This is a genomic window from Plantibacter sp. 2H11-2 (assembly GCF_050031945.1).
Taxonomy (GTDB): Bacteria; Actinomycetota; Actinomycetes; order Actinomycetales; family Microbacteriaceae; genus Plantibacter; species Plantibacter auratus.
Window position 1 is genome coordinate 56219 of the sequence record NZ_JBNBBL010000004.1, and the last position, 53476, is coordinate 109694.

Below are 53476 nucleotides of genomic sequence, written 5' to 3' on the forward strand. Positions count from 1 at the left end.
CCGTCGAGGATCGCGCGGGTGTCGTCGTCGGGTGCCGTGTCCATGGCGTCGATCACCCGGAGGAGCTCGGCCATCTCCTCAAGCGAGAAGCCGAGCGGTTTCATGCGCCGGATGAGGATGAGGCGGTCGTAGTCGTCCTGCGTGTACAAGCGGAATCCGCCCTCGGTGCGCGCGGAGGCCGAGACTAGACCGACGTCGTCGTAGTGCCGCAGCGTGCGGAGCGAGAGTCCGGTGCGCTCGGCGAGTTCGCCGATGTGCATGGTGGTCGGTTCGCTCGTCACGGTCGCCTCACTTCAAATCAACCCTTACGTTAGGGTAGAGTTATCGATGGCGGCCGATCGGGCCGCATCTCCCCACCATTCTCCCGCGCGTGACGTCCCCGCGCGGTCGGTGGCGTGCGCACCGCAGCGCCGGACCCAGACATTCCCATCCGGTCCTCGCGCTGAGGACCCCGACTCCGACAGGAGCACTCATGGCCACTGGCCTCAAACCCGCCGCACCGGACGCCACCGTCCTCTCCGCCCTCCGCAGCCCCCGCATCCTCACCAGGGAGGTGCTGGCGGGCCTCGTCGTCGCCATGGCGCTCATCCCGGAGGCGATCTCCTTCTCGATCATCGCGGGCGTCGACCCGCAGGTGGGGCTGTTCTCCTCGTTCGTCATGGCCGTGGCGATCGCCTTCCTCGGCGGCCGCCCGGCGATGATCACAGCGGCCACGGGAGCGATCGCCCTGGTCATCGCCCCGGTCGCCCGCGAACACGGCCTCGACTACTTCATCGCCACGGTCATCCTCGGCGGTGTCTTCCAGGTGGTCCTCGGCCTCCTCGGCGTCGCGAAGCTCATGCGCTTCATCCCACGCAGCGTCATGGTCGGGTTCGTCAACTCCCTGGCGATCCTGATCTTCACCGCCCAGCTCCCGAACCTCATCGGCGTGCCGTGGCTCGTGTACCCGCTCGTCGCGGTCGGCATCGTGGTCATGGTCGTCATGCCCCGCCTCACGAGTGTCGTGCCGGCCCCGCTCGTCGCGATCGTGCTCATCACCGCGGCGACCGTGGTCACCGGACTGAACGTGCCGACGGTCGGCGACCAGGGCGAACTGCCGCGCAGCCTCCCGACCCTGTTCATCCCCAACGTGCCGTTCACCCTGGAGACGTTCACGATCATCGCCCCGTATGCGGCCGCGATGGCGTTGGTCGGGCTCCTCGAGTCGCTCATGACGGCCAAACTCGTCGACGACGTCACCGACACCCCGTCGGGCAAGACCCGCGAGTCGCTGGGCCAGGGGATCGCGAACGTGCTTTCCGGGTTCTTCGGCGGCATGGGTGGCTGCGCGATGATCGGCCAGACCATGATCAACGTGAAGGCCTCTGGCGCGCGGACGCGGATCTCGACCTTCCTCGCCGGGGTGTTCCTGCTGGTCCTGGTCGTCGCGCTGGGCGACGTGGTCGCGGTGATCCCCATGGCCGCCCTCGTCGCGGTGATGATCATGGTGTCCGTCGCGACCTTCGACTGGCACAGCATCAACCCGAGGACCCTGCGCGCCATGCCCCTCGGTGAGACCGTCGTCATGGTGGCCACGGTCGTCGTGGTGGTCCTGACGCACAATCTCGCGATCGGCGTCGTGGTCGGTGTGATCGCCGCGATGGTCGTGTTCGCGAGGCGGGTCGCCCACCTCGCCACCGTCGAACGTACGGTCGATCTGTCGGTCGCGACGCCCACCGCCCGGTACACCGTCACCGGAGAGCTGTTCTTCGCGTCCAGTAACGACCTGACGACCCAGTTCGCCTACGCCGACGACCCGGAGCGGATCGTCATCGACCTCTCACAGTCGCACGTCTGGGACGCGTCGACCGTCGCCGCCCTCGACGCGATCACCACGAAGTACGAGCGTCGCGGGAAGCGAGTCGTCATCGAGGGGATGAACGACGCGAGTACGCGGATCCACAGCCGGCTGGCCGGCAAGCTGACCGGCGGTCACTGACCGCCGGCCGTTCGGGCGCCTGTGTCCGGCTCAGTCGAGCGGGACGCCGAAGTCGCCCGCGATGCCGGCGAGACCGGTGGTGTACCCCTGGCCGACGGCACGGAACTTCCACTCGCCGTTGTGGCGGTAGATCTCCGCGAAGAGCATCGCCGTCTCCTGCGAGGCGTCCTCGGTGAGGTCGTAGCGGACGATCTCCTGCTGGTCCTGGTCGAGGACCCGGCAGAAGGCGTCGCGGACCTGGCCGAAGTTCTGGCGGCGGTTGTCGGCGTCGTGGATGGAGACCGCGATGACGATGCGCGCGACGTCGGGCTCCACCGTGCGGAGGTCGATCGTGATCTGTTCGTCGTCGCCGTCACCCTCGCCGGTGCGGTTGTCGCCCAGGTGGACGACGGAGCCGTCGGGGGTGGACATCTGGTTGTAAAAGATGAAGTCGGCGGAGGAGCGGATCTTGCCGTTCTCGGCGACGAGGATCGCGGAGGCGTCGAGGTCGAACGCGACGCCGACGGTCGTGCGCGGGTCCCACCCGAGACCGACGGTGGCGATCGTCAGACCGGGGCTGGTCTTCGTGAGCGAGAGGTTGCTGCCTTTGGAGAGGCTGAGGCCTGCCATGGGTGTGTTCCTTCGAGAGTGCTCGGTGATGTTCGAACCTCCATCCTGCCTTGTTCCGGCTGAGTTTGGAGTGGGTTGTGGCGCATCGATCCGGAATCCCACCGTGGGTGCGCAGCGGCGATCAGTCGTCGTCGGTGTCGGGTGAGCCCGTCGCCACGACCTCGTCGAGCGGGACCTCCTCGCGTGCGACCGCGGCCGCGACATCGCCGAGTCGTCGCTGCCGGGACCGGGCGTACTGCCGGATCATGCCGAACGCCGTGTCCATGTCGACGCCCGCCGCCCGAGCCAGGTACCCCTTCGCCTGTTCGATCGCGACCCGGCCGTCGAGCGCGCGCTGGAGCTGCGCGGTGGCGAGCGTGGCGTTCTCGATCGTCCGCTGCTGGAGGAGGCTGATCGTCGCGACATCGGCCAAGGCCTGGGCGGCGCGGGCGTCGGCACCGTTGAGGGCCCCCTCGGTCTCGCGGAACAGGTTCAGCGACCCGACGATGTTGTCGCGGAGGCGCAACGGGATCGCATGGACGCCGATGTACCCGCTCTCGTTCGCGGCCTCCGCGAACCTCGGCCAGTAGGCGTGGAGCTTGGCAGCCGTCTCCACCGTCACCAGGTCGCCCGAGGTGACTGCGGCGATGCACGGGCCCTCACCCGCGTTCAACTGGAGGAGCCCGAAGAAGCTGCTGCGCTCGCTCGTGGAGGCGACGACGCGCAGGGTTCCGTCCCGGTCGGCCAGATGGATCGCACCGGCCGCGGCGTCGAACAGCTCCACCGCGCGATCGACGAGGATCTGCAGGAGCTCGACGACGTCGTAGTCGTCCACGAGGCTGTCCGTGAGCGTCACGAACGTCTCGATGAGTCGTGCTTCGCGTGCGTCGTCCATACCGGCGTCAGTCCTCATCTGTTGATCAGCGGATCCACGGTAACCGAGCGGACGGCCATCCGCATGGTCCGGTACGCTCTGGCGGATGCGGAATCTGGACTGGGACGGCCTGCGGAACGTCAGGGACCTCGGCGGCTTGCCGACACCCTGGTCGTCCACCGGCGCCACACGCCACGGGATGGTGGCGCGGGGTCCCCGACGCGAGCTGCTCACCGCGGAGGGATGGGACGCGGCGATGGCGTGGGGCCTGCGGTCCGTCGTCGACCTCCGCAGCGCCGATGAGACGGGTGCACGCGCGGCGGACCCGGACGTCCGTCCTCCGGTGGACCTCACGATCACCCTGGCGCCGACCGAGGATCAGACCCGTGCGGAGTTCCGCGAGGTGTGCCTCCCGATCCTCGACTCACCGGAGTACTGGCAACACAACGTGCGTATCCTGCCGGAGCTGGTCCGCGGCGCTCTCGAGGCGATCGCCTCATCCCAACCCGGCGTCCTGGTCCACTGCGCCGCAGGCCGTGACCGCACCGGCCTGGTCAGCGCGCTGCTCCTCGCCAATGCCGGCGTCACCGAGGACGCGATCGTCGACGATTACGCCGACTCGGTGCGCGCGATGGCGGGGACGGCGCCTCACGGCGGCCCGACCCACGATCGCCAGGCATCGTGGACGCCGGAACAGGTCGACGCCTTCCTCGCGGAGGTGACGCCGCACGTCCACGCTTTCGTCGCCGACGCGGACGGCGTCTTCGACACCCTGTGGGTCGACGCCGAGACTCGCACCGGCTTGCGTCGTCTGCTCCTGCCGTGACGGCACCAGGCCGGCTCGGATGCCGTCCTGCTACGGTCCTAGCGGATCGTCATCCGCTCCCGTCAGTCACCTCACCATCGGAACAGGAACTTCACCCGTGCAGAAGATCGCCGTCGTCATCGTCGTCCTCCTCGTCCTCTGGGCGGCCCTCTCCATCGCCGGATTCGTGCTGAAGGGCCTGTTCTGGCTCGGGATCGTCGGCCTCGTCCTCATCGTCGGCACCATCGCGGTCGGCGCGGTGCAGCGCTCGCTGAACAACCGCCGCTAGGCCCGGCACACCGGATCGGTCTCCGGCCCAGCCGCCACGACCACTACCGCGGCAGCGCTGCGAACCGCTCCGTCTTGTCCGTCGGGCCGAGGACGAGGAGCCGCTGGCCGGCGGTGAGGACCGTGTCGCCGGTCGCGTAGGTCCACCGGTCGTCCTGGCGGACGGCGACGACGGTCACGCTGAACCGGTCGCGGATGCGCGCGGCGGTCAGCGTCTGCCCGACGACCTCTGCCGGAGCGGTCGTCTTGGCCATGACGAAGTCCTTCTCCACCGCGAGGAAGTCGAGCATCCCGCCGCCGCGGACGAGGTGCGCCACGCGACGCCCCATGTCGGACTCCGGGTAGACGACGTGCTCGACCCCGATCTGCTCGAGGATCAGGCCGTGCTGCTCGCTGACGGCCTTCGCCCAGATGTTCGTGGTGCCGCGGCGCTTGAGGAGCGACGCGGTCAGGATGCTCGCCTGCAGGTCGGTGCCGATGGCGATCACGACGCGGTCGAACTCGTCGATGCCGAGCTGGTCGAACACGCCGTCACGGGTGGTGTCGGCACGCACCACGTGGGTGAGGACGCCGTTGAGCGACTGGACGATGTCCTCGTCCGTGTCGATCCCGAGGACCTCGGTGCCCGAGTCGACGAGCTCGACGGCGAGGGCACGCCCGAACCGGCCGAGGCCGATGACGACGACGGACTCGACGCCACGCTGACGCTTGTTGCTGAACGGTCTAGCCAATGATCGGACGCTCCTTCGGGAGTTCATACAGACGGTTCTCGGTCCGGAGCGCGAGCGCGGAACCGAGGGCGATGGGGCCGATGCGGCCGACGAACATGAGGACCACCAGGATCAGCTGCGCGGCGACCGGGAGAGAGGCGGTGATGCCGGTGGAGAGCCCGACCGTCGCGTACGCGGAGATGACCTCGAACAGGACGCGGTCGAGGCTGTAGTCGGTCATCAGCATGATCGCGGCCGTTGCGCCGACGACGAGGCCGACGGACAGGAGCGCGACGGTGATGGCCTCCCGGTGCGTCGACCGCGGGAGACGCTTGCCGAACATGTTCACCGCCGCACCGCCGCGCAGCTCGGTGACGATGATGAAGAACAGCACCGCGAAGGTGGTGATCTTGAGTCCGCCGGCGGTGCTCGCCGGGCCACCGCCGATGAACATGAGGATGTCGGTGACGAGCCACGTCACCGGGTGCATCTGGCTCACGTCGAGGTTGTTGAACCCGGCGGTGCGGGGGAGGACGCCGGCGGTGAACCCCGCGAGCAGTCGGTCGACCGGGGCGAGGGTGCCGAGCGTCGCCGGGTTCGACCACTCCAGTGCGGTGATGAAGCCGCAGCCGACGACGAGAAGGATCAGGGTGCCGACGACGACGGTCATGGTGTTGAGCGTCCACCGTGATGGCGTCCTGAACCGTCGGCGAAGCTCCAGGATCACACCGAAGCCGAGCCCGCCGAGGATGACCGCCGCGCAGATCGTCAGGGAGATCCACGGGTCGGTCGCGTACCCCATGATGCTGTCGCTGAACAGGGCGAAGCCGGCGTTGTTGAATGCCGACACCGCGTGGAACACGCCGAACCAGATCGCGTCGCCTGGTGCCCAGCCGTAACCGATCATCCACCGCAAGGCGAGGATGGTGGCGCAGAGGACCTCGACCCCGAGTGCGATGAGGATGACCCCGCGCAGAACCCGGCGGACGTCGCCGATCGCGAGCGTGTGGGTCTCGCTGACCGCGGTGAGGCGCGTCCGCAGGCCCAACCGCCGGGCTACGAGCAGGCCGAGGAGCGTCGCGAACGACATCACCCCGATGCCGCCGATCTGGACGAGTGTGAGGATGACGGCGTGCCCGAACGGCGTCCAGAACACCGGGGTGTCGACGATGATGTGTCCGGTGACACAGATGGCGCTCGTCGCGGTGAACAGCGCCTCGATGAGGTTCGCGCCGCCCGGGCCGGTCTTCGAGATGGGAAGCATCAGGAGCAGGGTGCCGACGAGGGTCGCAGCCCCGAACGCGATCGAGATGACCTGGACGGGACGCGCGGCGGCGAGTTGCCCACGGCGGCGGGCTCTGCCGCCGGCCGACCTCGATCCGTCTCTCGCCACCCGAGAACCATAGCGGCCAGTGCGGCTCGTCGGTGATGCGGACCGATGTCGCGCGTGCTCCGGATGACGATGCGGTCATCAGTACAGATGTTTGGAGCGCTCGGCTATCCACAGAGCGCAACGGGCCACGCGACACCCGGCTCCGTGATTACGCTGATGCCCGACAGGACCCTTTCGCCCTGTCGGGGTTCCCGGCCGGCTTCCCCTCGATTCCGGCCGGGACCCACTTCACCGCCAGGCGGACGTCAGGCTCAGTCGGCGTGATCGGCGCTCGCCGCGAGCAATCCGCTCGCTCCGGCGACCATCGCGGCCTCGGTCCGGGTCGCCGCTCCGAGCTTCCGCAGGATGGCGGACACATGGACGCTCGCGGTCTTCGCGCTGATGAACAGGCGCTCGCCGATCTGTCGATTGCTGAGGCCCTCCGCGATGAGCTGCAGCACCTGGCGCTCCCGGGCGGTCAACTCGATGGAGCCGCTCGTGCCACGCGCTCGGGGGCGGCCGTCGAGGTTCAGCGACGCTCGCTCCGCCAACGCCCGCGCACCGTCGAGCACGAGGCCGGCACCGAGCGTCGTCGCCTCGGCGACCGCGACGACGAGCGTGTCCTGTGCGCCGGCACGATCGCCGGCGGCCACCTGCGCCTCCGCGAGCCGGAGTGCGGCGTAGGGCGCGAGCACGGCCGGTGCGAACGGTCGCTCGGCCATCGCACGAGCCGTCTCCCACGCGCCGACGTCGTCACCGGTGCCGTCCGGTCCGCCGAGTTCGGCGTCGACCAGCGCGCTCCACAGCGGTGCGGTCGGCCAGAACCCCTCCTCGGCGAGCAGCGCCCGCCAGCGTTCCTCCAGCTGCCGGAGCTGATCGTCGTCGACGCCCGCGAACGGGCCGGACTCCACGTCGAGTGTGCCGGTGGCCAGCGCGACACGGACCCGGGCCAGGACGCGTGCCGCGTCCGCGAGCGCCGGCAGGTCGTACGCCGGCATCGGGCGGTGGTCCGGTGCTTCGAACACGCCGACCCCCGCCGGCGACCAGGCCCCGGCGAGGTCGCCGGCCGCCAAACCGACCTGCATCACGACGCGGGCGACACCGAACCTCGTCTGCACCTCCAGGCCGGACAGGGAGAGCATCCCTTTCCGCCACCGGCGGTACATGGTCGCCGCACTCTCGGTGTCGCCCCGCCAGAGGGTGAGCAGGATCAGCGACTGGCGGAGGTACACCGAGAACGCGAGGGGCGGCTGCAGTGCCAGGGCCCGATGCACACGCTCCTCCGCTTCGTCCCAGCGTCCGAGCGCCACCAGCGGGTCGACCGCGTTCGACGACAGGATGAGGCCCGAGCTGCGCTCGACACCCAGCTCCTTCGCCCGCTCGACGCCTTCCAATGCCGACGCGAGCGCCTCCTCGTACGATCCGAGGAGGTTCGCCATGTCCGAGGCGTTCACCCGGTAGCGGAGCAACGCACTGCCGTCGCCGTCGGCCAGTGGCTCCGCCGTCGCGAGGAGCGCCCGCCCGGCTTCCAGCTCGCCGTGGTGGATCCGCGCGATGCCGCCGATGTTCGCCGCGACCGAGGCGTTCCGCGCCGAACCGGTCCGCGCCGCGTCCCGGGCCGCCTCGTCGGCGTACTCGATGGCCCGCTCCAGCCGCCCGATGATCATGTGCCGCGCGCCGAGACTCGTCAGCAGCACACCGCGCAGATCGCCAGGGGTGCCTGGCGGGACCCGGTCGAGCGCCTGCTCCAGGAGATCGACCGAGCCCGGCCGACCGAGGTTGGCGAGGTAGAAGGCCTTGTCACGGAGGAGCTTGGCCTGGTCGAGGTCGTCGCGGTCCTCGGGCGTCGCGAGCACCTCGTCGACCATGGCGATCGCCCGGTCCGTCCAGCCGGCGTTCCGCAACGCGCTCGCCGTCCGTCGCATGAGCTCCGAACGCGAGCGGCCGACGAGTGCCGCGGCATCGGGGACCTGGTCCCAGATCTCCAGGAGACGCTCGCCGAGCTGCGACTCCGTGCTGTACGCGTATGCCGCGTGCGCCTGCTCCATGGCGCGGACGGTCGCGGGGAAGGCCCGTCCGAAATCGCGAGCGAGCATCCAGTGGTGCGACACCGCGGCAGCGACCGGCTCACCACCGACGCCTGCCTCCAGTGCCTCGGCGAACCCCGCATGGAACCGGCTCCGTTCGCCGGGCAGCAGATCGTCGTGGATCGCCTCCCGGACCAGTGCGTGCCGGAACTCGTACGTGGTCGCATCAGCGACGAGGACGTTCGACCCGATCGCCTCCCGCACACCGGTGTCGAGGGAATCGTGGTCTCCGGTGAACACCCGCTCCAGGAGGGCGTGCTCGACGCAGACGCCACCGGCCGAGATCACGCGGAGCAGCTGTTGGGTCGCGGGCGCGAGTCGCTCGTAGCGTGCGAGCAGGAGTTCGCGGAGCGTGTCCGGGAGCTCGTCGCCATCGCCGTCGCGGTCCTGGTCGAGCCCGAGCAGCTCCTCGACGAAGAACGGGACGCCCTCGCTCCGCGCGTACACGCTGTCGATCGAGACCGTGTCGAGCGACGTGCCACGGATGGCGATCGCCTGGCGGAGCACGTCGCTGCGGCTCAACCGCTCGAGACTGTGCCGCTCGACGCGCCTCGTGCGGTCGAGCTCGGCGAGGAACCCACGCAACGGGTGTCCGCGGGAGACGTCCTCGCTCCGGAAGGTGAGCACGATCATCACGCGATCGCAGGTGAGCGCGCGGACGAGGAACGCGAGCAGGCTGAGCGTCGCGCCGTCTGCCCAGTGGACGTCCTCGACGACGACCACGACCGGCCGGTCGCGGGAGAGCGCTTCGAACAGCACGGCGACGGTCTCGTGGAGCCGCCCGACGCCGCCCTCCCGCTGATCCTCCGCATCGGGACCGAGTGTCGGCAGCAGCGTCGCGAGGGAGGCCTTGCCCGGGCCCGCAGCCTCCAGCACCGCGTCGCGCCCGCGCTGCGCGACGAGGTCCTTCATGAGGCCGAGGACCGGTGCGTAGGGCGCGGCGACGTCACCGAGGTCCACGCACTGGCCCCTGATGACGAGCGCCGACGACCGGACCGACCGCGCGAACTCGGTGAGCAGGCGCGTCTTGCCGATACCGGCCTCGCCGCTCAGGACCACACTGCGTGACTCGCCGGCGGCGACGGCGTCGAACACGGCCTGCAGCGCTCTGAGGTCGGAGGCGCGCCCGATCATCGTCGGGCTGGTGGTGGGCAGGCTCACCACTCCATGGTCCCACCCTCGTCGGAGTCGGCCGCGGCCTCCGCAATTCGCCCCTGCTCCTCGAGTCGTCGTTCCCGGCGGCGACGCTCCCGCTCGAGATCCCGCTGGAGTTCCTGCTCGATGAACCGTCTCGTCTCGACGGATGTGAACGGGCTGTGACTGGCGCTCGTGATCAACATGGTTCCTCCGCTGCGCACGGTGCTGGTGTCCGTGCTCGACCACTCACGTTCCTCGCTGAGGCCCGATGCCTACCTCGGGCATCTGCCCTAGTTCCGTCGGAAGCGCGTCGCTGTGGAGCCGTAAGACGGGTTCGCACCGCTCGATGGCGTGCGGTTGCCGTTCGCGCACCATGACCTCATTGAGGACATCACGATGGAGCGCACCGCGCTGTCCGGGGGCGGTTTCGTCGACCTGGACGTTGTCGGCGAGTACTTCGCGAGCGTCTTCGTGAGCCCTGGGACGTCCATCTACTTCACGACCAACGACGTGTCCGAGTCGACGCACGTCGACCTCAGCCCCACGGAAGCGGTCGACTGGGAACTGGGGTTCTACGGCCGGTGATCCAGCGGAGCGGTCGTGCCCGGTCGGTCGATCGTCGGACGGGGGAGTCCTCAGTTCGCGTTCGCCCGCAGGTAGGTCTCGAGGTCCATCGGTGGGACACCGGTGACGTCCTCGATCGCTGGACTGACCTCGGCCATCACACCACTGGCGATGGCTGTATAGGTGCTCACCCAGGCGTCGACCTCCCAGTCGGGTGCGCCGTAGGAGGCTCGCGACGCGTAGGCCTCCTCGATCGTCTCGTCGTGGAAGGTGACCTCGCGGTCGCGCACCCGGCTGATCGTCGCGGCGACCTCGGCCATCGAGAGCGCCTCCGGTCCGGTGAGGTCGTAGGTGCGACCGGCGTGGGACGCCGGGTCGACGAGGATCGCCGCGGCGGTCCGCGCGATGTCGGCGCGTGCCACGAAGGAGGCGCGACCGTCCCCGGCCGGCCCGCGGATGACGCCGTCCTCACCCACGAGGGCCTCCATGAAGTCCAGGTAGAAGCCGTCGCGCAGGAACGTCCACCGCATGCCCGACGCTCGGATGTGCTCCTCGGTCGCATGGTGGTCGCGCGCCAGCGTGAACACGGCATCCGGTGCCGCCGCAGCGAACGAGGTGTACACGAGGTGCTGCACGCCGGCGGCGGAGGCCGCATCGATGAACGACCGGTGCTGGTCGACCCGGTCGGCGCTCTCGGCCGCCGACACCATGAACAGGGTGTCGACGCCCTCGAGCGCCGCGCGGGCAGCGTCCTGGTCCGTGTAGCTGAACGGGTGCACGGTGCTCTGCGGGTGCTGCAGCGCCTTCGCCGGGGTGCGCACCAGCAGACGCTGCGGGATCCCGCGAGCGGCGAGATCGTGCGCCACCAGGCCGCCGAGCACACCGGTCGATCCGGTGACGGCGATGGGTCGGGGTGTGCTCGGGTTCACGGGGGTTCCTCTCAGGGGCGGACGCGGACGGCGCGTCCCTCGATCGAGACGACGTCGTCGATCTGGAGCTGGCGACCACGTCGGAGGTCGACTTCGCCGTTGACGCTCACCACGCCGTCCGCGATGGCAGCCTTCACGTCGCCGCCGGAGTCGAGCAGACCGGCGAACTTCAGGAACTGCCCGAGTCGGATCGAGTCGCCGCCGATCGGGACGTCGGTGATGTGTGCCGGGTTCGTCATCCCCGAATGCTAACAAGGATGGGTTCGCTGGACTCGGGGACAGCATGTGGTTGTACTCTCAGCGGTACCGGGCCATCGTGGCTCGCAAAGGAGCAACACCATGGGCGAGAAGTCCGCACGGAAAGAAGGCGGCAAGACCGCACCCGCGAAGACGCTGAAGGAGAAGCGCACCGCGAAGGCCGACAAGAAGGCCGGCAATGCGCGTTCGGAGAACACCGACGCGGTCACGCGGGTCAAGAACCGCTAGTCCTGATCAGCGGCCCATCGTGGTCGGTGATGCGCTCAGGCGTCTGTCCCCTCACGGAGACGGGCGCCTGTTCTGGTCTTCAGGCGTCTCCGTGACGAGCCGTCCCGCTATCGTCGTGGCATGTCCGACCTCAGCCCCGGCGACGACGCGCTCGAGCTCGCCCGCCTGCTCATCTCGATCGACTCCGTCAGTCCGACTCTTGTCCCAGGGGCTCCCGGTGAAGGACGGATCGCGGCGGTGATCGCGCAGCGACTCGAGGGCGCCGGCTTCGTGGTCGACCTCGTGCCCGCGCCGGAGGACGCTCGCCGCGTCAGCGTCGTGGCCGTGCACGCGGGATCGCAGCCTGGTCGGACGGTCGTGTTCAACGGCCATCTCGACACCGTGGGCGTCGAGGGCATGGTCGACCCCTTCAACCCGCGGATCGCGGACGGCAAGCTCTTCGGGCGCGGCGCCAGCGACATGAAGTCCGGCCTGGCGGGGTTGACCGTCGCCGCGGAGCGACTCGCCGCGGCGGACCACCCCGGCACGGTCGTCTTCACCGGTGTCGCCGATGAAGAAGACGCGAGCGTGGGGGCCGCAGCCGTTCTCCGACACCTCGCTGTTCGTGGTGTGACGGCGGACGTGTGCCTCATCGCCGAGCCCACCTGGCTGGACCGCGTAGCGGCGCACCGGGGGTACGCAGTCGTCGAGGTGACGCTGCAGGGGACGGCCGCGCACTCGTCACAGCCCGGTCTGGCCGTCGATGCGATCCGCGCCCTCGGCGCGCTGCTGCAGGAGGTGGAGCGGGCCGACGACGAGCTCCATCGGCGAGCGGCCCACCCGTTGCTCGACCACGGTTCGTTCACCACGACGGTGGTGCGGGCGGGGAGTGCTCCGTTCACGATCGCCGCCGACGCGACCCTCGTCATCGAGCGACGCATCCTGCCGAGTGAACGCGCTGAGGACGCCCTCGTCGAGGTCCAGACGATGCTCGACGCGGTCGCCGCGAGGACGCCTGGTCTCCGGGTGGAAGCGCGACTGACCCATCAGCGCGAAGCATGGGAGGCGGACACGCAAGGGCCGGCTGCGCGGTTCGCCGAGATCCTCGCCGCCGAGCTCTCCCGGGACGTCGAGGCCGCACCGGCGGCGGTCGGCGCGCCATATTGGATGGAGTCGGCGCTCTGGCAGGCCGCCGGGATCCCGACCGTCGTGTGCGGCCCAGCGGGTGGCGGACTGCACGCCGTCGAGGAATGGGTGGACATCGACCAGCTCCGGCGGTTCCCGGAGGCGGTCATCGCCGCGACGATCGACTCGCTGTCCGAATCGAGCGAGGCATGACGCCCGGGGGACCCGACCGCGTCGCAGTGATCGGGCCGGGCGCGATCGGCACCGTGGTCGCGGCAGCGCTCCACGAACAGGGACGGACCCCGTTCATCGCGGGGCGGTCGAAACGGCCGGAACTCCAGCTCCAGGTCGACGACGAGACGCTGACGGTCCCCGGGCCGGTCCACACCGATCCGGCGGAGTCTCCGGGCACCGCGGACCTCGTCTTCCTGGCGGTCAAGGCGACCCAGACGGCCGCCGCTGCGGACTGGCTCGCCGCGCTGTGCGGCCCGGAGACGGTCGTATGCGTCCTGCAGAACGGCGTCGAGCAGCGCGAGATGGTGGAGCCACTCGTCCGAGCGGGAACGGTCGTCCCCGCGGTCGTGTGGTTCCCGGCCACCCGCGAGCCCGGCGGCCCGGTCACCCTGCTGAGCCCGCCGCGCCTGTCCCTGCCGGAGGCACCCAGCGCCATCGTCGTCGAGGACGCGCTGCGCGGCTCCCGCTGCACCGTCGAGGTCTCGACCGATTTCACGACCCTCGCCTGGCGCAAGCTCCTGCAGAACGCCGCCGCCGGACTCATGGCGTTGACCGGACGCCGATCCGGCATGTACCGCCGAGACGACGTCGCCCGCTTGGCGCTCGACTACCTGCAGGAGTGCGCTGCCGTCGCGCGGGCCGAGGGTGCGCGGCTGGACGATGACGAACCTCAGCGGCTCCTGGACCAGTTCCGAGCCGCCCCGGTCGACCGCGGGACGTCGATCCTCGCCGACCGCGAACAGGGGCAACCGCTCGAATGGGATGTCCGCAACGCGGTGATCCAACGGCGGGGGAGCGTGCACGGCATCCCCACGCCGATCAGCGACGTCATCGTGCCGTTGCTCGCCGCGGCGAGCGATGGACCCGGCTGAACCGCCAGCGGTGGTGGGATCGAGCGCTTCGATAAGGTCGAAAGCATGCTTCGTCTGATCGCCTTCGCGGCTCTCGGTGCTCTGCTCGGCGGCGTCATCGTGATCACCGTCGGTCCGCCCGACGTCGGGTACGCAGTCGCCGGTGTCGCACTCCCCGTCTTCATCATGACCTCGGTGCTCACGCTCGTGGCCCGGTCGGTGGGTAACGCCGTCGGTGCTTCGCCTCAGGCCGTCCAGCAGGCCAAGGACGCTCGTCGGCTCGGGGTCGCCCGCGTCGATGCGCTCCGTCAGACCGGCACCCAGATCAACGACCAGCCGCTGTGCGAACTCGACCTGACCGTCCAGCCGCTTCACGGAGCGGCGTTCGCGAGCACGATGCGCACCGTCGTCCCGCTGACCGCCATCCCGATGTTCCAGCCGGGCACCGAGCGCGATGTCGCGATCCTGCTCGACGGCGGCCCCGAGGTCGCCTTCATCGACGCCGGCGAGCTCGCTCCGGCGGAGCGGTCACGCCTCCGTGTGCCGCCACGCGGATCAGTTCCGTTCCTCCCCGTCGAGCCGCACCGGCGCATCGTCGACGGACGGCGACGCGGACCGTTGCTCGGCGTCGGCCGGGCCGGTCGTCCCGGCCGCTTCGCCCTGTTCGCGATCGTCGCCATCGCGGCAGCGGCCATCGTGGTCGTGCCGTACCACCAGTCCGTCGCGCAGGCGATCGCTGCCCTCGAGGACGGACGCCTCCGACCCGACCTCCGTCGCCCGGGGGCGCTCGCGGAGGCGCAGCGCGCGCTCCAGGAAGCGATCGGTCATGACCGTGTGGTGTCGATCACGGTCGCCGCCGATTTCGTCATCGTCCAGGCGCCGCTCACCGTGGGGGACACGAAGACCGATCGGTGGGAGTACCGGTATGGCCAGGTCACCAACGACGGCGCGGCGAGCATCCAACCCGAATCGGCGGCTGAGCAGTTCTCCTGGTCGGACGTCGCGCTCGACCGCGTCTGGGCGTTGATGCAGGACGGCGCAGAGCAGGTCGGCCTGCCCGTGGGTGACGCGCTCGCATACGTCGTCCGGTCGACCGACACCGACGTCGACAGCCCCACGTTCGCCCGTTCGGCCGGACCGCCGCAGATCACCTTCAGTGTCGGGGACGACTACGGTTCCACCTCGTTCGTCGCCGATGCGGACGGCTCGGGCCTCACCGCGCGGTGAGCGGCATACTGTCCTCATGAACGGTGCACCGCAGTCCTTCCCGCCACTCGTCGTCGGCTCCGACCCGGTGCGTACGGAGCGGGTGACCCGCCCGGCGTTCGTCTTCACCCTGATCGGAGCGGCACTGATCCCGGTGCTCGGGATGCTCCTCGCCGTGCTGACCACGACGTCCGGCGGATTCGCCCTCGGCATGCTGTCCGGACTGTCCTTCAGCGTCATCTCCTGGCTCATGCTGTTCGCGGTGGTGCAGTTCGCGACGGTCCGTGGAGCGCAGTCAGTGGCTCGCACGGTACTGACGCTCGACGCCGACGGCCTTCGTGGGAGCATCCCGCAAGGAGAGGTCTTCCTCCCGTGGGGAGCGATCGAGCGCATCTCGGTACGCTCACGCGGCAAGTGGCGGATCCTGACCTTCCACCTCGTCCCCGGTCTGACCGCGCAGTCTCCGGGCGTCTCGACGACCCTCCCGCCGAGGTCCTTCGCCGCGCTCGGCAAGCTCGGTTTCCAGGTCGGCGAAGTGGCGATCGACACACCCGTCGACACCGTCCTCGCCGCGACGAACGCGTTCACTGGAGGCCGTCTGCGCTGAGCCATGGTCGACGGGTCTGTCGGATGGTCTGGCACGATCGGATGTATGGACTCCGCACACGCCGCCAGCCCGGTCGCCGCCCCCGACGTCGATGCCGCGAGGACGATGTGGCAGGCGTATGCCGAGCATCGCGGCGGCGCGGGACTGGACGACGCCGACTACACGGTCGAGCACTTCGGCGACACGGCCGGGCTGGCCGACGAACTGCTCGACATCGTCCTGACCGGGCGGAAGCGGGCCACCGCCGAACTCGTCTCGGAGTTCGCGCACCGCGGGGACCCGCTACCGCGGATCGGGTCGCACTGGATCGCGTGCGACAGTACCGGGGCCCCGCGGATCATCATCCGCAGCACCGCGCTGCGCATCGGACCGTTCGCGAGTGCAGACGCCGCGTTCGCGTTCGCCGAAGGTGAGGACGACCGCACGCTCGAGAGCTGGCAGCGCGAACACCGACGCTACTGGGAGCGGACCAGCGCGGCCCGGGGTGCGGCGTGGTCGGAGTCCGAGGACATCGTCTTCGAGTACTTCGCCGTGGTGTGGCCGCCGGAGCACGCCGACTGACACGTTCCGGTCAGACCGGTTCCGTAGACTCCCCGCATGCCGATGTCCGACTACGTCGCCTCGATCCGCGCCCACATCGGGACCGGGTTCCTCATGCTCCCCGGGGTCACCGCGGTGATCAGGGACGGGGACCGGTTCCTCCTCGGTCGCCATCACCACTCCGGCCTCTGGAGTCTGATCGGCGGCGGTGTCGAGCCGGGTGAGGAGCCCGCCGACGCACTGCTCCGCGAGGTCCTCGAGGAGACCGGTGCCCGGGTCCGCATCCGCGGCATCGTCGGGGTGTACGGCGGTGAACCGATGATGGTGCGCTACCCGAACGGCGACCACGTCGGGTACGTCACCACCGCCTACGACTGCGAGCTCCTCAGTGAGGCGACCGCAGATCCCGAGGAACTTCTCGAACTCGGTTGGTTCGCTCGGGACGAGATCCCGACCCTGCCGCGACGCGATTGGATCGATCGCGTCATCGGCGACGCCCCTGGACATGAGTCGGCGGGTAGCGAGGAACGGGTCGGGTCGTGATCAGCGTCGTCCTGTTCGACCTCGACGGCGTGATCCGACACTTCGATCCGGCACCGGTTTCCGACATCGAGGTCAGGTACGGGCTGCAGCCCGGTGCGCTCGCCGGGATCGCCTTCGCGGCGCCGCTCATCGACGAGGTCACCACCGGCCGGATCACGAGAGTCGAATGGGTCAGCCGGATCGGACACCTCGTCGGTGACCAGGCGGCAGCTGAGGAATGGGGTGCTCAGACGTGGTCGGTCGACGACGCGCTACTGGACCTGTCCGATGAGATCCGCGCCGCCGGGCTGAGGACGGCGGTGCTCACGAACGGCACGGACACCATCGCTGCGGAGCTGGCGACGTCCGGCATCGCCGACCACTTCGACGCGATCTTCAACTCGGCGGACATCGGCTTCGCGAAACCCGACGTCCGAGCGTTCCAGCACGTGCTCGATGCGCTGCAGGTGCGGGGCGAGGACGTGTTCTTCACCGATGACTCGGCAGCGAAGCTCGCCGGAGCAGCACGCATGTCGATGTCCACGCACCGGTTCACGACGGTCGACGACCTTCGGGGTCGTCTGCACGCCGCGGGAGTACCGGTTCGCGGTGCGCAGGCGCCCGAGCGCTCAGGCAGAGGCGAGTTCCCTGGCCGTGAGGACACCGGTCTCGAGGGCTGAGAGCGCCACGACCTTGTAGCCCTCGGAATCGAAGAAGATGGTGACGCGATCCGGCTCGCCACCCATCACGGTGCCGGGACCGAACTCCTCGTGGTGCACCGCCTGGTCGACGCGCAAGGGGGAGGCGTCGCTGGCGCTGTCCGTCCCGGCGTGCTGCTGTGCCCGCTCCTGCTCCTGATGCGCTTCGTGCCGTTCGCAGCCGTCGCAGTTCCCGCACCACTCCGGGGCCTCGACACCGAAGTACTCCAGCAGGACCCGCCGACGGCAGTGCGACGTCTCGGCGTAGGCGCGCATCATGGCCAGCCGCGACTCCGCGATGCGTTCCCGCGACGCGAGCGTCTCGCGGACGGCGGCGACGGCTCGCTTGGGACCGACCTCCTGGACGGCCCGGATGCCGTCCACCGTGTCGACCAGCCGTGCGTCGGCGAGGTCGTTGACGAGCCTCGCGACGCTCCGTTGCGGCTGGTTGACCTTCGTCGCGAGATCGCCGACCGACAGGCCGGGCGTCGAACGGACGGCCCGCCAGACGGCGCGCAGTGCGGATTCCGACACCGAACGCTTGGTGAAGAAGCGCCGGAGACCGAGATCCTCCGCGCGGTAGTGGAGCGCGGTGGTGGCCGGTTCGCCGTCCCGCCCCGCACGACCGACCTCCTGATAGTAGGCGTCGAGCGATTCGGAGGTCGTGGCGTGCAGGACGAAGCGGACGTCTGCGCGGTCGATCCCCATGCCGAACGCCGAGGTGGCGACGACGACGTCGAGTTCGCCGGCGCGCCAGCGGTCGTGGACGGCGCGACGCTCCTTCGACGACAGGCCCGCGTGGTACGCGGCCACCTGTCGTCCGTCGGCGGCGATCTCCTCCGCATATCGGGTCGTCTCGGCTCTCGTGGCCACGTAGACCAACCCGGGTGCGGTCCAGCTGCGAGCCTCGTCGACGACCGCTGCCCGTTTCTCCGCTTCGCTCTCGTGGCGGCGCACGAGGAGCCGGATCTCCGGTCGGTCGACGCCGTGGACCTGGACGTCCGGGTCGTGCATGCGCAACCGTTCGATGATCTCCGAGCGGACGGGCCCGGAGGCGGTGGCCGTCATGGCGAGGACGGGCGGGTCGCCGAGGTCGTGACGGACGTCGGCCAAGCGGAGGTAGTCGGGCCGGAAATCGGTCCCCCACGAGGACACGCAGTGCGCCTCGTCGACGACCATCAGGGACACGCCGGCCACCCGGAGTCGAGCGACGGTCTCCTCGTTCGCGAGCTGCTCCGGAGCCAGCAACACGTAGACCGGGCCGCCCTGAGCGATGAGGTCCCATGCCGCGGCGACGGCGGCCGTCCCGAGCGAGGCGTTGAGCGCGACGGCCGGCGGTGCGTCCGGTGCGTCGGCGATCGAGGCGATCTGGTCGGCCTGCAGGGCGACCAGCGGTGAGATCACCAGGGTCACGCCGCCGCGCTGGGCGCCTGCGACCTGGTAGACGGCCGACTTCCCGCCGCCGGTGGCGAGGACCAGGAGCGTGTCCCGGCCGGCGACGGCCGACTGGATCGCCTCGCGCTGTCCCGGCAGGAACGTGTCCCACCCGAAGTCCTCGCGGGCGATGCGGGCGAGGGAAGCGGCGGACGAGCGAGAAGAACCCATGTCGGCGACGCTACCTCCGCGCACCGACGTGCAATTGACTCTTGACGACCGTGCCTGGCTCTGCAACAGCGATCCGTCGAACGCTGTCGGTGGCCTCGTCTACCGTGGGATCCGGTCGACGTCGCATCCTGAGCAGACAGTCCTCGGGCCTCACCGGTGAGGCTTGAGCGAGACATCTTCGCGACGTCGGCCCACCCCGGCGTGGCGATCAGTGCGGCATGATGCCGTAGAGCACGTGGTCGTCGAGGTACTGCCAGACGGTCCCGGTCTCGGCGAATCCCGCGCTGCGGAGCGTCTCGAGGTGGAAGCCGAGGGTGACCTTCGGCGGAGCCTGGTGGATCGACTCGCCCCAGACCTCGTCGCGTCGGCGGAGCGCGTCGGCGTAGCGCGGCGTGGCCGCAACCGCGTCCCACCAGTCGTCCCACGTGTCGGTGTCGCCCGAGAAGGTCTCCTGCTGCATCGCTTCGTCGTCGGCGCGGGCGATCCCGGCCAGGGTCGGTTCGTGGTGTCCGCCGTACAAGAGGTGATCGCCGTTCAGGACGATGCCGCCCGGCCGGATGAGTGCGGGCAGCGCCCGGTAGACCTCAACGAGCTCGGCGGGCTGCAACCAGTGCAGCGCGGTCGACGAGACCACGGCGTCGAATGGTCCGTCGCCGATCTGCGGATGCGTGATCCAGTCGCTCAGGGACAGGTCGACCTCGGCGATCGAGAGCCGCGGGTCAGCGGTCGCGAGGTCGGCGGCGATGGCGAGGAGCACGGGGTCCTTGTCCGCGACGACCGCCTGACCGTTCGGGACGGTCGCGAGGACGTGCTCGGCGAGGGAGCCCGTCCCGCCCGCGAGATCGAGGATGCGGGGCGCGGGCGAATCCGCGCAGATCGCCGCGACGACGCGCGCGATCGTGTCGAACCGCTCGGCTCGATGCCTGATGTAGCCGGTCTGCTGCGCATCCCAGCGCGATGCGAGGCTCCGAGCGGTCGCGAGCGTCGTCGCGTCGCCGGCTGAAGTGGATTCGGTCATGAGGACTCCTTGGTGTCGGGGCGGAGGTGTCGTTCGGGTGGCAGTGAGAATTCGAACCGCACCCGGCCGGCCGCGTCTTCGAGCCGCTGGGTGCTCACGTCGTAGACCCGGTCGATGAGGCCGGGATGCAGGACGTCGCGGGGCGGGCCTGCCCCGGCGACGCGGCCGTGGTGGAGGAGGACGAGGTGGTCGCAGACCCGTGCCGCGAGGTCGAGGTCGTGCAACACGACCACCACGGTGGGCGCGATCGTGCGCAGGAGTGCCACGACCTCCAGCCGATGTCTGAGGTCGAGGTGGTTCGTGGGTTCGTCGAGCAGGGCGTGCGGTGCGCGCTGCGCAAGCGCCCTGGCGAGTGCGACCCGCTGGAGCTCGCCGCCGGACAGGGTGGCCAGGCGGTCGAACGCGCGAGGGGTCAGCCCGACCGTGTCGATCGCACCGGCCACCTGCTCATCGTGCGCGGTGCCGCCGGCGCGCAGCACCCCTCGCTCGGCGAGACCACCCAACGACACCTCGTCGACGACGCGCAGCCCCGGGTCAGGGTCGATGCGTTGGCCGACCTCGGCGACCGTTCGGGCGATCCACCGTCGGCGCCGCGTACGGATGTCCTGACCGTCGACGGTGATGCGTCCGCTCACGACCGGGACGGCCCGCACCATCGCGCGCAGCAGCGTCGTCTTCCCGCCGCCGTTCGGCCCGACGATGCCGGTCACGCTGCCGGTCGGCGCGGTGAAGGAGACGGCGTCGAGCAGCGTTCGGCCGCCGGAGCGGACGGTCACCGCCGCGGCTTCGATCATCCCAGGCCGTCCAGGAGTCGGGCGAGCTCGCCGGGCCCCCGGACCGAAAGCACGCTCGGCGGATCCGTGTACGGGAAGCGGAGGGCCACGACTCGGTCTTCACGGACAGCACGCAGTCCGGAGACGCCCGGCGTGTTCAGGAAGGTGTCGATCGTGTCCTGCGGGTCGCCGCTCGAGTACAGCAGCACGATCGTGCCGGGATCGCGGGAGATGATGTCCTCCACGCTGGCATCGAAGACCCGCTGATCCGAGTCCGCGTACACGTTGGTGAGACCTGCGGCCGCGAAGACCGGGGTGACCATGCTCGGGCCGCCGTATGGTGACAGCACGGCGCCGCCGGACGAGACGTAGAGTGCCGCGGCCGTCCCCGCAGCGGGAGCAGATGACTGCACCGTCGCCTTCGCCGCGGCGATGGCTTGCTCTGCTTGGTCGCCAGCTCCGAGCAGACTTCCGAGTGACCGGACCTCGTTCCAGACCCGGTCGAAGGTCGCGGTCGTGCTGAGCTCCGGGTCCGGGTTCGAGCAGTACGCGGTGGGGGAGTAGACGGGGATTCCACTCGCCGCCAGGGCGTCGCGGTCCACGGCGTTCTCAGGGGCGATGACCAGATCAGGTGACGCGCCGAGGATGCTCTCCTGGGAGACGACCGAACCACCCGTCGCATTCTGCTCGGTGGTGAGCGGCGACAGGGCGTCGAGCGCGTAGTACGTGGCGTCCGCATACAGTCCGGGTTGCGGGGTCGCGGTGATGGCGACGATCCGGTCGACGGCTCTCAGCGCCTCCAGGTTGGGGAGCTCGTCGTCGTTCACGAGCACGATGCGTCGGGCGGGTGCTTCCAACGTGATCGTCGAACCGCAGTTCTCGATGGTGACCGGGAAGCCGGCGTCGCTCGGAGCGGGCGACGTCTCGGCGGCGGTGGTGGCCGTGCAGCCGCTCAGCAGGCCGAGCGCGAGCACGGGGACGGTCGCGGCGAGGAGCGCTCGCCGGAATCGGGGTGTGGTCATCGGTGTCTTCCGTTCTGATGGATGGGTGGGGAGCTCATGCCTCAGACCGGGCGCCTTGGCCCTGCCGGAGGAGCACGAGGAGGAACGGGGCGCCGAGGATCCCGGTGATCACGCCGACCGGGATCTCCTGCGGGGCGAACGCGGTTCGGGCGATGGTGTCGGCGACGACCAGGACGATGCCGCCGAGCAGAGCGGCGACCGGGATCACCGCCCGGTGGCGTCCGCCGACGAGTCTGCGCGCGAGATGCGGGATCACGAGACCGATGAAGCCGACCCCGCCGACGGCCGCGACCGTCACGCCGACCATCGCCGAGACGCCGACCATCAGTCCGATCCGAGCTCGCTCGGGATCGATCCCGACCGATCTGGCCGAGTCGTCGCCCGATGCGAGCGCGTCGGTCCACGGTGCGAGGACGATGAGGGCGCTGAGACCGATGGTCGCCGAGACGGCTGCGGCGAGGAGCGCGACCGGCTGCACCGACGCCAGCGACCCCAGGAGCCAGAACAGCACGGAGCGCGCCGCCTCCGGTGCGTCGCTGGAGAAGACGAGGAAGCTCGTGGTGGCGTTCAGTGCGTATCCGACAGCGAGCCCGGCGAGGACCAACCGCAGGGGCCCGCGGCGGTTCGCGACCCCGGCGAGCAGAACGACCAGCACCACCGCACCGATGGCCCCGGCCAGGGCGGCACCGGCGACCAGGAGTGCGCCGCCACCGCCGATGACGAGCACGACGAGGGCGACACCCGTCGAAGCGCCAGAGTTGAGCCCGAGCAGGTACGGGTCTGCGAGCGCATTGCGGACGAGGGCCTGCAGCATGACTCCGGCGACGGCGAGCACGGCGCCGGCGACGAGCCCCATGGCCACCCGCGGCGCTCTCGTGATCCAGACGATCTGATCGACCGAGTCCGGCCAGGGGCCGGGCGCGGCCCCGACGAGGTGCCGGGTGAGCACGCCGAGGACCGTCGCCGGGTCGATGGGGACTGGGCCGATCGCCACGGCGACCAGGATCGTCGCCACGGCGAGCAGGACCAGGCCGACGGTCATCGCCGCGTCATGCCGGCGGCCACGCCGGATGGACGCGACGACGACCTCGCTCAACCCTGACGCGCCTTGAAGCGCGGGTTGAGCTTGTTGATGACGAACACGCGACCGCGTCGACGCACCACTTGTGCGCCCGGCATCTTCTTGAGCGACTTCAACGAGTTCCGGACCTTCATGAACGCAGCCTCCGTATTGATAATGGTTATCAATACCATAGCGCGAGCAACGAACCGCTGTCACATCGGGCGGCCGCTCCGAGGTGTGCTCGCCCGACAGTGGGCGTGGTGCGCGGAACGACGGTGCCGCGGCCACGACCGCGATCACGACGATGATCGCCGTCGACCACGGTGCTGGTCCGCATGAGGCGTGGGTGGGTGGTGCGGTGGGGTTCGGATCCCGTGCACCGCGGGTGGTCCCGGCGCTGGTATCTTACGGATGGCGCCGACACCATCGGGGTATGACTCCGGATGCGGTGACGAGTGACGAGGTATCGATGCGAACGGTCGGCGTACTGGACAGTGACGACCGCGCCCGCGCGTCTGCCCTGTCCTGGCTCGGCTCCAACGCACCTGATCTGCAGGTGACGATCGCGGCGTCGTCCTGGGGCGAGATGCTCACGGACGACCGCTTCCCGCCGAGCGCGGTCGTCTTGTGCCCGCGAGCCGGGGACCGCGTCGACATCGCGTACAAGGCGCGTGTCTGCCGCATCCTCGACATCGACGTGGTCGTGCTCTCCGACGCTCCGCAGCAGGAGATCCGGTCGGGGCACCGGAGCGTCGGCGCCACGTTCGTCTCGACCGTCGAAGCGGCGGCGGGAGTGCTCCGCGCAGGAAGCTGACCCGCGCCCGCAGGCGGGCTCAGTCCGCGGTGTCGGTGAGGAGCGAGGACACGGAGGCCGCGATGCGGTCGGCCCCCTCGTGGTCTTCGGCCGTGATGGTGACCACAGCGTCGCCGGCGAAGACGACGAGCTGCCCATAGGCACCGTGGAGTCGCCAGGCCGCGCCCGGACCGTCCCATCCGGCGAGCGCATACCGCTCGTACCCGGCGCCGGTTCCGGAGGGCACCCAGTCGGCGTGCATGGCGTCGATCCACTCCGGTGACAGGAGTTGTTCGCCTGCCCACCGGCCGCGGTCGCGGATGAGTCGTCCGATTCGCGCGAGTTCCGTGGTGCTGAGCTGCAGCCCTCCGCCGGATGCGATGAATCCGCGGGGACACCGCTCCCAGGGCGCTTCGTGGATGCCGAGCGGTGCGAGGAGTCGCTGCTCGAGGTAGTCGCCGACGTCGCCGACCCGGGCCTCGAGCGCGCGCATCGCCGTGTAGGTGCTGGCGTTCGAGTACTGGAAGACGCGACCACGGGACGGCCTGCTCAGGAACTCGAGGGTCAGGTCCGGCCAGTCGGACAGCAGGGTCGGCGACCAGGGGAGGTCGACGCCGCTCGTCATGTTCAAGAGGCGCCGGAGGGTGACGTCGGCGGTGCCGTCGCCGAAGTCGGCTTCAGGGAACACGGCGCCCAGTGTGGTGTCCATCGCGATGAGTCCGTCGTCGATGGCGAGGCCGGCGGCGAGCACACACACGCCCTTCGCCGCGGAGTGGATGTCCTCACGGACGTCCTCGGTCCAGCGATGCCCAGCCTCGTCGTCACCGGCGAGCACGTGCAGGCCGTGCGCGCCGAAGCCCTGCTCGGCGACCTGCTGGACGATGCGGTCACGGAGGAGGGCTGCTCGGGTGGTGTCGGCTCGGATCGGGTCGGATCTGGTCACCGGTCCAGTCTGCCCGACGGGCGTCCCCGGCACCTACGCTGGAGACCTTGGTCCATTCGGGGAGGGATCGCATCATGCGTCGGACAATGCTCGGCCTCATCGGCATCGTCCTCGCCTGCGCGCTCGCAGGCTGTGGATCGTTGCAGATCAGGCCGGACTACGACACCACGAAGTCGGAGGCGCTCTCGCTCCGTGCCGAGTTCGAGGCGACGCTGCCTGCCGACAGCGCGTCGACGGGGGTCGAGGACGACGTCGACATCCAGTGCACCGGTGGCGCCGCGCAATTCAACGGGATCCTGACGGTCAGCGTCGCAGCGGACTTCGACCGTGCCGCCTGGTTGGACGATGCGGCCGCCATGTACGCCGGACGCGCGGGATGGAAGATGGAGAAGAAGGTCGCCGCGGATGGATCGTCAGACGCCACTCGGGCCGTGGCGTTCACGTCTGACGACGGGTTCTACCTGCGTCTCGGGGAGTTCGCCGACGCGCCCGAAGTGGGCCCGGTCATCGTGTTGTCCGCCTCGGGGCCCTGCAGCGTCCGCTGATCACGTCGGAGCGCCGGTCGCACGCTGCGCTCACCGTCGTAGGCCTTCGCCCGCCTTCGCCGTGTCCAGTCGTCCGGCGAGCAGGACGCCGAGGAGTCCGAGTGCTGCGGTCAGCCCGAACACCGCGAGGAAGGCCGGTGTCGCGGCGCCGAGTCGGGCGACGAACGCCCCACCGACGCCGGCGATGGTCGCGGTGGCGAGCGTCTGCGCGAGCTGGAGACTCGCGCTGATGCTCCCCGCGGTGTCGGCCGGAGTCGCCGCCATCGTCGCCGAGGTCGCGGCGTTGAAAGCGACGCCCATGCCGATCCCGGCGATGGTCCAACCGATGATGGCCCAGCCCGGCCACACGCCGGGCAGTGCGACGGCGATGCCCATGAGCGCCTCGCCGCCGACGAGCGCGAGGATGCCGGCGCGCGTCGACCGTGTGCGTCTGCCGGGCCGCGCAGTGTCGATCCGCGCCTGCACGAACGACCCGACGGTCCAAGCGAGCGCGCCGGCGGCGAGACCCAGGCCGGCGGGGGTGACGTCGAGTCCGTGGACGCTCGTCAAGCCGAGCGGCAGGAAGGCCTCCGAACCGAAGTAGACACCGCACAGGATGAATCGGATGACGATCCCCACCGGGGCGCCACGGCGGAGTCGGAGGGTGCCGGACGGCAGGATCCACCGCAGCGCCAGGACAGCGCCGACGAGTCCGCCGACGATCAGTGCCGCGAGAGCGGGGAGGGCGTCCAGTTCGAGCCCGAGGAGCACGGCTCCAGTGCCGGCGGCGAGCAGGATCGAGAACCACACCGGCGCCGGGAGGCGACGCCGTGAGCCGGATGTCGAGCGCTGTTCCGGACGCGACAACCGTCGTGCGCCCGGGAGTACGAGCGGGAGGAGGACGAGCGTGAGCGGTGCGATCGACCAGAAGACGACACGCCAGTCGAGGAGCGAGGTCAGCGCTCCGGCGAACACCGGTCCGATGAGCGACGGGATCGTCCACGCTGAGGAGAGGAACGCGAACATCACGGCCTGCAACCGTGCCGGGTAGGCGATGCCGACGAGGCTGTAGGCGTAGGCCATGATGGCGCCGATGCCCAGTCCCTGGAGGGCGCGGGCCGCGATGAAGACGCCCCACCCCGGGGCGAGTCCCGCGAGCAGGCAGCCGAGCGCGAAGACGATGGTGCCGACGAGGACGGTTCGGGCCGGCCCTCGTCGGTCGATGTCGGTGCCCGCGACGACGGTGCCGACGATGTTGGCCAGCATGAGCGCCGAGAGCCCCCAGCCGTAGCCGCCCAGGCCGCCGAGCTCCTCGGCGACCGCCGGGAGGATCGTCGCGACGCCGAGCGATTCGAACGCCACCGCACCGACGCTCGCGAGGATGCCGATCGTGAAGCCTCTGAACCGTGGTGAGAAGACCCCTCCGGTGTCGTCGTCGGTCATCGTGTCATCGGTCATCACCACTCCCCCGGTTTCATTCCACTACGGAACGTAATGAATCTAGAGTACGATCATGGAATGGAGCAAACGGAGCGTGTGGATGCGTCCGCGACGAGCCCGCCACCGCCGGGTCGCCCGCGCGACACGACGATCGACGCGAGAGCGACCGCCGCGGTCGTGGAGATGCTCACCACCGTGCCCTACAGCGCCCTGACGCTGGAGGGGGTCGCGGCGGCTGCCGGCACGAGCAAACCGGCGTTGCGGCGCCGCTGGGGCAGTCTGCCCGGGGTCGTCGTGCACACGCTCATCTCCGTGCTCGGCACGACGCCGACGCCCGACACCGGGTGCGTCCACTGCGACCTGATCACCGGCATCTCCACCCTGGCGGACGCCTTCCAGGGCTCCCCGATCACCCGGGCGCTTCCGGGGCTCGTGTCCGACCTCGAGGCGGATCCGGCGTTGCGCGAGGTCTTCCGCCGCGACTACTTCGAGGCTCGCCGGGCGACCTCTCGAGCGGTACTTGAACACGCAGTGGAGCGCGGCGACATCCAGGGCGGCCTCGACATGGAACTCACGCTCGACCTCCTGGCGGCCCCGCTCTACTACCGTGCCTTCTTCGGGCACCAGCCGATCGACGACGGCCTGGCCGAACGGACCGTGCTGAGCGTCCTGAACGGCGTCGCGTCAGCCGACTGGCAGCGCCACCACCGAGCGCGGCCCGCCTGAGATCCTCCCGACCCCCGCGCTGAACGCGGTCAGCAGTCGCTGGCCCTCCGGCCAAGCACCGAGTCCACTGGCGGAGTTCACGTGGCCCTGCCGCCCGATGCCGATCCGAGGTACGCCCCACATGGTGGCGAACTCGGCCGCGCGCGCCTCCGAACAGTACGGGTCGTCGTCACTGGTCAGGAGCACTGCGGGTACGGATGGCCGGACATCGAGATCCTCGGCGAACGCAGCGGCGACCCTCGGGAACCGCGGCCCGTCGGGATCGGGGGCGGCGACGAGGAACAGCCCGGCGACTCGTGCAGGGTTCGCCGCCGCCCAGCGGACGGCCAGCAGACACGAGAGGCTGTGGGCCACCAGGATCGCCGGTTCGTCCGCCACCGCCCGGTCGAGCGCAGCGGACCAGTCGTCGAGATCCGGGTCGTCCCACGAAGCCGGTGCGAACCGTCGGATCGCTGGCGTCGCGCGCTCCCAGTGGGACTGCCAGTGGGCGTCGTCGGATCCACCGATCCCGGGCATGGTGATGATCGACATGGGATTCCTTCGTCGTGGCTGGGTGATCTGCCCTCAGCGTGCCAGTCGAACGCTCGGTGTCAGCAGCTGGAGCGTCCTCATCCGTTGTTTACTAAGCAGATGACGGACGATGCTTCGCTTTCCTTCGATCGAACGGATCAGACGATCCTCGACGTGCTCCAGGTCGACGGGCGAACCACGATGACCGACCTCGCCCGGCTCGTGCATCTGTCCCAGCCGGCGGTGTCGGCGCGGGTCCGCAAGCTCGAGCTCGCCGGCTACATCACCGGCTACGGGGCGCGGGTGTCGCCGCAGACGCTCGGGCTCACGACGCACGCCGTCGTCCGACTCCGGACGACCCACGCGCAGATCCAGGCGTCACTGAACCAGTTCGACGAGCTGCCGGAGATCCACCGGATCTACCGCGTGACCGGCGAGGACTGTTTCGTCCTCGACGTGCACGCCCCCTCGCCGGAACGCCTCGAGCAGATCATCGACGCCATCGGCCGGTTCGGTCCCGTCAGCACGGCCCTGGTGCTGCGCGAGTACCGGGCCCACCCCATCGCCAGCCGCTGAGTCTCGCTCAGCGATACGCACGTCGCATCGGGGTGGTCGAGTGCGCCCGGCGGCGACTACCGTTGACGGGTGTTCACCGTGATCAACCTCGCCGACGGCATCGACATGCGGCCCTTGGAACTCGGCGACGCGAGGGAACTCGCTGCGGCGTACTCGCGGAACCGCGACCATCTGGCCCCCTGGGAGCCGGCTCGATCCGACGAGTTCTTCACCGAGGCCGCGCAATCGGCTGACCTCGCCAGCAAGCTCGCGTCGAGTGCCGCCGGGAGCGGATACTCGCTCGGCCTGTTCGACGGCACGACCATCGTCGGCAGGTTCAACCTGTCGGGGATCGTCCGTGGCCCGTTCCAGAACGCCGGGTTGGGCTACTGGGTGGACGCGGGGTACGCGGGCAAGGGCCTCGCGACGGCCGCCGTGCAGGCGATCGTCCGGGTGGCGCGCGACGACCTCGGCCTGCACCGGGTCGAGGCGAGCACCCTGCTGCACAACCACGGTTCGCAACGGGTGCTCCGCAAAGCGGGGTTCGAGCACATCGGCATGGCTCCGTCGTACCTGCGGATCGCCGGGACCTGGCAGGACCACAACCTGTACCAGGTGATCCTGCACCGCTGAGTGTGCCAGCTCGCGCGCCGGGACATGAGTATCGGGGACTTCCGTCGGTCCTGTTCGCCCAGGCAGACTGGGGAGATGACAAACGCCCGTGTCGTCTCGGTCAGCAGCGACGATGAGCACCGTTTCTCCAAGCCGCGGCGGGACGCGATCACGCTCGTCGCTGGTCTCGGTGTCGAAGGCGACGCGCATTTCGGTGCGACGGTGCAGCATCGATCCCGGGTGAGACGCGATCCCACGCAGCCCAACCTCCGGCAGGTCCACCTCATCCACCAGGAGCTGTTCGCGGAGGTGGACGCCGACCTCACCCCGGGTGAGCTGGGCGAGAACATCACCACCGAGGGACTGGACCTCCTCGACCTCCCCGAGGGAGCCGTGCTCCGGCTCGGGACGGACGCCGTCGTCGAGGTGACGGGGCTTCGGAATCCCTGTGTCCAGATCGACCGCTTCGAACCAGGCCTGCTCAAGCAGGTCGTCGGTACGGACTCCGAGGGCCGCACCGTCCGCAAGACGGGAGTCATGGGTGTCGTGCTCGCCGGCGGTGTCGTGCAGCCCGGTGACCCGATCACCGTGGAACTGCCGGACGGAGCCCGCGAACCGCTCGCGCCGGTCTAGAGACAGGCCGCGGTAGCGTGATCACACCGCCCGTGCTCGATCAGGGCTCCGGTCAAGACAGGTGGAGGATGCGTTCGTGAAGCGGTATGCATTGGTCGTGCCGATCTCCGCCTGGATCTGGGCGAGAACGTTCTTGGTCGTCTGCATACTCCTGGTCATCGCGGGTGTTTCCAGTTCCATCATGCTGGTGGTCGGAGCTGCGTGGGATGTTCCCTTCGCCGCAACGGTCATCCTGATCGTCGTGAGCTACGCCGGCGAAGCGGCGTTCAAGCGAGCAGATCAGCGGGAACGCCGCGCGGGCTACACGACGCTCAGGCTCAAGTATCAGGAGTTCGACCAGGTCGACCCGAGGACCGGGATCGTGGTCCGGCCGGCAGGCGAGCAGTTCCTATCGCGCGCTGCATGGGAGGCCCGCGCCCAGCGCGCTCGCTGAACCGTCGCAGGGACATGGGGCATCGCTGAGTTAAACGACGTCGTCCTCGTCATCGACCCACTCGCGCGCGGTCGTCATCGTGACGGCGTGGGTGTAGCCGTTCAGCTCCTTGAAGAACTCCGCGGCGTTGTAGGTGTCACCGATCGACCTGACGCACCACGAACCGTCGTCCAGCTTCACCATCATGAAGATAGCCTCGGCCTGTGTGCCTTCAGGGAGCGGAGCGGCAGTCAGATCGCCGACCAGGTCCCGCAACGGCACATACGGTCGCTTCTCATCTGTGGACATGACGGCTCCTCCTCTTCGCTGGACGGTCAAGGCGACGGTATCTGCGCCGGCAGGACGGTTTCGGGTTTCGGATCTACCGGAGCGCCAGCCGCGTTTGCGTGTGGGTCGCGCCGCCGTCGTTCTTCATGCTGCGGAGGAGGCGGTCGAGGGCGGCAGTGCCGGCGACGCGGATGTGGACGAGGTAGTCGTAGGCGCCGGTGACGTGCACCGCGTCCCTGATCTCGGGGATCCGTCGGGTCCACTCCAGGAACTCCTCCGACTTGCGCGCGGGGTCGAGTCGGACGTCGATGAACGCCTCCAGGCCGTCCTCAGCGACCGGGGCATCGGAGCCGAGGATCGCTCGGTACCCGGTGATGACGCCGCTGTGCTCCAGGCGACGCACACGGGCCGCCGTCGCATTCGTGCTCAACCCGATCTGACGGCCGAGCTCACTGAACGATGTCCTCGCGTTCAGCTGCAGCACGCCGATGATTGCACTGTCGAGATCGTCCATGCGACACAGTATGCCGTCTCACTGCCGGAACGCACTGTCGGGACCAGTGCGCTGCGCCAGAGTCGTCGGCATGGATGTCCTCCTCGCCCTCCTCGCCGGTTCCGTCGCCGGCCTCGCTCTGGCCGCGCCGCTCGGGGCGATCGGGCTCCTGCTCCTCCAGGAGGGCATCACGCGCGGGCTGCGCCGTGGACTTCCTGCGGCGGCTGCCGTGGCGACGGTGGACGTGTCGTACTGCACGGCCGCCGTCGCTGCCGGTGCGCTCGCCGGACCCATCGTGAGCGGCTGGTCTCCCTGGCCGCAGCTCCTCGGTGGTGTCGCCGTCATCGCGCTCGGAGCGCACGGTCTCCTGCAGGGCCTCCGTGCGAAGCCGTCAGCCGGGGAACGGCCCGCAGGCCGCTCGGGCACCTCGCGTCAGCGCTACCTGCTCTTCCTCGGCCTGACGGCGATCAACCCGGCCACGCTGGTGTACTTCGCGGCGATCCTGACCGGGCTGGCCGAGTTCACGGAATCAGGGTCGACGGCGGTCGCCTTCATCGTGGGTGTCGGGCTCGCATCCTTCGGCTGGCAGGCGCTGCTGGTCGCGCTCGGAGCCGGACTCCGGCGGAGGACGGGCGCATCCTTTCGGAGGTGGACGGCCGTTGTCGGCAACGGTCTGATCGTCGCATTCGGTGTCGTCCTCATCGTCCAGGCGGTGTGAAGATGTGAGGCCGATGGTCTGGGGGCGTCGGCGCCGTCAGTCCTCCGTCGTGGACCGGGGCTCCTCCAGTGACCGGAGGTACTCGGCGTTGCCTCGCAGGGCCGGCTTGTAACGCGTGAGCTCAGCCGCGTCGACGTGCTCGGCCAGGAGTTCGAGGAGGCTCGACAGCGCGGCGTTCGACCGCCCGGAGGCGTGGAGGGTGAGGGCTTCGAATGCTCCGAGCGCGACTGACTCCGGGAACTCGGCACGCGCCCGTGCGAAGACCTCCAGCGACTCATCGATCCGGTCGAGGTTGCGGAGGGTGCTTCCGTACTGCAGGTAGCAACGGCGACGGATGTCTCCCGCCAGGCCGCTCTCCATGGCCCTCTCGTAGAGGTCGAGTGCTCTCGCCTCCTCGCCCGCGGTGTCGTAGGCGCCACCGAGCTCGTAGAGGACTCTCGGGTGGTGAGGGTGCTCGTCGTAAATGGGCAGCAGCGCTTCGATGGTCGGACCCATGTCAGCCCGGTCTCGAGCCGCGAAGATGCTGTCGAGCTGTGCGTCGAGCGTGTGCGTCATGGTCGATTCTCCGGGAGCGATCGGGCTGGATTCGGTGGAGACAGGCTATCGGGCGTGCCGAGCTGGACCCTCGGCTTCAGGAGCGCTCGTCGTGAGACGGCGATTCCCAACGGACCTCGCCGTCCTCGATGCTCGATGTCGGGCGTAGGCCCTGGCGGTACGCCACCCGCTGAGATGCCGTGTGCTCCGGATGGATGTGCGCGGTGAGCCGGGTGACCCCTTGAGCATGCAGCCAACCGATCAGAGCGGCCGTCGCTTCGGAGGCGAAGCCTTTGCGTTGGTGGGCTGGATCGACGACCCACGCGATCTCGGCCAGCGTGTCCTGGGCCTGGGACGTCACGGTGGCCTGGACGAACCCAACGAGCGCGCCGGTGTCGTGCCGCCGCGCGATCCAGTTGAACCAGGCTTGCGAGCCGTCGGCCGGCCCGCGGATCTGGGCGGCGTATCGAGTGGAGAGTGCGTCGAGCGTCGGCGGCTCTCCGCCGGTGAACGTGTACAGGGAGGGGTCGGAGAGGACGTCGACCATCGGCCGGGCATGGTCGAGCGACAACGGCTCCAGCGCGAGGCGCTCGGACACCAGCGGTTCGATCACAGGCCATGGCATGAATCGAGCATCGCACCCATCGCTGTCTGTCGCTCCGCGCATCTCAGCGGAGGACAGGTCGTGTCCTCGTTCGTTCCTATCGTCGCTGCTGTGACGTGGCTCGCTCGAGCCCGCACACGATGGAGGGAACCTGTGATGCACGCCGATATTCAGCCGTTTCGAATCGACATCCCCGCGAGTGCGGTGGACGAGCTCAGCCGCCGGCTCAGAGAGACACGTTTCCCGCCGGCCCTGCCGCGCGACGATTGGGCGACGGGAGTCCCGGTCGGCTACCTCCGCAGACTGCTCGCGTACTGGGCTGAGACCTTCGACTGGATGGCGCAGCAGGCGGCGTTGAACGAGTTCCCGCAGTTCACGACGGTGATCGATGGGCAGACCATCCACTTCCTCCACATCCGGTCGATGGTCGACGGGGCGTTGCCGCTGGTGCTCACGCACGGCTGGCCGGGCTCGTTCGTCGAGTTCCTGGACCTCGTCGGCCCGCTCACCGACCCGGAAGCGCACGGACGGGACGCGGCGGACGCCTTCGATGTGGTCATCCCCTCCCTGCCTGGATTCGGATTCTCGAGCCCGGTCGCCGAGGGTGGTTGGGATGCGGCCCGTATCGGACGGACGTGGGCGACGCTCATGGAACGGCTCGGCTACGAGCGGTACGGCGTGCAAGGCGGGGACATCGGGGCTGCCGTGTCGCCCGAGGTCGCGAGAGCGGCACCGACGCGCGTTGTCGGTGTGCACGTCAACGGATCGATGGGTATGCCGCTGGGCGCTCCGAGCGAGGCGGACCTCGCCGCCTTCACCCCGTTGGAGCTCGACCGTCTCGCCCGGGTCCAGGCCTTCATGCAGGACGAGTTCGGCTACATCGCGATCCAGTCCACCCGACCCCAGACGATCGCGGCCGGGCTCGTCGACTCCCCGGCCGGCCAGCTGGCATGGATTATCGACAAGTTCCAGGCGTGGACGATGCCGCACGAGGCGCTCCCGGAGACGATCATCGACCTCGATCGCATCCTCACCAACGTGTCGCTCTACTGGTTCACCGAGACCGCCGGCACCGCCGCGTACATCGGGTACGCGCAGCATTCGGCGTGGGGAGCGGCCAGTGAACCGTCCGGCGTTCCGACGGGAGCCATCATGTTCGCGCACGACGTCGGGATCCGCCGCTACGCCGAGCGCGAGAACACCATCACGCGGTGGACCGACGTCACCGACCGCGGTGGCCACTTCGCCGCCCTCGAAGAGCCGGCGCTCCTCATGGACGATCTGACCGAGTTCTTCAGGCCGCTCCGGTAGCACTGGGCGGGTCGGCCTGCTGGTTCGGCCCGCCCGAGCCGGGCCGGCTGGCTCGGTGCGCTTGATCGGCCACCCGGCCGAACGCATTGCGCAGCTCGTCGGGTTCGACGACTTCGACGTCGGCCTGCATCAGCAGGAGCCATCTGGCGATCGCGTCGTAGCTGTCTGCTCCCGCGCGCACCACCGTGACCTCGGGCGACTCGGCTTCGACGGATCCCCAGGCCGGAGCGACCCACCGCCGCACCGCTTCGCTCGGGGCGTGCACGCGGACGGTGGCGCTGACCTGTTGCCATCCGAGCTGGAGCCGTCGCGTGACCCAGCCCTCGAGGTCCGCATCGGGGAGGACGCGTGTCCTGGCCGGCAGCTCGGAGACCACGAGGTCGGAGATCCGGTCGACGCGGAACGAGCGCCAGTCTTCGGCGTCGATGTCGAAGGCCATGACGTACCAGCGCCGCACGGTGTTGACCAGGGCGTGCGGCTCGACCCGGCGCGGTCTCGAGTCGCCGTCTCGCCCGGTGTAATGGAACTCCACTCGGCGTCGAAGCAGACACGACCTCGCCAACTCGCCGAGGAGACCGATGTCGACCGCCGGGTGCTCGATCGGATCCAGACCGTCCACCGGGGCATCGACGGTGACCTCCGCCACCGCGTCGAGTACCCGGCGCGCCCGGGGCGGCAGGGAGGCCGCGACCTTCTCGAGCGCGCTGGTGGCGAGGGTCTGGTCGGCGTCCTCCTTCCACCGCCGAAGGGCCAACGCGCACGCGAGTGCCTCCTCGGTCGACAGGAAGATCGGTGGGAGCACCGCCCCAGCCTCGATCGAGTACCCGCCGTCGACACCCAGCCGAGTGTCGATCGGGTAGCCGAGATCGCGGAGCCGGGCCACGTCTCGACGCACGGTCCTGGTCGTCACCCCGAGGTCGCGCGCGAGGCGCTCGCTGGCAACGAAGCCGTTGCGCTGGAGCATCCCCAGCAGCTCGAACGTTCGCGACGTCGTATCCCACATGGACCCATCATCCTGCGGAGGGAGGACACACGCTGTCCGCTGGTGAACCTGTGGGCGTCTAGCTTCCGCTCGCGCCCGCTCGACAGTGGATGGCGTCTCCGGCTGCGGGTCTACAACAGTGCGGGCCGTTCCTGGTCGCGAACCTCGAACCGGACGCTGCCACCGTCGATCAGGGCGTCGAGTTCCTTCTTCTCCATGCGAGGACAGGCGACAGGGTCGAGGAAGACTCTGGCGCCGCGGTCTTCGACGACCTCGTCGCCGATCTCGGGCTCGGTGGCGAGATCGACCGCGAAGTGCGACGCACGCTCCGCTTCGGATCGGATGCGAAGACCGCCGGTGCGTGGGTCGTCGGTTCGGGTTGCGAGCGTCCGGATGACCGTGACGGCGTTCTGGGTCAACGTGAGCATGGTGTTCCTTCCGGTGATGAGTCGGCTTTCCCTTTCAGCTTGAGGTGATGTGTGCATGAGTGCAACAGTTGCCCTGTACCGATACCGAATGGAGATGTCCGTGGACGACCTGAATCTGCTGGAGGCCGCCCAGCGACCGCTCCAGAACGAGCTACTCCAGACCGCTCGACGATTGCTCGACGCTCGGACGTCCGATGATGATCGTGCGGCCGCGATCAGTCACCTTCGCGACGAGTCCGAGGACGCCTGGGAGCGATGCAACGCGTTCTTGCTGGCGTACGCGATCAGTCGATGCTGCGAGCCTGCCGAAACCGTCGATGACCGGGCCGTCCGATCTGGCCTGCATGACCGGTTCGCAGACGAGTTCATCGATGCGGTCGCCTCGGGACTGCCGGCGCTCGCCCTCGAGTGCTGGACTCATCCGCCGATGCTGATACCGCCGTTGCCGCCGATGGCGAAGCAGACCGCGATGCTCGTGGCGGTGCTGGATGAGGCGATTCGGCGCCAGGTCGGCCAGGCGGGTCCGCAGCCCCTCGTCGATGCGTTCCCCGACGGGGTCTGGATCGAACTCTCCGACGATCCCGCGCACGTCGGCGCCAACACGGAGCCGTAGCGGGCAGGAAGCGCCCTCGCGGCATCCCGATCGGTCAGAGGCCGAGGTCGAGCAGTTCCGTCGCGGCAGGTTCGCCGGCGGCGAGCGAGAAACGGTTGAGCGCGTCCACGAGTGCGTGCTGGTCGGACACCGGCATCCGCTCGAGGATCCGTCCGATCTCCTGTCGTCGGCGTTCCGTCACCTCCGACACGATCGCCGCCCCGGAGTCCGTGATCTCCACGAGGACCTCCCGCCGGCTGTCGGAGCTCGGGACGCGACGAACCCAGTCCTTCGAGGTCATCCGGTCGATCACCCGGGAGAAGGTGGAGCGATTCATGTGCAGCTGCGCGGCGAGCCGCCCGATGCGCAGTCGTTCCTGCGTCGAGAGGATCACGAGCACGCGGAACTGCGGCAGGCTGATCTCCTGCAGGACCCCGGTCAGGGAGCGGGCCACCACGCCGAGGAGCGCCCGCGAGGCGATGAGTGTCGCTTCCACCGCGGCCGTGTCCTCGACCTCTGCCACCTGACCGACCTCCACCCGCGTCCGATACGCGACGTCCTCGTTCGTCATCGTACAAGTGCCCACGCCCGGCGGGCGCGGCGACTTCGCCCGACGACGGGGTGTGTGCGTGCGTGCTCAGGACTGCAGTCGGCGGTGCAGTGCGTCGAGCACTGCGACATCGGCGTCGTCCAACTTGGTCGACGAGCGCTGCAGGGCGAGTGTCGCGGCGGCACGGAACGTGTCCGCTTGGTCGGGTGCGGTGGCCGCCAGCGCTGCGAAGCACTTCTGCAGTCGCATCTGGACTTCGAGGATGCCGGCGCCATCGCGCGAGAGCGGACGGAACGCATCCATCACGAGGTCCTCGAGGGTGACGCTGCGGACCCAGACCAGCGGGTAGTCGACGTCGACGTCGCGCGTCGTGGTGAGGGTCGCCGTGAAGACCCGTTGCAGGGCTCCGATGATCTCGATCGCCGTGCCCGGGTCGTTCGTCGCCGGCGAGAGGGCCCGGCTGCCGATCTCGGCCAAGGCGATCACGCCGAGACGCGGGTCCTGCTCGTAGGTGCGATGGGCCGCGATCCGGAAGGCCCGCCGGATCGACGCCTGCAGCTTCGTCTCCGTCTCGCCCTCGACGATCGCGAGCGGTGTCGTCGCGTCGGCGACCCGGCCTGCCGTCGCGACCACCTGGATGGAGACGTCGGCGTCCGCCGCGGCTTGGTCCAGCATCGGCAGGTCCACGAAGACGACGTACCCGGGCTTGTCGGCGAACACGGGTGTTCCCTGGCGGTCCGGTCCACCGAGAGGGTTCGCGCCAAGTGACGGCGACTCCGCATAGGCGCTGAGCGACGTCGTGGCAGCGGACTCGACGCGGTCGATGATGTCGGACATGCGGCCGAAGGTGGAGAGATGGGCGATCCAGCGCAGGAGTGTCACGACGATGATCGTGATCATCACCAGTGTTCCGAAGAACAGGATCGTACGTCCCTGGTCGCCGTAGTAGCCCGTCGACAACGCGATGATGCCGACGAGGGAGAAGGTGAAGCCGCCGACGAACGTCGACAGCGCGTTCTGCGAGGTGGTGTCCTCGACCATGAGCTGCGTCGCTCGCGGCGTCGCGATCGTGGTCGCCGACGAGTAGACGGTCACCATCGCGGTGATCGAGAACGTCGTGACCGCGAGCATCGAGCTCGCGATGATCTGCAGGATCGATCCGACGGAGTCCTGACCGAGGTCGATCACCAGCCGGAACGGGAGGAGGCCCCCGATGAAGCCGGCCGCGAGAGCGAAGGCCACGGCCATCAAGGTGAACACGGCGGCCCTGGCCCACACCTTCTTACCGAGCAGGAAGAGGAACCTCGAGAGACCTGTCTTCATGATGTCCTTGCGGTCGACGGCGGAACACCATCCTGCCGGACGATGCAGTCGCACCGTCACCGTCACCGCCGCACGTCGCGGAGCGCAGCGTCAACCGGGCCCACGCAGCGAGTGGGTCGGGTGACGGACGGATCGTGCGCGCCAGGCGTCGCCTGCGCCATACTCTCGGGATGGACATCCTGAACGAAGTGATCCTGGCCGGTGGCGATCTGTTGTGGACCTGGGCGGTGCTGCCCGTCCTCGGGCTCCTCGGTCTGTACTTCACCGTTCGCTCGGGCGTCGTGCAGTTCCGGCTCATCCCCGAGATGTTCCGCACCCTCACGAACAAGACACCGCTCGGTGACGACGGCAAACCGCAGTCGGTCTCGGCCTTCCAAGCGTTCACGATCTCGGCCGCGTCGCGGGTCGGCGTCGGCAACATCGCGGGTGTCGGGACGGCGATCGCGATCGGCGGCCCCGGAGCGGTGTTCTGGATGTGGACGATGGCGTTCATCGGAGGCGCGTCGAGCTTCGTCGAGTCCACCCTCGGCCAGCTGTTCAAGGTGCGGGACAAGGACGGGTTCCGCGGCGGTCCTGCCTACTACATGCAGCACGGCCTGAAGGCGCGTTGGATGGGGATCATCTTCGCCGTCATCCTCATCGTCTGCTTCCCCTTCGCGTTCAGCTCGCTGCAGGCCAACACGATCAGCGCGACCGTGTCGTCGAGCTTCGGCGGCGAGATCGGCTGGATCCCCTGGGTGATCGGGATCCTGCTCGCTGCCCTCACCGCGCTCGTGGTGTTCGGTGGAATCCGCCGCATCGCGAGCGTGACCCAGGCGGTGGTGCCCGCCATGGCACTCGGCTACCTGCTGCTCGGCCTCGTCATCGTCGGGATGAACATCGACCAGCTGCCGGTCGTGTTCGCGTCCATCTACACGCAGGCGTTCGGGTTCAACGAAGTGGTCGGCGCAGCGCTGGGCACCATCATCATGACGGGCGTGAAGCGGGGCATGTTCTCGAACGAGGCCGGTCTCGGTTCAGCGCCCAACGCCGGTGCGAGCGCGGCCGTGACGCACCCGGTGAAGCAGGGCCTCGTCCAGACCCTCGGCGTCTACTTCGACACCTTCCTCGTATGTTCGATCACGGCGTTCATCATCCTCGTGTCCTCACCGGACCTCGCCGGGGCGACCCGCGGCATCGGACTCACCCAGAACGCCATCGTCGGCAACCTCGGCGAGTGGTCGAACGTCCTGCTGAGTATCATCATCTTCCTCCTGGCGTTCAGCTCCATCCTCGGGAACTACTACTACGGCGAGTCGAACATCGAATTCATCTCGTCGAGCCGTCGTGTGCTCACCGGGTACCGGGTGCTCGTCGTCGCCGTGATCTTCCTCGGTTCGATCGCTTCGGCCGACGTCATCTGGAACACCGCCGACGGCATCATGGGACTCATGGCTCTCGTGAACCTCGTCGCCATCGGGTTGCTGTCGGGCATCGTGTTCAAGCTGTTGAAGGACTACTCCGCGCAGCGGCGCGCCGGCCTCGATCCGGTCTTCACCCGTGACCGGTTGCCCGAAGTCAGCGGGATCGAATGCTGGCAGGATGCGCTCAGCGTGACCGGCCCCCTGCCCGTGCAGGAGGCCCGCACCGTTCGCTGACGCGGGATCAGGCTCGAGCGTCTACACTCGACAGCGGTGCGCCGGGAAGTCTGGTCGGCGGGCGGTGAACACACCGCTCTCGTCTCCGACCGAACCCGGTCGGCCGTCCGAGGAGCACCATGCCAGCCGTCGACGCCCCGCCCGAGCCTGCCTCCCGTCCCGCCCTGAACGTGGTTGGAGGGCCACACCCCGTCGTCGACGTCCTCGAGCGATGTCTCGGTGACGCGGACATCCCGGTCACCCACGCCATCGCGGACGGTACGTGGCACGTGGTGATCGTCGAGGTCCCGCCGGGAGCGCGGCGTCACGGTGCCGAGCAGTGCTCCGAACTGGCGGGCCTCCTGCGGGAACTCGTCGCCGTGCAGACGGGCGCGGTCGAGGTCGTGGTGCTGGTGGATGCGGGTGAGCATGCCGACGACCGCCGGTTGGCCGGGAAGTTCCAGACGGTGCTGACCAGGATGACCGCGGAGGCGCAGATCCTCTTCGGGGTCGCCAGCACCATCAACGGCATCGACGTGTCGGGTGAGGTCGACGTGCCGCTCCTCTGCCGCCGACTGATCGAGTACTTCGATCAGTCGGAGACCCTCGTCACCGGTGAACTCCTCGTCGCTGAGGACCTCCGACAGCACTCGATCGGCACGTTGCTCTCCAACCGCTTCGCCTGACCCGGGCCGGACTGTACAAGCGGAGCCGGCCGACGATCTCCGCGTCGCCCCTCCGGCCCCCTCCCCACGTGAACAACGGGTGAATCCGCCCGCGCACCCGTTGTCGATCCTGCGATCGAGGAGCAAGCTCGTCGCCGTGGACCCCATCATCCTGCTCTCACTCGTCGTGATCACGGCACTCGCCTTCGACTTCACCAACGGCTTCCACGACACCGCGAACGCGATGGCGACCTCCATCGCCACCGGTGCGCTGTCGCCGAAGATCGCGGTCACCCTCTCGGCGGTGCTGAACCTCGTGGGCGCGTTCCTCAGCATCGAGGTCGCGCTCACCGTCACGAACGCGGTTGTGAAGATCCAGGATTCGTCGGGAGCTCCCGATCCCGCGCTCCTAGCGGGAGGCGGCTCGGCGCTCCTGCTGATCGTGCTCGCCGGGCTCATCGGTGGCATCATCTGGAACCTGCTCACCTGGCTGCTCGGTCTTCCGTCGAGCTCGTCGCACGCGCTCTTCGGCGGTCTCATCGGCTCGACGCTCGCGGGCCTCGGCCTGAACGGCGTGAACTGGGCCGGTGACGGCTCGAAGCTCGACGGCGTCGTCGGCAAGGTCATCCTCCCGGCGCTCATGTCGCCGTTGCTCGCCGGCGCGGTGGCGGCGATCGGCACCTGGCTCGTCTTCCGCGTCATCGGCAACCTCGCCCAGGGGCGTCTCCACCGCGGCTTCCGGATCGGGCAGATCGGCAGCGCGTCCCTCGTCTCGCTCGCCCACGGCACGAACGACGCGCAGAAGACGATGGGCGTCATCACCCTCGCGCTCATCGCGGCCGGCGGCTGGGACGACACCGAGTCGGTCCCGCTCTGGGTGAAGCTCGCGTGTGCCCTCGCGATCTCGCTCGGCACGTACATCGGCGGGTGGCGGATCATCCGCACCGTCGGCAAGGGCATCGTGGAGTTGAACACGCCGCAGGGCATGGCCGCCGAGAGCTCCTCCGCCGCCGTCATCCTCGCCTCGAGCCACCTCGGCTTCGCGCTCAGCACCACGCACGTCGCGACCGGATCGATCCTCGGCTCCGGGGTCGGACGACCGGGCGCGCAGGTGCGCTGGCGGGTGGCCCTGCGGATGGTCGTCGCCTGGATCATCACCCTCCCGGCTGCCGCGCTCATGGGCGCGGTGATGTGGTGGGTCGGTCACCTCGTGGGCGGAGCGATCGGCGGAATCCTCATGGTCGCGATCCTCGTCGGTGTCGCGCTCGCCATCTACCTCCGGTCGCGCCGCGACAGCATCGGATCCCACAACGTGAACGACGACTGGCAGGACGCCCCCGCCCGCTCGTCGCAGAAGACCACAGCGTAAGGACGTCGGACATGTTCATGCTCTTCCTCGAAGCCGCCGCCCAGGTGGCTGTCATCGCGCTCGTGCTCGGCGCCGGGCTTCCCGCGCTCTTCGCGCTGGGTGTCCGCTCGTTCGCGGTCGCCGGAGGCGCCGGGTCCGACGACCGGAGCGGGTCGGCCGCGCCGACGATCCCGTCGGGGCTCCTCCGCGCCATCGGCGTGCTGTGCTTCGCCGTCGTCGTCGCCGCCGTGCTGGTCGGACTCACGATCATCGTGGCGACCGGTCTGGGGCAGGAGGTCAGCTTCGACCACGTCTTCCCGACCTTCACCCCGAAGGACTGAGCGTGTCGCACGAGAACGGGACGGACCTCACCGGCCACGGGTCCGGCGTGGTGGCGCGCGTTGTCGGCTGGCTCCGCGCCGGATACCCGACGGGCGTGCCCGAGCACGACTACGTGCCGCTGCTCGGCATCCTCCGACGGAGCCTCACCCCCGAGGAGCTGGACCAGGTCGTCGAGGGACTGCTCGTCGAGGCGGAGAACGCCGATGCGAGCGGTGAGCCGGTCGGCCACGATCGTCTGCGGGCGCGTGTCGAACAGCTCCTCCTCGGTCCGGCGCTCCCGGAGGACCTCGTCCGCGTCTCCGCCCGGCTCGCGAGTGCGGGGTGGCCGCTCGGCAGTCCGGACGACGTCCGCGCGGGAGCGGCCGACGATGATGACGCTGGCGGGAAGGCGCGCGCGACCCTCCTCGAGGAACGCGGAGGGCTGGTCGCCCGCATCGTGCGCTGGCTCCGAGCCGGGTATCCCGCAGGATTCCCCGACCAGGACTTCGTCCCGCTCGTGGCGCTCCTCCGTCGTCGGCTGAGCGACGCCGAGGTGGCCGAGGTGGGTGCGCGCCTCGCGGCCGAGGGCGACACGTCGCTCAGTCGGGTCGACGTCGCCACCGCGATCGCGCGGGTCACCGCGGAGCTGCCGAGTGACGAGGACGTGGAGCGTGTCCGCCGGTCGCTCGCCGACCACGGGTGGCCGAGCGACTTCGCGGTCTGAAGGTCGAGTCGGGGCGCCGGGGTGACGACCACTGCGTCCTCGGTCGTGGCCGGTGTCGGGGGCCCGTCGTAGGTTCGGCTCGTGCCGGAACGGGTGGAAGCGTGGTGGGCCCGCCGTCAGTGGTCGAAGGGTCTCGAGACGCCGTACCCGGTGGGCGCCTACCGGCAGGCCTGGGCGTCGTTCCCAGCGCTGTGGCGGCAGTACCACGCGGATCTCAACGCCGGCATCGTCCTGAGCCAGGTGCCGCCCGCGGCCGACGTCCTGCTGCAGTGGCAGTGCGACCGGGGGCACCGGTTCGTCGCGACGCCGGGCGAGCAGCGCTCGCGGCCCGGACGCGAGCGTCGCCGCAGCGCGTGGTGCCCGGAGTGTTCCGATGAGGCCGATCCGTCAAGGGTCGTCGCGTTGCCGATGCGGGAGTCGGTGACCGACCCGGTGCCCGCGGTCGCCGGGATCGTCCGGGAGCGTCGCGCGCGACCGAAACCCTCGTTGTGCGAGAAGACCCCGGAGCTGCCGGTGGGGGAGGCCTTCACGTCCGTGTGTGCGCCGAAGCCGGCTTCCGCCGTCGAGGCTCAGCTGCGCGCGGATCTCCACGGGCGACTCACGCTGACCGAAGGACTGAACGCCGTGCGGGTGCAGCGTCCGTTCTTCCAGCACCTGGAGGTGTGGCCCGACCTGGTCTACCCGGAACTGCGCATCGCCATCGAGTACGACAGCATCGGCCGGCACGGACTCGAGCACGTGGGGCGCCGCGAGGAAGCGGACCGACGGAAGGACCGCGCGCTGCGGTCGGCTGGCTGGGAGGTCGTCCGCCTCCGCACCGGGAAGCTCGAACCCCTTGGCCCCCACGATCTCCAGCTCTCGTCGTGGAACCGACGCGCGCTCGACCGGTTGGTCGATACGCTCAGGGCCGTCCGAGGTCCGTTGTTGGTCGACGCGTATCTGCGGTGAGTCCGTCAGCGGGACGAGAGTGCGCGAAACGCTCCCATGAGCGGCGTTTGGGAGCGTTTTGTGCACTCTCGCCGGAATGAGATGCGTTACCCTCGTCGCAGAGGGAAAAATCCCGTCGTGCTTCGGCCGGCGGAAACGCACAAGCGTCTCGTGGGAGTCGCCACTTCTTCATCGAAGGAGTGCGCCCATGCTCGAACCCTCAATCTCCACGGCTGTCGAAGACTCGCCGCCACGCCTCCGCGACGCGTGGGTCGCGCTGGCCGGCCTCTCGGGCGTGTTCCTGTTCGAGATGCTCGACAACTCCGTCCTGAACGTCGCGCTCCCGACCATCGGCCGTGACCTCACCGCTTCAACCGCGTCACTGCAGTGGGTGTCGGGCGCGTACTCGGTCACGTTCGGCGGACTGATGTTGCTCTTCGGTGCGGTCGCCGACCGGTTCGGTCGGCGTCGGGTCATGCTCGTCGGTCTGACGCTGCTCGCCGTCGTCAGCGTCTTGACCGTGTTCGTGGGCTCGGTGGAGCAGTTGATCGCCGTACGCGCCCTGATGGGCGTCGCCGCGGCGATGACGACTCCGGGATCGATGGCTTTGGCGTTCCGCCTGTTCGACCGGGACGACCTGCGTGTCCGCGCGCTGACGGTCATCTCGACCGCTGGGCTGGTCGGCCTCGCCGCCGGGCCGACGATCGGCGGCTTCGTGCTCGCCGTGGCGCCGTGGCAGGTGCTCATCGTCGCCAACGCCCCGATCGCGGTGATCGCCTGGATCGGGATCCGCGCCGGGATCGGTGCCGACGAGTGGTCGCACCTTCACCGAGACCGGATCGATGTGCTCGGCGCTGCGCTCGGGACCGCGACCGTCGTCGGCGTCCTCTTCACCCCGACCCTGTTCGTCGCCGGCACCGACGTCCCTGCGGCCTGGGGCGCGGCTGCGGCAACGGTGACCGCCGCGATCGGCTTCGTCGTCAGGGAGCGCACCGCCCGCCACCCGTTGCTGGATCTTCGTCTCGTGGCTCAGCCGCTCGTGGCCTCCGGCTTGGCGTACAAGGCCGCCGCCGGGCTGGCGATGGCCGGCTTGTCGTACCTGGCGACCCTGCAGCTGCAGTTCGCCTGGGGGTGGCCGCCGGCCTTGGCCGCTGTCGCGATGCTCCCGCAGGTCGTGGTGCTCTTGGCGAGCGGTCGCTTCGTCGGCCCGTTCGTGCACCGCGTGGGACTCGATCGTGCGGCATGGATGAGCGCCGCCGCGGTCGTCTCGGGGCTCGCCGTGTTCGCGCTGCTGAGCCGGTTCGGCTACCCGTGGGTGCTCGTCGCCCTCATCCTCGTCGCCGCCGGGATGCGGGTGGTCGGAGTCGTCGCCGGCAACAACGTCCTTCGCGGGCTTCCCGCGGACCGCACGTCCATCGGTGCGGCCCTGGTCGACACCGCGAGCGAGATCGCCACCGCTGTCGGGATCGCCGCGACCGGGACGATCCTCGCTGCGGTCGTCGGCGGCGGCATCACGACCGAGTACTTCACCCCTGCCCTCGTCGCGTCGTTCCAGCAAGCGATCCTCATTGCGGGATCGACCATCGCCGTCCTCGCTGCAGCCCTGGTGGCTGTCGGTGTCCTCCGTTCACATCACCTCCCATCTCAGCCCGCAACCCAGGAGCCATCCCATGTCTGACCTCATGCCCCGTCCCCCGTTCGATCCCGAACTCACCCCCTTCCTCGCCGCGCTCGAGGCGCGCGGGCCGTTCAGGCTGACGACCGAGATGCTGCCGCGGATGCGCGGCCTCGACACGACCGAGGAGGCCCTCGACGAACGGCTGCGCTCGCGCGGGTTCGAGCGGCACTCCCTCACGGTGCCCGGCCATCTCGGGGATCCGATCACGCTCGCTGTCGTCCAGCGGATCGGGCGCTCCGGCGCGACGACGGCGGTCTATACGATCCATGGCGGAGGGATGATGTTCGGTCATCACCTCGGCAACCTCGAGTCCTACGACGACTGGCTCCTGAACGACCACGACGTCGTGCTCATCAGCGTCGACTACCGCCTCGCCCCCGAGTACCCCGACCCGTACCCGGTCGAGGACTGCTACGCCGGACTCGTCTGGGTCGCGGAGCACGCGGATGAACTCGGTATCGACCCGGACCGCATCGTGATCGCCGGGCAGAGCGCTGGCGGCGGGCTCGCGGCCGGCACCGCCTTGCTCGCCCGGGACCGCCGTGGGCCGGCCCTCTTCGGGCAGATCCTCGTCTCGCCGATGCTCGACGATCGGGATGCCACCGTGTCGACGATGCAGATCGACGGGGTCGGGGTCGCAGATCGGCAGATGACCCGGTTCGGCTGGGAGGCCTATCTCGGACACCGTCGCGCCGGTGAGGACGTTTCCATCTCCGCCGCGCCGGCGCGGGCGACCGATCTCACCGGGCTTCCGCGCACCTACCTCGACTGTGGCAGCGCCGAGGTGTTCCGTGACGAGACGGTCGCCTTTGCCAGTGCGATGTGGGCTGCGGGTGGCGACGCGGAACTGCACGTCTGGCCGGGGGCGTTCCACGGCTTCACGAGCATGGTGCCGAGAGCCGCCATCTCGCGGGCCGCCATCGCGGCCCTGGCCGACTGGACGAGGCGACTGCTCGGAACACCCGCCGGCGAGGTCGCTCTGCCGGGTGCATCATGAACCGGTGAACTGCACCACGGTGTCCCAGGCGAGCTTCACGATGAGGATGGACAGGGTCACCAGGAACACGATGCGCACGAAGCCGCTTCCGCGTTTCGTCGCCATACGGGCGCCGATGAACCCGCCGGTGATGTTCATCACGGCCATGGCGAGACCGAGCGCGAGCAGGACCTCGCCGTGCACCCCGTACACGACGAGAGCGGCGAGGTTCGTGGTGAGGTTGGCGATCTTCGCGTTGACGCTGGCTTGCAGGAAGCCGTAGCCGAGTACGCCGACGATGAGGATGACGAAGAACGAACCCGTTCCCGGTCCGAGGATGCCGTCGTAGAAGCCCACCAGCAGCCCGATCAACGCCGCCCGCCAGGCGACGGCGGTGGCGCGGTCATGGCGGGGTTCGTGGTGCAGGCCCATGGTCGGCTTGAAGAGGGTGTACAGCGCCACAACGATCACGGCCACGAGCACGATGGGCGTCAACACGTCGCGAGGGACGTACCGCGAGAGGGCGGCACCGACGGTCGACCCGGCGTATGCGCCGGCGACGAGGGGCACCAGGAGCACGAACTGCACCCTGATCTTGCGCAGGTACACCCAGCTCGCCGACAGGGTGCCGAAGAACGACGACAGCTTGTTCGTACCCAGGATGAAGGGGGTCGCGACATCGCTCGGTACGGCGATGACGAGCGCGGGCAGTTGGATCAGTCCGCCGCCACCGACGACCGCGTCGACCCAGCCGGCCACTCCCGCCGCGACGAGGAGGAGGACGAGCGCGGCCACCGAAACGGGAAGCCATTCGGCGATCAGCGGTCCATCGAGCACAGTCGCCCAGCCTAATCGTCAGAGTGATGATCCATCGGGCGGACGTCGAACGGGGTCTTCGAGCGTTCAGGCGATCCTGATGCATTCACATCTGCTTATATGTATAGATGAACGAGGATCTCGAACCCGCTGCCGAGTTGTTCAAGGCCCTGTCCTCCTCCTCGCGGTTGCGGTTGCTGCGCATCCTGGCCGCCGGCACGTCCACGGTCGGTCAGCTCGCCGAGCAGAGTCAGTTGTCGCAGCCGTTGGTCTCGCAGCACCTGCGGACGCTGCGATCAGCCGGCCTGGTCTCGGTGCAGCGGATCGGCCGAGAGGCGCACTACGACGTCGCTGACGTGCACGTCTCGCACATCGTCGACGATGCCGTGCAGCACGCCCTCGAGGGATAGCGAGAACCACTATCGATTAGCTGCATGTATTGCAATTCGCTTATGAATGAGATGTACTGATGACGCGTCGCCGCCCGTCGCGACATCCGATCTCTTCCTTCGAAAGGCAATCATGAGCACGACTGACATCCACGCCGAGCACTCCGTCACCGAGCACGAGCACGGAACGGACTGCGGCCACGAAGCCGTCCAGCACGACGACCACACCGACTACGTGCACGGCACGCACCACCACGCTCTGCACGACGGTCACTACGACGAGCACGAGAGCGTCGCCGAGCACACCGTCGCCGACCACGAGCACGGTGCGGCGTGCGGTCACGACGCCGTCGACCACGACGGTCACGTCGACTACGTTCACGACGGCCACCAGCACGCGGCGCACGGCGAGCACTACGACGAGCACTGATCGCTCGTCGTCGTACGACGCACGAGGGGGCCGGCTCTCGAGTCGGCCCCCTCGTGCTGTTGGTGGGCTGGCGTTCGGTCAGTCATCCGTCAGTCGTTGTTCCTGGATGGCCGTTACGCTCGCTGCATGGAACCGGACTGGATCGAACACCGGCGCTCGGAGGATCGGGAGCGACTGGGGTGGATGAAGCCTGTCGGTGAGGGGTTCGTCGTCATCGACCTCCTGGGGCGTCAGCGAACCGATGCGCTGGACTGGTTCCATGCCGAGGAGGCGCTCGACGAGATCGGCATGGGCTATCTCGCCGACCCGCACGAGCTTCGTCTGGAGGACGGCTCCTGGTTGCGGGTTCGTATCGCCGAGGTCTCGACCGCCGGGATTCGGGTGAAGAAGGATGACTGGGGCGACATGACCGCCACGCAGCTCTACTACGAGGTGTCCTTCCCCGTGACCGAGGACCAGCTGCGACCACTGCCTCGCTGAGCGGCGTGGTGGCCCGCACGCTCCGGGCCACCGCGGCCCGATGTCGGGATCGCCGACGGCGGGGCATGGAGCAGCGTTGTCAGTTGCTGATCCGGAGCTCCTGCTGGGCGTATCGCAGGTCATCGGCCTGGGCGAGCATGAACCGGGCGAGGTCGGTGCGAGCGATGCGCAAACGGACCCGGTCGCCGGATCCGCTCGCGGTGCGCACCCTGACCGTTCCCGTTCCGGGCTTGTCGTGAGGCATCGTGACGACCACGGTCGTCCAGTCGCGATCAGAGCCGCGAATGGCCTCGCCCACCTCGGTGGACTCGGGCCCCAACCTGAGCAGGCTGTAGCTCGCTCTGCTCAATGCCCGCATCAGCGGGCTGCGGGGGATCAGAATGCTCGGCCCCCAACTGAAGACGAGTCGGCGGACCCCGTGCGTGCGCATCGCGGCCACGATGTTGCGCGTTCCGGCTGCGACGGGCATGTCCTTGGACCCGCCGACGATCTGTGGAGTCAGGGTGGCCAGGACGGCGTCGGCACCGCGGACGACGTCCTCAACGGCGACCGCGTCGGTCAGCTCGCCCTGCACGACCCGTAGTAGGTCGTGGCGCAGGTCGAGCTTCGCCGGATTGCGGATGAACGCCACCACGTCATGCCCGGCGGCGAGTGCCTGTTCGACCAGGTGGATACCGGTGCGCCCGGTGGCGCCGAAGATGATCAGCTTCATGACGTCTCCCTTGCGAAGCCTGCGGGTCAGCCGTTGTAGGCGACGTAGTGCAGCTCGGCCTGCTGACGCTCGTCGTGCAACTGCGCCAGGGCCTCCGCGATGACCTCGGGCTCGGCGTCGGGGTGGCCGCCTCCGATGAGTGCGGTGATGCCCAGGTGTGCGACGTAGACGCCCTTCGGTTGCAGTGCGTTGTGCAGGTTGAGGGCCCAGTTGCGAAGTCCCGCTGCGGCGATGTTCACGTTGCCGAGGAAGGGCATGGGGCTGATGGATCCGCCGCCGGTCGTGATGAGGACGGTCCCCTTGCCTGCTGCGATCATGTCCGGCAGCACTGCCCCGACGGCGGCGAGCGCGCCCCCGAGATAGAAGTCGATCTGTGGTTGCAGGTTCTCCGTCGTCACCTCGAGGACGTCGACGGGCGTGAGGGACGGGTCTGCGGGCGAGAACTCGAGCACGTCGATCGGGCCGAGCGTGTCCGTGATCGAACGCAGGGCGGCGGTGACGGTGTCCGGTTGGCTCACATCGGCAGCGAACCCGTGAGCGGTGATGCCTTCGCCCGCGAGGGTCTGGGCGAGCGAGTCGAGCTTGGACTGCGTTCGTGCGACCAGCGCGACGTCGAAGCCCCTGCGTCCGAAGGCGCGGGCGATCTCGAGGCCGAGGCCCGGGCCGGCTCCGATGATGGTGATGAGCGGCATGATGTGTCCTTTCGAATCCCACGGGTTCGTGGGGCGTTGCGTCGTTGAGCTAAGTTGAGGGTGTCCTCAAACAAGCTTGAGCATAACTTGAGACCACCCTCAATATCCATAGGAGCCGGCATGACCGCGGAACGGAGTCTGCGTCGCGATGCTCAGTCGAACGTCGAGAAACTGCACGCGGCGGCGCTGGCGGTGTTCTCGGATCGAGGTCTGTCCGCTCCGTTGGAGGACATCGCGAAAGCAGCCGGGGTGAGCATCGGCACGCTCTACAACCGAGTGGGGTCGCGCGATCAGTTGATCGATGCCGTCATCCCCGCGGTCGTGGGGGAGAAGCTCCTTGCGGTCAAAGAATGGACCATGGCGGAGCCGACTCCGCGAGCGCGGCTGGAGAGGTTCGTCACCTGCATGATCGACCTGCAGCTCAGCGATCCGGCCCTCAACGACGCGATGCTCCGGCGGTTCCCCGACGCAACGGCGCTCATCAACGCCTGCGATCGGTCAACGGCCTTGGGGGCGGAACTCATCGAGGATGCGCACGCCGCCGGTGTCCTCTCCCAGGACTTCACGACCGAAGACCTCATGGCGGTGTTGTGGATGGCGGGCACGGCGAGTCACGACCCGAGAGCGCCTTCCGGATGGCGACGACTCGTCGAGCGTGGTGTCGCTGCCGCCTGGATCGAGTAGATCCGGCGGCTGACGGTCGCCGTCACCAGCGCGACGTTCACGGGTCCGTGCGGCTGCAGCTGGGCGCCGGGGTGGCGGCCTCAGCTCTCGACCTCCGCCTGCGGGCGCTCGGGGACCTCGTCATCGTTGTGCTGACCTGATGACGACTTTGATTAATTAGTCATGAAAGTTCTTGACCTCTGAAGGAAGACAGGGGAGCCTGTTCGGACCGCCGCTTCAACGAGGAAGCGCGGGGAGGAGACGATGATGAAATCACATGTTCGTGCCGGACGACTGGCGCTCGCCACCGCGCTCGTGCTCGGCTTGGCAGGAGCGGCGGTCGGGCAACCGGCTCCCGCTGAGGCGTTCCCGGCCAAGACGAAAGCGTCGGTGATCCAATACCTCCGTTCGATCACCGGCTCGAACGTCGTGTCGGGCCAGCACAACAAGGAGCCCGCGAGTGCGCCGGGCCAGTACACCCAGCAAGTGAAGGACATCACCGGTCAGTATCCCGGTCTCTGGGGCGGTGACCTGATGTTCCGAGCGCAGGACGCGGCCAACCGTCAGCGAGTGATCGATCAGGCGAAGACCGAGTGGGCGAACGGTTCGCTCGTCGCGTTGACGTGGCATGCATGCTCACCGACCGGCCCCTCGACCTGTGAGTTCGACGGCGGTGTCAAGACGCAGATCACCAACGCGCAGTTCACGCAGATCGTCACGGGCGGCACCGCTCTCAACACCACCTGGCGGCAGCGGATGGCCGAGGTCGTCCCATATCTGCGGCAGCTCAAGGACGCCGGAGTCCCGGTCCTCTTCCGGCCCTTCCATGAGATGAACGAGACCTGGAACTGGTGGGGCGGCCGATCGGGAGCGAACGGCGGGGCGAAGATCTTCCAGCAGATGCGTGACTACTTCGACTCACAGGGGCTCGACAACCTCATCTGGGTGTGGAACGTGCAGGACAACCCGGCGGGAGGGTGGGCGAACTACTACCCGGGGAACTCCTACGTCGACGTGGTCTCACTCGACGTCTGGTACAAGAACTATCCGAGCGCGGCCGACTACCAGCAGATGCAGACGATCGCCGGTACGAAGCCGATCGCGATCGCGGAGTTGGGGAAGGCGCCGGATGCGAACCTCCTGCAGTCGCAGACGCGTTGGTCGTACTTCATGATCTGGTCGGAGCAACTGCGTGGCAACAACTCCAATGCCGAGATCCAGAACGCGTACTTCCATCCGCGGGTGTTCAATCAGGGCGAAGTGGTCCTGCCGTAGGCGGGATGCCGTGACCTCGTCGGTCCGCGCCCGCGACGATGGCGCGGCCGTCGGGGCGACCTCCTGAACGAGCTGGGAGGCTGGGCCGTCGTCGAACCGGCGACTCAGCGTGTGAGCGCCGGCCCGTGTCCCGGGGCGATCGTGCCTTGTAGGACCAGCGACGCGGCGCCGATCGCTGCCGCGTCGCGCGGGTTGGCGGAGAGCTCGACCACGATCGGGTGGGCCCGCCGGGCGAAGAACCGCTGCTCGAGACGTTCGCGGATCGCACGGGCGTAGAGCGAACCGGCCACCGCCATGCCAGGGCCGGCGAGGACGAGCCGATCGAGGTCGAGCAGGTTCGCGAGTGTCACCGTGGCCGCGGCGACCCGGTCGGCCGAGTTCTGGATCAGGTCGAGCGCCACGTCATGGCCGCTGACGGCGGCTCGGGCGAGCTGGTCGAAGTCGCGGCTGAGCGTCTCCGGTGCGAAGCCGAGCCCGAGTCCGTCGAGGCGATCCCGCGAGGCCTCAGCCGCCGCCATCACGGCTGCCGGTGCCGCGTAGCGCTCCAGGCATCCGCGGTTGCCGCAGTGGCAGGGGACGCCGTCGACCTCGATGCTGATGTGACCCAGCTCACCGGCGTTGGAGCTCGAACCACGATAGAGCGCACCGCCCAGCACCATTCCTGCGCCGATCCCGGTGCCCATGTAGACGCATGCGAAGGACTCCGTGCGCGACACCTGGCGACTCCAGAACTCACCGACCGCGGCGGCGGCGGCGTCGTTGTCGACGACCACCGGAACGTCGAGGCTCTCCTGCAACGCCTGCTGCAGGGGGAAGTCGTCCCAGCGTACGAGCGTGGGCGGACCGAGGAGGACACCGCCGAGTTGGGCGATCGGGCCGGGGGCGACGACGGCGACGCCCGCGATCGACGGGGCCGCGAGCCCGACGCCGGCGACGAAGTCGCGGTAGAGCGTGACGAGTCGGTCGGTCACCTGCTCCGGCGTGGCCGAGCCTGCGCCGTCGACGAGCTGTCGGCCGACGACGCCGCCGCGGACGTCGGTGGCGACGAGCGTGATCGACTCGAATCCGAGCTGGATCCCGACGGCGTACTTGGCGCTCGCGTTGATCTCGAGGAGGGTCCGCGGCTTGCCGCCGCGGGGCGCGGCCCGACCGGTCTCGCGGACGAGTCCGTCCTCGATGAGGCGGCGGACGATGTTGGAGATCGACGGCTGGGTCAGACCCGTCGCCTCGGTGAGCTCGGTGCGGCTGATGGTGCCGGCCGAGCGGATGAGGTCGACGATGAGCGCCTGGCTGCCGGGACCCGACTGCACGGACTCACGTCTGGCCAACTGTCCCTCCCGGCGATCTTCGAGCGCGTAGTGTGAGGGCCACACGACCACTCCTCACGAAAGGCCGCGTCCCGATGGGTCTCGATGCCGAACAGACTATCGCGCAGCCCCGGCCGATCGGCCTCACGCTGTTCCGGGCCTCGGAGATCTACGGCGCGGAGCCGTTCTACCACGAGCTCATCGCCGGCATCGATCGCGTCGTCCGCCCGCACGGCCTGTCCGTGTTGCTCCGCGTGCTGCCGACGCGGGAGGAGGAGCTGCTGCAGCTCGGGCGCTGGCAGCAGGACGGAACGGTGAGCGCCGTCATCCTCGTGGACCTCATCGACGACGACGAGCGGGTGGCCTTCGTCGAGCGGTCCGCGATCCCGGCGATCGTGATCGGCGCTCCGACGACGGCTCAGGGG

Annotated in this window: 66 protein-coding genes (2 of these 66 cut by a window edge); 36 read left to right on the forward strand and 30 right to left on the reverse strand. The window is 69.1% G+C overall.

Annotation, left to right across the window (positions count from 1 at the left end):
• Positions 1-260, reverse strand: the 5' portion of a protein-coding gene (locus tag ACQG07_RS09760) for a MerR family transcriptional regulator (RefSeq protein WP_121291167.1). Its footprint begins 94 nt before the window's first position; 260 of the gene's 354 nt are visible here — the first part of the coding sequence; it begins with the start codon at positions 258-260; its stop codon lies beyond the left edge, outside the window.
• Between the two features lie 212 nt (positions 261-472).
• On the opposite strand from ACQG07_RS09760, the gene ACQG07_RS09765 reads away from it, so the two are divergent.
• On the forward strand, positions 473-1978 hold the full coding sequence (locus ACQG07_RS09765; protein ID WP_124768370.1) for a SulP family inorganic anion transporter: 1506 nt from the start codon (positions 473-475) through the stop codon (positions 1976-1978).
• Positions 1979-2008: 30 nt separating this feature from the next.
• Here the strand turns inward: ACQG07_RS09765 and ACQG07_RS09770 are convergent, their stop codons facing one another.
• On the reverse strand, positions 2009-2587 hold the full coding sequence (locus ACQG07_RS09770; RefSeq protein WP_079704718.1) for a TerD family protein: 579 nt from the start codon (positions 2585-2587) through the stop codon (positions 2009-2011).
• A 121-nt stretch (positions 2588-2708) separates the two neighbouring features.
• Positions 2709-3461: a GAF and ANTAR domain-containing protein gene (locus tag ACQG07_RS09775; protein ID WP_426738141.1), complete on the reverse strand. Its 753-nt coding sequence runs from the start codon at positions 3459-3461 to the stop codon at positions 2709-2711.
• A gap of 85 nt (positions 3462-3546) precedes the next feature.
• Here ACQG07_RS09775 and ACQG07_RS09780 point away from each other — a divergent pair, with 85 nt between their 5' ends.
• On the forward strand, positions 3547-4266 hold the full coding sequence (locus tag ACQG07_RS09780) for a tyrosine-protein phosphatase (protein WP_124768373.1): 720 nt from the start codon (positions 3547-3549) through the stop codon (positions 4264-4266).
• A gap of 97 nt (positions 4267-4363) precedes the next feature.
• Entirely contained in the window at positions 4364-4534 is a 171-nt protein-coding gene (locus tag ACQG07_RS09785) for a hypothetical protein (protein WP_192004800.1), read from the forward strand.
• A 43-nt stretch (positions 4535-4577) separates the two neighbouring features.
• Here ACQG07_RS09785 and ACQG07_RS09790 read toward each other — a convergent pair whose 3' ends face one another.
• The 4 genes from ACQG07_RS09790 to ACQG07_RS09805 all read right to left on the reverse strand — a co-directional run bounded on the left by ACQG07_RS09790 (position 4578) and on the right by ACQG07_RS09805 (position 10042).
• Complete coding sequence (locus tag ACQG07_RS09790) at positions 4578-5264, reverse strand: potassium channel family protein (protein WP_240043972.1); 687 nt, start codon at positions 5262-5264, stop codon at positions 4578-4580.
• Positions 5257-6636 (reverse strand): TrkH family potassium uptake protein, encoded by a 1380-nt coding sequence (locus ACQG07_RS09795; RefSeq protein ID WP_426738142.1) that lies wholly within the window; start codon positions 6634-6636, stop codon positions 5257-5259. The genes ACQG07_RS09790 and ACQG07_RS09795 overlap by 8 nt, the downstream gene beginning before the upstream one ends.
• A 251-nt stretch (positions 6637-6887) precedes the next feature.
• Positions 6888-9863, reverse strand: coding sequence for a helix-turn-helix transcriptional regulator (locus ACQG07_RS09800; protein WP_426738143.1), 2976 nt, complete (start codon positions 9861-9863; stop codon positions 6888-6890).
• Complete coding sequence (locus tag ACQG07_RS09805) at positions 9860-10042, reverse strand: hypothetical protein (protein ID WP_274499156.1); 183 nt, start codon at positions 10040-10042, stop codon at positions 9860-9862. The genes ACQG07_RS09800 and ACQG07_RS09805 overlap by 4 nt, the downstream gene beginning before the upstream one ends.
• Before the next feature lie 193 nt (positions 10043-10235).
• Here ACQG07_RS09805 and ACQG07_RS09810 point away from each other — a divergent pair, with 193 nt between their 5' ends.
• Positions 10236-10424: a hypothetical protein gene (locus tag ACQG07_RS09810; RefSeq protein WP_426738144.1), complete on the forward strand. Its 189-nt coding sequence runs from the start codon at positions 10236-10238 to the stop codon at positions 10422-10424.
• 50 nt (positions 10425-10474) lie between these two features.
• Here ACQG07_RS09810 and ACQG07_RS09815 read toward each other — a convergent pair whose 3' ends face one another.
• Together ACQG07_RS09815 and ACQG07_RS09820 are read right to left on the reverse strand one after the other, a co-directional pair.
• Complete coding sequence (locus ACQG07_RS09815) at positions 10475-11332, reverse strand: SDR family oxidoreductase (RefSeq protein WP_426738145.1); 858 nt, start codon at positions 11330-11332, stop codon at positions 10475-10477.
• 11 nt (positions 11333-11343) lie between these two features.
• Positions 11344-11571, reverse strand: a complete 228-nt coding sequence (locus ACQG07_RS09820) for an RNA-binding S4 domain-containing protein (protein WP_124768382.1) — start codon at positions 11569-11571, stop codon at positions 11344-11346.
• Positions 11572-11671: 100 nt separating this feature from the next.
• Here ACQG07_RS09820 and ACQG07_RS09825 point away from each other — a divergent pair, with 100 nt between their 5' ends.
• The 8 genes from ACQG07_RS09825 (at position 11672) to ACQG07_RS09860 (ending at position 17562) form a co-directional block, all read left to right on the forward strand.
• Positions 11672-11818 carry a hypothetical protein gene (locus tag ACQG07_RS09825; protein WP_157579891.1) on the forward strand — a complete coding sequence of 49 codons (147 nt, stop codon included), beginning with the start codon at positions 11672-11674 and terminating at the stop codon, positions 11816-11818.
• Positions 11819-11938: 120 nt separating this feature from the next.
• Positions 11939-13135: a M20/M25/M40 family metallo-hydrolase gene (locus ACQG07_RS09830; RefSeq protein ID WP_426738146.1), complete on the forward strand. Its 1197-nt coding sequence runs from the start codon at positions 11939-11941 to the stop codon at positions 13133-13135.
• Positions 13132-14028 carry an oxidoreductase gene (locus tag ACQG07_RS09835; RefSeq protein ID WP_426738147.1) on the forward strand — a complete coding sequence of 299 codons (897 nt, stop codon included), beginning with the start codon at positions 13132-13134 and terminating at the stop codon, positions 14026-14028. Before ACQG07_RS09830 ends, ACQG07_RS09835 begins: the two co-directional genes overlap by 4 nt.
• A 45-nt stretch (positions 14029-14073) precedes the next feature.
• The gene (locus tag ACQG07_RS09840; RefSeq protein WP_426738148.1) at positions 14074-15234 is read left to right on the forward strand and encodes a hypothetical protein; all 1161 of its coding nucleotides are present in this window, start codon (positions 14074-14076) and stop codon (positions 15232-15234) included.
• A gap of 16 nt (positions 15235-15250) precedes the next feature.
• Positions 15251-15820 carry a hypothetical protein gene (locus ACQG07_RS09845; RefSeq protein WP_137242572.1) on the forward strand — a complete coding sequence of 190 codons (570 nt, stop codon included), beginning with the start codon at positions 15251-15253 and terminating at the stop codon, positions 15818-15820.
• Positions 15821-15865: 45 nt separating this feature from the next.
• Positions 15866-16381: an ASCH domain-containing protein gene (locus ACQG07_RS09850; RefSeq protein ID WP_191940243.1), complete on the forward strand. Its 516-nt coding sequence runs from the start codon at positions 15866-15868 to the stop codon at positions 16379-16381.
• A gap of 36 nt (positions 16382-16417) precedes the next feature.
• A complete protein-coding gene (locus tag ACQG07_RS09855) occupies positions 16418-16903 on the forward strand; it encodes an NUDIX domain-containing protein (protein WP_229939788.1) in 486 nt (161 codons plus the stop codon).
• Positions 16900-17562: an HAD-IA family hydrolase gene (locus ACQG07_RS09860; RefSeq protein ID WP_426738149.1), complete on the forward strand. Its 663-nt coding sequence runs from the start codon at positions 16900-16902 to the stop codon at positions 17560-17562. The genes ACQG07_RS09855 and ACQG07_RS09860 overlap by 4 nt, the downstream gene beginning before the upstream one ends.
• Here ACQG07_RS09860 and ACQG07_RS09865 read toward each other — a convergent pair.
• The 6 genes from ACQG07_RS09865 to ykgO form a co-directional block, all read right to left on the reverse strand.
• Positions 17512-19185 carry a RecQ family ATP-dependent DNA helicase gene (locus tag ACQG07_RS09865; RefSeq protein ID WP_426738150.1) on the reverse strand — a complete coding sequence of 558 codons (1674 nt, stop codon included), beginning with the start codon at positions 19183-19185 and terminating at the stop codon, positions 17512-17514. The genes ACQG07_RS09860 and ACQG07_RS09865 overlap by 51 nt on opposite strands.
• Before the next feature lie 208 nt (positions 19186-19393).
• Positions 19394-20203 carry a class I SAM-dependent methyltransferase gene (locus tag ACQG07_RS09870; protein WP_426738151.1) on the reverse strand — a complete coding sequence of 270 codons (810 nt, stop codon included), beginning with the start codon at positions 20201-20203 and terminating at the stop codon, positions 19394-19396.
• On the reverse strand, positions 20200-20997 hold the full coding sequence (locus ACQG07_RS09875; protein ID WP_426738152.1) for an ABC transporter ATP-binding protein: 798 nt from the start codon (positions 20995-20997) through the stop codon (positions 20200-20202). The genes ACQG07_RS09870 and ACQG07_RS09875 overlap by 4 nt, the downstream gene beginning before the upstream one ends.
• Positions 20994-21998, reverse strand: coding sequence for an ABC transporter substrate-binding protein (locus tag ACQG07_RS09880; RefSeq protein ID WP_426738153.1), 1005 nt, complete (start codon positions 21996-21998; stop codon positions 20994-20996). The genes ACQG07_RS09875 and ACQG07_RS09880 overlap by 4 nt, the downstream gene beginning before the upstream one ends.
• 34 nt (positions 21999-22032) lie before the next feature.
• The gene (locus tag ACQG07_RS09885) at positions 22033-23094 is read right to left on the reverse strand and encodes a FecCD family ABC transporter permease (protein WP_244650723.1); all 1062 of its coding nucleotides are present in this window, start codon (positions 23092-23094) and stop codon (positions 22033-22035) included.
• On the reverse strand, positions 23091-23213 hold the full coding sequence (gene ykgO, locus ACQG07_RS09890; protein ID WP_064295097.1) for a type B 50S ribosomal protein L36: 123 nt from the start codon (positions 23211-23213) through the stop codon (positions 23091-23093). Before ykgO ends, ACQG07_RS09885 begins: the two co-directional genes overlap by 4 nt.
• Before the next feature lie 281 nt (positions 23214-23494).
• On the opposite strand from ykgO, the gene ACQG07_RS09895 reads away from it, so the two are divergent.
• Positions 23495-23875, forward strand: coding sequence for a hypothetical protein (locus ACQG07_RS09895; RefSeq protein ID WP_426738154.1), 381 nt, complete (start codon positions 23495-23497; stop codon positions 23873-23875).
• 19 nt (positions 23876-23894) lie between these two features.
• Here ACQG07_RS09895 and ACQG07_RS09900 read toward each other — a convergent pair whose 3' ends face one another.
• Positions 23895-24797, reverse strand: a complete 903-nt coding sequence (locus ACQG07_RS09900; RefSeq protein ID WP_426738155.1) for a serine hydrolase domain-containing protein — start codon at positions 24795-24797, stop codon at positions 23895-23897.
• Positions 24798-24871: 74 nt separating this feature from the next.
• Between ACQG07_RS09900 and ACQG07_RS09905 the strand changes: the two genes are divergently transcribed.
• Complete coding sequence (locus ACQG07_RS09905) at positions 24872-25342, forward strand: hypothetical protein (RefSeq protein WP_274499168.1); 471 nt, start codon at positions 24872-24874, stop codon at positions 25340-25342.
• A 30-nt stretch (positions 25343-25372) separates the two neighbouring features.
• Here ACQG07_RS09905 and ACQG07_RS09910 read toward each other — a convergent pair whose 3' ends face one another.
• Complete coding sequence (locus ACQG07_RS09910) at positions 25373-26779, reverse strand: MFS transporter (RefSeq protein WP_426738156.1); 1407 nt, start codon at positions 26777-26779, stop codon at positions 25373-25375.
• A 60-nt stretch (positions 26780-26839) separates the two neighbouring features.
• Here ACQG07_RS09910 and ACQG07_RS09915 point away from each other — a divergent pair, with 60 nt between their 5' ends.
• Positions 26840-27487, forward strand: coding sequence for a TetR-like C-terminal domain-containing protein (locus tag ACQG07_RS09915; protein WP_426738157.1), 648 nt, complete (start codon positions 26840-26842; stop codon positions 27485-27487).
• Here ACQG07_RS09915 and ACQG07_RS09920 read toward each other — a convergent pair.
• Complete coding sequence (locus ACQG07_RS09920; RefSeq protein WP_426738158.1) at positions 27446-28018, reverse strand: RBBP9/YdeN family alpha/beta hydrolase; 573 nt, start codon at positions 28016-28018, stop codon at positions 27446-27448. The two genes, ACQG07_RS09915 and ACQG07_RS09920, sit on opposite strands and share 42 nt — an antisense overlap.
• Positions 28019-28117: 99 nt before the next feature.
• Between ACQG07_RS09920 and ACQG07_RS09925 the strand changes: the two genes are divergently transcribed.
• The 4 genes from ACQG07_RS09925 (at position 28118) to ACQG07_RS09940 (ending at position 30230) form a co-directional block, all read left to right on the forward strand.
• Positions 28118-28573, forward strand: coding sequence for an Lrp/AsnC family transcriptional regulator (locus ACQG07_RS09925; protein ID WP_426738159.1), 456 nt, complete (start codon positions 28118-28120; stop codon positions 28571-28573).
• A 105-nt stretch (positions 28574-28678) separates the two neighbouring features.
• A complete protein-coding gene (locus tag ACQG07_RS09930) occupies positions 28679-29185 on the forward strand; it encodes a GNAT family N-acetyltransferase (RefSeq protein ID WP_191941229.1) in 507 nt (168 codons plus the stop codon).
• A 75-nt stretch (positions 29186-29260) separates the two neighbouring features.
• Positions 29261-29797, forward strand: a complete 537-nt coding sequence (locus tag ACQG07_RS09935) for an MOSC domain-containing protein (RefSeq protein WP_426738160.1) — start codon at positions 29261-29263, stop codon at positions 29795-29797.
• A gap of 76 nt (positions 29798-29873) precedes the next feature.
• The gene (locus ACQG07_RS09940; RefSeq protein WP_426738161.1) at positions 29874-30230 is read left to right on the forward strand and encodes a hypothetical protein; all 357 of its coding nucleotides are present in this window, start codon (positions 29874-29876) and stop codon (positions 30228-30230) included.
• Between the two features lie 30 nt (positions 30231-30260).
• Here ACQG07_RS09940 and ACQG07_RS09945 read toward each other — a convergent pair whose 3' ends face one another.
• Positions 30261-30518, reverse strand: coding sequence for a hypothetical protein (locus ACQG07_RS09945; protein WP_426738162.1), 258 nt, complete (start codon positions 30516-30518; stop codon positions 30261-30263).
• A 73-nt stretch (positions 30519-30591) separates the two neighbouring features.
• Positions 30592-31011, reverse strand: coding sequence for an Lrp/AsnC family transcriptional regulator (locus ACQG07_RS09950; protein WP_411557602.1), 420 nt, complete (start codon positions 31009-31011; stop codon positions 30592-30594).
• Positions 31012-31081: 70 nt separating this feature from the next.
• Here ACQG07_RS09950 and ACQG07_RS09955 point away from each other — a divergent pair, with 70 nt between their 5' ends.
• Positions 31082-31708, forward strand: coding sequence for a LysE family transporter (locus tag ACQG07_RS09955; protein ID WP_426738163.1), 627 nt, complete (start codon positions 31082-31084; stop codon positions 31706-31708).
• A gap of 36 nt (positions 31709-31744) precedes the next feature.
• Here the strand turns inward: ACQG07_RS09955 and ACQG07_RS09960 are convergent, their stop codons facing one another.
• Positions 31745-32263 (reverse strand): tetratricopeptide repeat protein, encoded by a 519-nt coding sequence (locus ACQG07_RS09960; RefSeq protein ID WP_124768397.1) that lies wholly within the window; start codon positions 32261-32263, stop codon positions 31745-31747.
• A gap of 76 nt (positions 32264-32339) precedes the next feature.
• Entirely contained in the window at positions 32340-32867 is a 528-nt protein-coding gene (locus ACQG07_RS09965; protein ID WP_426738164.1) for a GNAT family N-acetyltransferase, read from the reverse strand.
• Positions 32868-33002: 135 nt separating this feature from the next.
• On the opposite strand from ACQG07_RS09965, the gene ACQG07_RS09970 reads away from it, so the two are divergent.
• A complete protein-coding gene (locus tag ACQG07_RS09970; protein ID WP_426738165.1) occupies positions 33003-34157 on the forward strand; it encodes an epoxide hydrolase family protein in 1155 nt (384 codons plus the stop codon).
• Here the strand turns inward: ACQG07_RS09970 and ACQG07_RS09975 are convergent.
• Both ACQG07_RS09975 and ACQG07_RS09980 read right to left on the reverse strand, forming a co-directional pair.
• Positions 34141-35160: a helix-turn-helix transcriptional regulator gene (locus ACQG07_RS09975; protein ID WP_274499178.1), complete on the reverse strand. Its 1020-nt coding sequence runs from the start codon at positions 35158-35160 to the stop codon at positions 34141-34143. The two genes, ACQG07_RS09970 and ACQG07_RS09975, sit on opposite strands and share 17 nt — an antisense overlap.
• Positions 35161-35270: 110 nt before the next feature.
• Entirely contained in the window at positions 35271-35567 is a 297-nt protein-coding gene (locus tag ACQG07_RS09980) for a hypothetical protein (RefSeq protein ID WP_079704745.1), read from the reverse strand.
• Positions 35568-35667: 100 nt separating this feature from the next.
• On the opposite strand from ACQG07_RS09980, the gene ACQG07_RS09985 reads away from it, so the two are divergent.
• The gene (locus ACQG07_RS09985; protein WP_426738166.1) at positions 35668-36180 is read left to right on the forward strand and encodes a hypothetical protein; all 513 of its coding nucleotides are present in this window, start codon (positions 35668-35670) and stop codon (positions 36178-36180) included.
• Positions 36181-36214: 34 nt separating this feature from the next.
• Here the strand turns inward: ACQG07_RS09985 and ACQG07_RS09990 are convergent, their stop codons facing one another.
• Together ACQG07_RS09990 and ACQG07_RS09995 are read right to left on the reverse strand one after the other, a co-directional pair.
• Positions 36215-36730 (reverse strand): MarR family winged helix-turn-helix transcriptional regulator, encoded by a 516-nt coding sequence (locus tag ACQG07_RS09990; RefSeq protein ID WP_426738167.1) that lies wholly within the window; start codon positions 36728-36730, stop codon positions 36215-36217.
• A gap of 66 nt (positions 36731-36796) precedes the next feature.
• Entirely contained in the window at positions 36797-38032 is a 1236-nt protein-coding gene (locus ACQG07_RS09995) for a DUF2254 domain-containing protein (protein ID WP_411557609.1), read from the reverse strand.
• 170 nt (positions 38033-38202) lie between these two features.
• Between ACQG07_RS09995 and ACQG07_RS10000 the strand changes: the two genes are divergently transcribed.
• From ACQG07_RS10000 to ACQG07_RS10035, 8 genes are all read left to right on the forward strand, one after another.
• Entirely contained in the window at positions 38203-39669 is a 1467-nt protein-coding gene (locus ACQG07_RS10000; protein WP_079704748.1) for an alanine/glycine:cation symporter family protein, read from the forward strand.
• A 119-nt stretch (positions 39670-39788) separates the two neighbouring features.
• Positions 39789-40334 (forward strand): hypothetical protein, encoded by a 546-nt coding sequence (locus tag ACQG07_RS10005; protein ID WP_229939803.1) that lies wholly within the window; start codon positions 39789-39791, stop codon positions 40332-40334.
• A gap of 136 nt (positions 40335-40470) precedes the next feature.
• On the forward strand, positions 40471-41682 hold the full coding sequence (locus ACQG07_RS10010) for an anion permease (RefSeq protein WP_426738168.1): 1212 nt from the start codon (positions 40471-40473) through the stop codon (positions 41680-41682).
• An 11-nt stretch (positions 41683-41693) separates the two neighbouring features.
• Positions 41694-42002 (forward strand): hypothetical protein, encoded by a 309-nt coding sequence (locus ACQG07_RS10015; RefSeq protein WP_086472872.1) that lies wholly within the window; start codon positions 41694-41696, stop codon positions 42000-42002.
• A 2-nt stretch (positions 42003-42004) separates the two neighbouring features.
• Positions 42005-42706 carry a DUF3349 domain-containing protein gene (locus ACQG07_RS10020; RefSeq protein WP_426738169.1) on the forward strand — a complete coding sequence of 234 codons (702 nt, stop codon included), beginning with the start codon at positions 42005-42007 and terminating at the stop codon, positions 42704-42706.
• An 81-nt stretch (positions 42707-42787) separates the two neighbouring features.
• The gene (locus ACQG07_RS10025; protein ID WP_426738170.1) at positions 42788-43654 is read left to right on the forward strand and encodes a hypothetical protein; all 867 of its coding nucleotides are present in this window, start codon (positions 42788-42790) and stop codon (positions 43652-43654) included.
• A 187-nt stretch (positions 43655-43841) separates the two neighbouring features.
• Entirely contained in the window at positions 43842-45311 is a 1470-nt protein-coding gene (locus tag ACQG07_RS10030; RefSeq protein WP_426738171.1) for an MFS transporter, read from the forward strand.
• Complete coding sequence (locus ACQG07_RS10035; protein WP_426738172.1) at positions 45304-46308, forward strand: alpha/beta hydrolase; 1005 nt, start codon at positions 45304-45306, stop codon at positions 46306-46308. The genes ACQG07_RS10030 and ACQG07_RS10035 overlap by 8 nt, the downstream gene beginning before the upstream one ends.
• Here the strand turns inward: ACQG07_RS10035 and ACQG07_RS10040 are convergent.
• Positions 46303-47124: a sulfite exporter TauE/SafE family protein gene (locus tag ACQG07_RS10040; RefSeq protein ID WP_426738173.1), complete on the reverse strand. Its 822-nt coding sequence runs from the start codon at positions 47122-47124 to the stop codon at positions 46303-46305. The two genes, ACQG07_RS10035 and ACQG07_RS10040, sit on opposite strands and share 6 nt — an antisense overlap.
• 107 nt (positions 47125-47231) lie before the next feature.
• On the opposite strand from ACQG07_RS10040, the gene ACQG07_RS10045 reads away from it, so the two are divergent.
• The 3 genes from ACQG07_RS10045 (at position 47232) to ACQG07_RS10055 (ending at position 48402) form a co-directional block, all read left to right on the forward strand.
• Positions 47232-47513, forward strand: a complete 282-nt coding sequence (locus tag ACQG07_RS10045) for an ArsR/SmtB family transcription factor (protein ID WP_079704757.1) — start codon at positions 47232-47234, stop codon at positions 47511-47513.
• Between the two features lie 112 nt (positions 47514-47625).
• Positions 47626-47922 carry a hypothetical protein gene (locus ACQG07_RS10050; RefSeq protein ID WP_079704758.1) on the forward strand — a complete coding sequence of 99 codons (297 nt, stop codon included), beginning with the start codon at positions 47626-47628 and terminating at the stop codon, positions 47920-47922.
• Between the two features lie 126 nt (positions 47923-48048).
• On the forward strand, positions 48049-48402 hold the full coding sequence (locus ACQG07_RS10055) for a hypothetical protein (RefSeq protein WP_079704759.1): 354 nt from the start codon (positions 48049-48051) through the stop codon (positions 48400-48402).
• Between the two features lie 79 nt (positions 48403-48481).
• Here the strand turns inward: ACQG07_RS10055 and ACQG07_RS10060 are convergent, their stop codons facing one another.
• The gene (locus ACQG07_RS10060; RefSeq protein ID WP_426738174.1) at positions 48482-49114 is read right to left on the reverse strand and encodes an NAD(P)-dependent oxidoreductase; all 633 of its coding nucleotides are present in this window, start codon (positions 49112-49114) and stop codon (positions 48482-48484) included.
• Between the two features lie 26 nt (positions 49115-49140).
• On the reverse strand, positions 49141-49806 hold the full coding sequence (locus ACQG07_RS10065; protein ID WP_192004314.1) for an SDR family NAD(P)-dependent oxidoreductase: 666 nt from the start codon (positions 49804-49806) through the stop codon (positions 49141-49143).
• A 120-nt stretch (positions 49807-49926) separates the two neighbouring features.
• On the opposite strand from ACQG07_RS10065, the gene ACQG07_RS10070 reads away from it, so the two are divergent.
• Together ACQG07_RS10070 and ACQG07_RS10075 are read left to right on the forward strand one after the other, a co-directional pair.
• Complete coding sequence (locus tag ACQG07_RS10070) at positions 49927-50490, forward strand: TetR/AcrR family transcriptional regulator (protein ID WP_159877231.1); 564 nt, start codon at positions 49927-49929, stop codon at positions 50488-50490.
• Positions 50491-50736: 246 nt separating this feature from the next.
• On the forward strand, positions 50737-51744 hold the full coding sequence (locus tag ACQG07_RS10075) for a glycosyl hydrolase (RefSeq protein WP_206428294.1): 1008 nt from the start codon (positions 50737-50739) through the stop codon (positions 51742-51744).
• A gap of 104 nt (positions 51745-51848) precedes the next feature.
• On the opposite strand, the gene ACQG07_RS10080 is transcribed toward ACQG07_RS10075, so the two are convergent.
• On the reverse strand, positions 51849-53117 hold the full coding sequence (locus tag ACQG07_RS10080; protein ID WP_240773515.1) for an ROK family transcriptional regulator: 1269 nt from the start codon (positions 53115-53117) through the stop codon (positions 51849-51851).
• A 29-nt stretch (positions 53118-53146) separates the two neighbouring features.
• Here ACQG07_RS10080 and ACQG07_RS10085 point away from each other — a divergent pair, with 29 nt between their 5' ends.
• Positions 53147-53476, forward strand: partial view of a LacI family DNA-binding transcriptional regulator gene (locus tag ACQG07_RS10085; protein WP_138946119.1) — the 5' end (the start) only. Its footprint extends 540 nt past the window's final position; only the first 330 of its 870 coding nucleotides appear in the window; it begins with the start codon at positions 53147-53149; its stop codon lies off the right edge, out of view.

Bases quoted from the DNA above. Each gene is read 5' to 3' on its own strand.
- ACQG07_RS09945 (WP_426738162.1), bottom strand. From the start codon at position 30,518: ATGTCCACAGATGAGAAGCGACCGTATGTGCCGTTGCGGGACCTGGTC.
- ACQG07_RS09880 (WP_426738153.1), bottom strand. From the start codon at position 21,998: ATGACCACACCCCGATTCCGGCGAGCGCTCCTCGCCGCGACCGTCCCC.
- ACQG07_RS09955 (WP_426738163.1), top strand. From the start codon at position 31,082: ATGGATGTCCTCCTCGCCCTCCTCGCCGGTTCCGTCGCCGGCCTCGCT.
- ACQG07_RS09805 (WP_274499156.1), bottom strand. From the start codon at position 10,042: ATGTTGATCACGAGCGCCAGTCACAGCCCGTTCACATCCGTCGAGACG.
- ACQG07_RS09950 (WP_411557602.1), bottom strand. From the start codon at position 31,011: ATGGACGATCTCGACAGTGCAATCATCGGCGTGCTGCAGCTGAACGCG.
- ACQG07_RS09765 (WP_124768370.1), top strand. From the start codon at position 473: ATGGCCACTGGCCTCAAACCCGCCGCACCGGACGCCACCGTCCTCTCC.
- ACQG07_RS09835 (WP_426738147.1), top strand. From the start codon at position 13,132: ATGACGCCCGGGGGACCCGACCGCGTCGCAGTGATCGGGCCGGGCGCG.
- ACQG07_RS09825 (WP_157579891.1), top strand. From the start codon at position 11,672: ATGGGCGAGAAGTCCGCACGGAAAGAAGGCGGCAAGACCGCACCCGCG.
- ACQG07_RS09775 (WP_426738141.1), bottom strand. From the start codon at position 3,461: ATGGACGACGCACGCGAAGCACGACTCATCGAGACGTTCGTGACGCTC.
- ACQG07_RS09970 (WP_426738165.1), top strand. From the start codon at position 33,003: ATGCACGCCGATATTCAGCCGTTTCGAATCGACATCCCCGCGAGTGCG.
- ACQG07_RS09925 (WP_426738159.1), top strand. From the start codon at position 28,118: ATGACGGACGATGCTTCGCTTTCCTTCGATCGAACGGATCAGACGATC.
- ACQG07_RS09935 (WP_426738160.1), top strand. From the start codon at position 29,261: ATGACAAACGCCCGTGTCGTCTCGGTCAGCAGCGACGATGAGCACCGT.
- ACQG07_RS10035 (WP_426738172.1), top strand. From the start codon at position 45,304: ATGTCTGACCTCATGCCCCGTCCCCCGTTCGATCCCGAACTCACCCCC.
- ACQG07_RS09915 (WP_426738157.1), top strand. From the start codon at position 26,840: ATGGAGCAAACGGAGCGTGTGGATGCGTCCGCGACGAGCCCGCCACCG.
- ACQG07_RS09845 (WP_137242572.1), top strand. From the start codon at position 15,251: ATGAACGGTGCACCGCAGTCCTTCCCGCCACTCGTCGTCGGCTCCGAC.
- ACQG07_RS10030 (WP_426738171.1), top strand. From the start codon at position 43,842: ATGCTCGAACCCTCAATCTCCACGGCTGTCGAAGACTCGCCGCCACGC.
- ACQG07_RS09830 (WP_426738146.1), top strand. From the start codon at position 11,939: ATGTCCGACCTCAGCCCCGGCGACGACGCGCTCGAGCTCGCCCGCCTG.
- ACQG07_RS10015 (WP_086472872.1), top strand. From the start codon at position 41,694: ATGTTCATGCTCTTCCTCGAAGCCGCCGCCCAGGTGGCTGTCATCGCG.
- ACQG07_RS10005 (WP_229939803.1), top strand. From the start codon at position 39,789: ATGCCAGCCGTCGACGCCCCGCCCGAGCCTGCCTCCCGTCCCGCCCTG.
- ACQG07_RS09975 (WP_274499178.1), bottom strand. From the start codon at position 35,160: ATGTGGGATACGACGTCGCGAACGTTCGAGCTGCTGGGGATGCTCCAG.
- ACQG07_RS09780 (WP_124768373.1), top strand. From the start codon at position 3,547: ATGCGGAATCTGGACTGGGACGGCCTGCGGAACGTCAGGGACCTCGGC.
- ACQG07_RS09905 (WP_274499168.1), top strand. From the start codon at position 24,872: ATGCGTCGGACAATGCTCGGCCTCATCGGCATCGTCCTCGCCTGCGCG.
- ACQG07_RS09895 (WP_426738154.1), top strand. From the start codon at position 23,495: ATGACTCCGGATGCGGTGACGAGTGACGAGGTATCGATGCGAACGGTC.
- ACQG07_RS10065 (WP_192004314.1), bottom strand. From the start codon at position 49,806: ATGCCGCTCATCACCATCATCGGAGCCGGCCCGGGCCTCGGCCTCGAG.
- ACQG07_RS09875 (WP_426738152.1), bottom strand. From the start codon at position 20,997: ATGATCGAAGCCGCGGCGGTGACCGTCCGCTCCGGCGGCCGAACGCTG.
- ACQG07_RS10055 (WP_079704759.1), top strand. From the start codon at position 48,049: ATGGAACCGGACTGGATCGAACACCGGCGCTCGGAGGATCGGGAGCGA.
- ACQG07_RS09840 (WP_426738148.1), top strand. From the start codon at position 14,074: ATGCTTCGTCTGATCGCCTTCGCGGCTCTCGGTGCTCTGCTCGGCGGC.
- ACQG07_RS09910 (WP_426738156.1), bottom strand. From the start codon at position 26,779: ATGACCGATGACACGATGACCGACGACGACACCGGAGGGGTCTTCTCA.
- ACQG07_RS09995 (WP_411557609.1), bottom strand. From the start codon at position 38,032: ATGAAGACAGGTCTCTCGAGGTTCCTCTTCCTGCTCGGTAAGAAGGTG.
- ACQG07_RS09965 (WP_426738164.1), bottom strand. From the start codon at position 32,867: ATGCCATGGCCTGTGATCGAACCGCTGGTGTCCGAGCGCCTCGCGCTG.
- ykgO (WP_064295097.1), bottom strand. From the start codon at position 23,213: ATGAAGGTCCGGAACTCGTTGAAGTCGCTCAAGAAGATGCCGGGCGCA.
- ACQG07_RS09865 (WP_426738150.1), bottom strand. From the start codon at position 19,185: ATGGGTTCTTCTCGCTCGTCCGCCGCTTCCCTCGCCCGCATCGCCCGC.
- ACQG07_RS10060 (WP_426738174.1), bottom strand. From the start codon at position 49,114: ATGAAGCTGATCATCTTCGGCGCCACCGGGCGCACCGGTATCCACCTG.
- ACQG07_RS10045 (WP_079704757.1), top strand. From the start codon at position 47,232: ATGAACGAGGATCTCGAACCCGCTGCCGAGTTGTTCAAGGCCCTGTCC.
- ACQG07_RS10000 (WP_079704748.1), top strand. From the start codon at position 38,203: ATGGACATCCTGAACGAAGTGATCCTGGCCGGTGGCGATCTGTTGTGG.
- ACQG07_RS09870 (WP_426738151.1), bottom strand. From the start codon at position 20,203: ATGACCGAATCCACTTCAGCCGGCGACGCGACGACGCTCGCGACCGCT.
- ACQG07_RS09990 (WP_426738167.1), bottom strand. From the start codon at position 36,730: ATGACGAACGAGGACGTCGCGTATCGGACGCGGGTGGAGGTCGGTCAG.
- ACQG07_RS09855 (WP_229939788.1), top strand. From the start codon at position 16,418: ATGCCGATGTCCGACTACGTCGCCTCGATCCGCGCCCACATCGGGACC.
- ACQG07_RS09920 (WP_426738158.1), bottom strand. From the start codon at position 28,018: ATGTCGATCATCACCATGCCCGGGATCGGTGGATCCGACGACGCCCAC.
- ACQG07_RS10050 (WP_079704758.1), top strand. From the start codon at position 47,626: ATGAGCACGACTGACATCCACGCCGAGCACTCCGTCACCGAGCACGAG.
- ACQG07_RS10075 (WP_206428294.1), top strand. From the start codon at position 50,737: ATGAAATCACATGTTCGTGCCGGACGACTGGCGCTCGCCACCGCGCTC.
- ACQG07_RS09930 (WP_191941229.1), top strand. From the start codon at position 28,679: ATGCGGCCCTTGGAACTCGGCGACGCGAGGGAACTCGCTGCGGCGTAC.
- ACQG07_RS09820 (WP_124768382.1), bottom strand. From the start codon at position 11,571: ATGACGAACCCGGCACACATCACCGACGTCCCGATCGGCGGCGACTCG.
- ACQG07_RS09810 (WP_426738144.1), top strand. From the start codon at position 10,236: ATGGAGCGCACCGCGCTGTCCGGGGGCGGTTTCGTCGACCTGGACGTT.
- ACQG07_RS09960 (WP_124768397.1), bottom strand. From the start codon at position 32,263: ATGACGCACACGCTCGACGCACAGCTCGACAGCATCTTCGCGGCTCGA.
- ACQG07_RS10070 (WP_159877231.1), top strand. From the start codon at position 49,927: ATGACCGCGGAACGGAGTCTGCGTCGCGATGCTCAGTCGAACGTCGAG.
- ACQG07_RS09770 (WP_079704718.1), bottom strand. From the start codon at position 2,587: ATGGCAGGCCTCAGCCTCTCCAAAGGCAGCAACCTCTCGCTCACGAAG.
- ACQG07_RS09980 (WP_079704745.1), bottom strand. From the start codon at position 35,567: ATGCTCACGTTGACCCAGAACGCCGTCACGGTCATCCGGACGCTCGCA.
- ACQG07_RS09850 (WP_191940243.1), top strand. From the start codon at position 15,866: ATGGACTCCGCACACGCCGCCAGCCCGGTCGCCGCCCCCGACGTCGAT.